Raw genomic sequence first — 57,671 nt, 5'->3', positions numbered from 1 at the left:
GGAGTACCGCACCACATGTCTGAGCAGAAAGCTCTCGGCACCGAAACTCGCACCGCCGTCATCGACAACGGGTCGTTCGGCACCCGCGAGATCACTTTCTCCACCGGCCGGCTGGCCCGCCAGGCCGCCGGTTCGGTCATCGTCCAGCTGGGCGAGACCACCGTTCTCTCCGCCACCACCGCCGGCAAGCAGCCGAAGGAGCACTTCGACTTCTTCCCGCTGACGGTCGACGTCGAGGAGCGGATGTACGCCGTGGGCCGCATCCCCGGCTCGTTCTTCCGGCGTGAGGGCCGTCCCAGCGAGGACGCCATCCTCACCTGCCGCCTGATCGACCGGCCGCTGCGCCCGTCGTTCACCAAGGGCCTGCGCAACGAGGTCCAGGTCGTCGAGACCGTCCTCGCGCTCGACCCGGAGCACCCGTACGACGTCGTCGCCATGAACGGCGCCTCGATGTCGACGAAGCTGTCCGGCCTGCCCTTCAGCGGCCCGGTCGGCTCGACCCGCGTCGCGCACATCGACGGCCAGTGGGTCAACTTCCCCACGCTGGAGGAGCTGGCCCGCGCCACCTTCGACATGATCGTCGCCGGCCGTACGCTGCCGGACGGCGAGGTCGCGATCATGATGGTCGAGGCCGAGGCCACTCCGCAGGCGCTGACCCTGATCGCTGCCGGCGCGCCGAAGCCGACCGAGGAGGTCGTCGCCAGCGGGCTGGAGGCCGCCAAGCCGGCCATCCGCGAGCTGTGCCGCGCGCAGAGCGAGCTGGCCGAGGTCGCCGCGAAGCCGGTCCTCGAATACCCCGTCTTCCTGGACTACCAGGACGACGTCTACGCCGCTGTCTCCGACGCCGCCCGCGGTGAGCTCGCCGAGGCGCTGAAGATCGCCGGCAAGGCCGACCGCGAAGAGGCTCTGGACCGCGTCAAGGCCAAGATGGTCGAGACCGTCGGCCCGCAGTTCGAGGGTCGTGAGAAGGAAGTCAGCGCGGCGTTCCGCTCGGTCACCAAGTCCGAGGTCCGCAACCGCGTCCTGCGCGAGCAGGTCCGCATGGACGGCCGCGGCCCGCGTGACATCCGCCCGCTGATCGCCGAGGTCGGCGTGCTGCCCCGGGTCCACGGTTCGGCGCTGTTCGAGCGGGGCGAGACCCAGATCCTGGGTGTCACCACGCTCAACATGCTCCGGCTCGAGCAGTCCCTGGACACGCTCTCGCCCGACAAGCACAAGCGCTACATGCACAACTACAACTTCCCGCCGTACTCGACCGGTGAGACCGGCCGGGTCGGTTCGCCGAAGCGCCGCGAGATCGGTCACGGCGCGCTGGCCGAGCGGGCCCTCGTTCCCGTGCTGCCGACGCGCGAGGAGTTCCCGTACGCCATCCGTCAGGTCTCCGAGGCCCTCGGCTCCAACGGCTCCACCTCGATGGGTTCGGTCTGCGCCTCGACGCTGGCCCTGCTCAGCGCCGGTGTGCCGCTGAAGGCGCCGGTCGCCGGCATCGCCATGGGCCTCATCTCCGACGAGGTCGACGGCAAGACCCAGTACGTGACGCTGACCGACATCCTCGGTGCCGAGGATGCGTTCGGTGACATGGACTTCAAGGTCGCCGGTACGCCGGAGTTCGTCACGGCGCTGCAGCTCGACACCAAGCTCGACGGCATCCCGTCGGACGTGCTCGCGGCCGCTCTGCAGCAGGCGCACGACGCCCGCACGACGATCCTCGGTGTCATGGACGCGGCCATCAACAGCCCGGCCGAGATGTCCGAGTACGCCCCGCGCGTCACCAGCGTGAAGATCCCGGTCGACAAGATCGGCATGGTCATCGGCCCGAAGGGCCAGACGATCAACGCGATCCAGGACGAGACCGGCGCCGACATCTCGATCGAGGACGACGGCACGATCTACGTCGGTGCGACCAACGGCCCGGCGGCCGAGGCCGCGGTGGAGCGGATCAACGCCATCGCGAACCCGACGATGCCGAAGGCCGGCGACAAGTTCCTCGGCACCGTGGTCAAGACGGCCGCGTTCGGCGCGTTCATCTCGCTGCTGCCCGGCCGTGACGGCCTGCTCCACATCTCCAAGGTGGGCGACGGCAAGCGCGTCGACAAGGTCGAGGACTTCCTCAACGTCGGCGACAAGGTCGAGGTCTCGATCGCGGACATCGACAACCGCGGCAAGATCTACCTCGACAAGGTCCGCCCCGAGGGTGAGGAAGCTCCGGCTGCCGCCGAGGGTGCCCCCGCCGCTGCTGCGGGTGCGGACAACGGCGGACGCCCGCCGCGCGAGGACCGTGGCCCGCGTGGTGAGGGTGGTGGCGAGCCCCGCCGCCGTCGCCAGCGTCCCAGCGGCGACCGCAACTGATTCACGCATGACAGAGAGTTCCCGCGGGCCGGCCGAAAGGCCGGCCCGCGTTTCCACCCGGACCCTGCAAGACGGTGTGAAAAAGACCGTCCTGCCGTCCGGGCTGCGCATCATCACCGAGGCGATCCCGACGACCCGCAGCGCCGCTCTCGGCGTGTGGGTCGCGGTCGGCTCCCGTGACGAGACCCCGGCGATGTCGGGTGCCTCGCACTTCCTCGAGCACCTGCTCTTCAAGGGCACCGAGAAGCGCACGGCCCTGGAGATCTCCGCGGAGATCGAGGCCGTCGGCGGCGAGACCAACGCCTTCACCACGAAGGAGTACACCTGCTATTACGCGCGGGTGCTCGACGCCGATCTGCCGCTGGCCGTGGACGTGCTCTGTGACGCCGTGTCGCGGTCGATCCTCGACCCGGCCGACGTCGAGACCGAGCGTGGTGTGATCCTCGAGGAGATCGCCATGCACGACGACGAGCCCGGCGACGAGGTGCACGACGTCTTCACGCAGGCCATCTTCGGGGCGGACACCCCGCTGGGCCGGCTGATCTCGGGCACCGAGGAGACCATCTCCCCGATGACCCGGGTCACGATCAACCGCTTCTACCGCTCCCGGTACAAGGCGCCGCAGGTGGTCATCACGGCCGCCGGCAACCTCGACCACACCAGGGTCGTCAAGCTGGTCCGGGCCGCGCTGGCCGGGAGCCCGTTCGACGAGGGCCAGGCGTCACCGGCGGCCAAGCGTGCCTCCAGCGGCGGTCCCCGCCCGCGCAAGCCCACCACCCTGGTACGCCACCGCGACACCGAGCAGGCGCACATCGTGCTCGGCTGCGCGGGCATCGACCGGGCCGACGAGCGACGTTTTGCCCTGGGCGTGCTCAACAACGTCCTCGGTGGCGGCATGTCGAGCCGGCTCTTCCAGGAGATCCGGGAGAAGCGCGGTCTCGCCTACTCGGTCTACTCGTACGGCAGCCAGTACGCCGACGCCGGCCTCTTTGCGGTCTACGCGGGCTGTGCGCCGGGCAAGGCCGAAGAGGTTCTCGCTCTGATCCGGGCCGAGCTGGCGGTCGTGGCGGCCGAGGGCATCACGCCCGACGAGCTGGCCCGCGGCAAGGGCATGGTGAAGGGCTCGTACGTCCTGGGCCTGGAGGACACGGGCTCGCGGATGAGCCGCCTGGCCAAGTCCGAGCTGCTGCACGGCGACCTGCTGGGTGTCGACGAGCTGCTGGCCGAGGTCGACGCGGTAACCCTCGACGAGGTCAACGTGTTGGCCGCCGAACTCCTGTCGAAGCCGATGTCGCTCGCGGTCGTTGGACCCTTCGACGAGAACGCGTTTTCCACCCCCGTCTAACCTGGGACGCCGTGACCACCCTGAGCCCCCCACCACCCGTACAGGAAGAGGCGCCGCCGGACCGGCGGAAGCGCCGGATCATCGGCATGCTGATCTGGGCGGTGTTGTTCGCGGTCGGCACGTACTTCATCGGCGTGCCGACCAGCGACCCGCTGATCGCCTTCGGCTGGCTGTGGCTGGCCACGATCGCGTGGCGCAGCGACCAGCCGTGGCGCAGTCACCTGCTGTTCCTGCGGGACTGGCTGCCGATCTCGCTGCTGCTGGTGGTCTACAACATCTCCCGCGGTTATGCCGACGACCTGTTCGCGCCGCACGTCCACGAGCTGATCGACGCCGACGAGGCGATGTTCGGCTGGTTCACCGGTGGTGAGGTGCCGACGGTCTGGCTGCAGCAGCACCTCTACCAGCCGAACGTCGTGCAGTGGTGGGAGGTGGCCGTCTCCCTGGTCTACGTCTCGCACTTCCTCGCGGTGCCGACCGTCGGTGTGATCCTGTGGCTGCGGTGGCGGGAGCAGTGGGGCCGGTTCATGCGGCGCTGGTTCACGCTCAGCGTGGCCGGTCTGATCACCTACTTCCTCTATCCGGCCGCGCCGCCGTGGTGGGCCTCGCTCTACGGCCAGTTGCCCGAGCACGTCGAGCGCATCTCGACCAACGGCTGGAACGCAGTGGGGCTGCACAGCGCCGGCAACACCCTCAACGCCCTGCAGGTCGAGGCCTCCAATCCGGTCGCGGCCATGCCGTCCCTGCACACCGCGTACGCGCTGATGGCCGTCGCGTTCTTCCTGCCGATGGTCGCGAAGCGCTGGTGGCCGCTGCTGCTGGCCTATCCGCTGGCGATGACGTTCACGCTGGTCTACTCGGGTGAGCACTACGTGATCGACGTGCTGGTCGGGTGGGCGTACGTGGGCGGGGTCTTCCTGGTGGTGGGCTTCGCCGAGCGCTGGTGGCGGTCGAGGCGTGCGGTCGAGCCCGCCGATCCGGTGCGTTAGGTTGTCGGGCGTGACTTCAGAACCGATCCGTGTCGGCGTTCTCGGTGCCCGGGGACGCATGGGCCTCGAGGTGTGCAAGGCGGTCGACGCCGCGGATGATCTCGAGCTGGTGGCCAGGGTCGACCAGGGTGACCCGCTGGCCTCCGTCGCGGACGCGGGCGCGCGGGTGCTGGTCGATTTCACCACCCCTGACGTCGTCATGGACAACCTGCGGTGGGCCATCGGCCAGGGCATCAGCGTGGTCGTGGGCACCAGCGGCTTCTCCGAGGAGCGTCTCGCCCAGGTGCGCACGTGGCTGTCGGAGAAGCCGGAGGCCGGTGTCCTCATCGCGCCCAACTTCGGCATCGGCGCGGTGCTGATGATGCAGTTCGCGGCCAAGGCGGCCCGCTACTTCGAGTCCGTCGAGATCATCGAGCAGCACCACCCGCGCAAGCTGGACGCCCCGAGCGGCACGGCGACCCACACCGCGAAGGTGATCGCCGCGGCCCGGGCCGAGGCCGGCCTCGGTGCGATGCCCGACGCGACCAAGGAAGAGTTCGATCACGCCCGCGGCGCGGACATCAACGGCGTCCGGGTCCATGCCGTCCGCGCGTCCGGCCTGGTCGCCCATCAGGAGGTCCTTTTCGGTACGACCGGAGAGACGCTCACCATTCGTCACGACAGCCTCGACCGGGCTTCCTTCATGCCGGGTGTGCTGCTGGCCGTGCGCGCGCTGGTGTCCCGCCCGGGTCTGACCATCGGCCTCGACCCGCTGCTCGGCTGATCGTCCGGCGCTTGCCGCGCGGGCTCAGCCGAGTGTCAGCCCGGCCGGCAGCCCGCTGATCGTTGCCGCCCCGGCCGCGTCCACGGTGACGTCGACGGCGTGGCCGGCGATCCGCAGTCCGGTCGCCGTGATCGGCCCGAACGGCGCGCCGGCCAGCGGATCGAGCCGGACCCGGCCGTTCGGGACGTCGGGCTGCAGACCGAGCGTGGCCTGCAGCATCAGCACGGCGGCCGCCGCCGACCAGGCCTGCGGGCGGCACGCCGCGGGGTAGGGCATAGGCCGGCTCAGCGCGGACCGGGCGTCGCCGGCGTGCAGCTCGGGCAGCCGATATCCGAACGCCTCCCCGGCCGTGAGCAGGCCGTCGATCAGCGTGGTCGCTTCCGCGGCGAACCCGGCGCGGGCCAGTCCGGCGGCGACGATCGCGGTGTCGTGCGTCCACACCGATCCGCAGTGGTAGGACAGCGGCGTGAACCCGGCGTCACCGGCGGACATCGTGCGGAGCCCGTAGCCACCGGACATGGTGTCGCCGCCGAGCGCGGTGGCGACGGCTCGCTCCTCGGCCTCGGTCAGCAGGCCGGTGCCGAGCAGGTGACCGATGTTGCTGGTCAGGGAATCGACCGGGCGCTTGTTGCGGTCCAGGGCCAGCGCGGGGTAGCCGCCGTCGACCCAGAACTTCGCGCGGAACCGCTCGGCCAGCGTGCCGGCGTAGTCCCGCCGCCTGTCGGCGCCCGGCTGACCGAACGCGTCGAGCAGGGCGGCGCCGTCCAGGGCCGCACGGTAGGCGTACCCCTGGACCTCGGCGAGGGCGATCGGTGGCTCGGCGAGGCGGCCGTCGTGGAACCGGACCGCGTCGCCGGAATCCTTCCAGCCCTGGTTGGCCAGGCCGCGCCCGGTGGTGTCGAGATATTCGAGGAAGCCGTCACCGTCCGGGTCGGCGGGGCCGTCCAGCCAGCTCAGGGCGGCCTGCAGGTGCGGCAGCAGCTCACCGGCCCCGGCCTCGGGCAGACCCCAGCGCCAGGCGTCGTGCAGCAGGCTGATCCACAGCGGCGTGGCGTCGATCGTGCCGTAGTAGGCCGCGGGCAGGTGCAGCCCGCTGCTCTCGAGAACGAACTCCTGGCGGCGCAGCTCGTGCAGGATCTTGCCGGGAGCCTCGCCGGAGTTCGGATCCGTCCTCGTGCCCTGGCGGCGGGCGAGGACCCGCAGCGTGCCGGCGGCCACGTCCGTGCCGAGCGGCAGCAGCATGCGGGCCGCCCAGATGCTGTCGCGGCCGAACAGCGTCAGGAACCACGGGACCCCGGCTCCGAGGTAGACGTCGTCGCCGTCGGCCAGCCGCAGGGCGTGCAGGTCGTCCAGCGAGCGGGCGACCAGCCGCCCCAGCCGCTGGTCACCGGACCGCACCTCGGCGGGACTCCAGGTGCGGGCGGTGGCCGGGGCGTGCACCACCGCGGACGGGTCGTTCACGCGTACCGAGAAGGTCAGGGTCTGATCGGCGCCCGGGCCGAGGGTGACCGCCCAGGTCAGCCGCCCGTGGTTGTCGGTCTCGGCCTCCGGGGCGGTGACCGTGACCGTGATCCCGTCGCGTTCCCAGGTCAGGGTGCCGTCCGCGGAGCGATGGGCGGCGATCGGCGTGCCCCGGCTGCCCGACTTGACGACCTCGATGGGGGCGAGGTCGACGGCAAGATCGACGGTGACCGTGGTGCTGACCTGCCCCGCGGCCCCGGAGGCGATCGTGATCCGCTCCTCGAGCAGACCGGGCGTGATGATCCGCGTCCGCTGGACCCGCACGGTCGGGTCGGGGCCGGGATCACCGAGCCAGCGGGCGAGCGAGACGAAGTGGGTGGTCCCGGCGCCGGCGTCCGCGTGACCGATCGGCTCGGTCTCGCGGTCGTCCAGACGCAGCACCGCCTCGGAGAGCACCCGCGCGTCGGCGTGGAAGACACCCTGGACCCCGGCCGTGCGGACCTGGCCGTCGGGTCCGGCCAGCGCCGACGTGGGCGCGGCAACGGTCGCGACGAGGTCGTGCAGCAGCGGCTGAAGACGGTTCATGGGATCCCCTCAGCGGTCTTGACAGGTAGCCGGGTCGTGGAGCAAAGTGCGAAACATTCCAGAAACTTGATCGATCCAATGATGCCGGATGCGAATTGGATCGTTCAAGAGGACAAGGGGTCGAAGTTGCCAAAGGTCACGATCGCCACCGTTGCCGACCGTGCCGGGGTCTCCCGGCAGACGGTCTCCAACGTGCTGAACACCCCCGAGGTGGTGCGCGAGGAGACCCGCGAGCGGGTGCGCGAGGCGATCACGGCGCTCGGCTACCGGGTCAGCCAGGCGGCCCGGCAGATGCGGACCGGCCGGTCGCGGCTGATCGCCGTGCGGATCGAACCGGCCCGCGACGGCATCAACGGCTCGGTGCTGGACCGGTTCCTGCACGGGCTCACCGACGCGGCCGCGCCGGCGGGCTACCGGGTGATGCTCTACACCGCGACCGACGACGACGGCGAGATCGCGACCTACGAGGACCTGCTCACCGCGTACGACCTGGACGCGTTTGTGCTGACCAGCACCCACCACGGCGATGTGCGGACGTCCTGGCTGGCCGAGCGTCAGGTGCCGTTCGTGACCTTCGGCCGGCCCTGGGGTGCACCCGACACCCACTCCTGGGTGGACGTCGACAACGCCGCCGGCACCGAGGCGGCCACCCGGCACCTGCTCGGCTCGGGGCACCGGCGGATCGGATTTCTGGGCTGGCCCGCCGGTTCCGGTGTCGGTGACGCCCGGCGCGACGGCTGGGCCACCGCACTGAGCTCGGCGGGCCTGCCCAGCGCCGGGCTCGACCGGGCGGTCGCCGACGGCATCGACCCGGGCGCCGACGCCGCCCGCGACCTGCTGCCGTCCGTGGACGCCCTGGTCTGCGCCTCCGACTCCCTCGCGCTCGGTGCCCTGCGCGCCGCCCGCGAGCTCGATCACCGGTGCGCGGTGATCGGTTTCGACGACACCGCCGTCGCCCAGGCGGTCGGCCTCACCAGTGTCAGCCAGCCCCTCACCGAAGCAGCCGCGCGCTGCATCGACCTGCTCGCGGGTGTCCTCGACCGCTCGGCCGAGACCCGGCAACTCCTGCTCCAGCCCTCCCTCGTCCTGCGCCAGACAGCACCCTAGGAGTCCCCCATGAGACGCAGCAGACTTGTCACGGCGGTCGCGGCCGCCCTCCTCCTGACCACCACGGCCTGTGGCAGCGGCTTCGACGACAACGGCGGCAGCACCACACAGCAGAGCAGCGGTCCCGCCGACCTGAAGATCATGATTGCGTCGTCCGGCGACGCGGAGACCAAGGCCGTCAACGACGCGACCGCCAAGTGGGCCGCCGCCAGTGGCAACAAGGCCACGGTCACGCCGGCGCAGGACATCGTCCAGCAGCTCGGTCAGGCACTGGCCGGCAGCACCCCGCCCGACGTGTTCTACGTCGACGCGGCCCGGTTCGCCGACTACGCCAGCGTGGGGGCACTCGAGCCGTACGCGGACAAGATCTCGAACGTCGACGACTTCTACCCCAATCTGCGGCAAGCGTTCACCTACCAGGACAAGCTCTACTGCGTACCGAAGGACTCCTCGACGCTGGCCCTGATCATCAACACGGACCTGTGGTCGAAGGCGGGACTCACCGACGCCGACATCCCCACGACGTGGGAGCAGCTGACCGCGGCCGCGCAGAAACTCGAGGCCAAGAACGTCGTCCCGCTCGCGCTCGGAGACACCCGCGACCGGATCGGCGCATTCCTGGTGCAGTCCGGCGGCTGGCTGGTCAGCGACGACGGCAAGCAGGCCACCGCGGACACCCCGGAGAACGTCGCCGCGCTGACCTACGTCCAGGGCCTGCTCAAGGACGGTCTGGCCAAATATCCGAGCGCGCTCGACGCCGGCTGGGCCGGTGAGGCCTTCGGCAAGGGCAAGGCCGCGATGACCGTCGAGGGCAACTGGATCAAGGGGGCGTTGTCCGCCGACTTCCCCGACGTCAAATACACCGTCAAGGAGCTGCCGGCCGGTCCCAAGGGCAAGGGCACCCTGTCGTTCACCCAGTGCTGGGGCATCGCCGCCAAGAGCAAGTTCAAGGACCAGGCGATCAAGTTCGTCGAGGCGATGACCACCACCGAACAGCAGCTCTCGTACGCCAAAGCCTTCGGCGTGATGCCCTCGCGTCAGTCGGCGCAGACGCAGTACACCAGCGAGTTCCCGGCCGACGCGCCGTTCGTCGCCGGTGCCGCGTACGGCCACGGCCCGGTCAACGCGCCCAAGATGGACAGCGTCCTGGCCGACTTCGACACGGGTCTGCAGGGGCTGGCGACGGCCAAGCCGCAGGAGGTCCTGCAGCGCTTCCAGAAGAACGCCCAGACGGCTCTCGGCGGCTGACGTTGTCCTCCGTCGCCGGTAAGCGGGGCGGCATCCGCGGCAACGAGCGGGTGGCCGGCTGGCTCTTCGTCGCACCCGTGGTGCTCGTCCTCGGAGTGTTCATGCTGGTGCCGATCCTGATGGCGCTCTGGGTCAGCTTCACCGACTGGAACGGGCAGGGCAGCCCGTTCCGGTCGGGAGTGCCCCTCGCCGGTCTGGACAACTACACCGGCCTGTTCAGCGAGGACGGGCTGGCCCGGCAGAACTTCATGACCAGCCTGCGCAACAACGCCTACTACGTGCTGGCCGTCGTGCCGCTGCAGACCGTGCTGGCGCTGGGGCTGGCCCTCGTGGTCAACAAGCGGAAGGCGTTCTTCCGGACCGCGTTCTACTTCCCGTCGGTGACCAGCTCGGTCGCCGTCAGCGTGGTCTTCCTCTTCATGTTCGCGAACACCGGCGCGGTGAACCAGATCCTGAGCTTCCTCGGCATCAACGGCCCCCAGTGGTTCTCCGATCCGCGCGGTGTCCTGCACCTGGCACTCGACGGCGTCGGCCTGCTCGACTCGACCGCGCCGCCCGCCGCGCTGACCGGGCACGGCGTCCTCGGCCTGACCTGGTGGGACTGGACCTCCGGGCCCAGCGTCGCGATGTGCGCCATCATCGCGCTGGTCGTCTGGACCACCTCGGGCACGTTCATGCTGATGTTCCTGGCGGCGCTGCAGAACCTCCCGGTCCAGCTCGACGAGGCCGGGCTGATCGACGGCGCGAGCCGCTGGCAGCGCCTGCGCCACATCACGCTGCCGCAGCTGCGGCCGACCCTCTTCCTGGTGCTGACACTGGGACTGATCGGCACGTGGCAGGTCTTCGACCAGATCTACGTGATGAGTCAGGGTGATCCGGCCAAGACGACGCTGACACCCGCGTACCTGTCCTACCGGACCGCGTTCCGGGACTTCGACTACGGCTCCGGCGCGGCGATCTCGTTCGTGCTGTTCCTGATCATCGTGGTGTTCACCCTGCTGCAGCGGCGCGCGCTGAGGGAGAAATGATGCGTACGCTCACCACCCGCTTCGCCGGGTACACGATCCTGGTCTTCTTCTCGCTGCTCTTCCTCTACCCGTTCGTGATCCAGATCGGGAACTCGTTCAAGACCGAGGCCGACGCGGCGGCGAACCCCCTGTCGCCGCTCGCGCACCCGTTCACGACCGACTCGGTGGCCCGGATCTTCGACGGCACCGGCTTCCCGACCTGGCTGGGCAACTCGGTCCTGGTGACCGTGGTCGTCACGCTGACCCGGGTCCTGTTCAACTCGATGGCCGGGTACGCGCTGTCCCGGCTGCAGTTCCGCGGTCGCAAGGTGCTCTTCGCCGGGGTCATCGCGCTGATGGCCGTGCCGCCCGTGGTCCTGCTGATCCCGAAGTTCCTCGTGCTCAACCAGCTGGGCATGTACAACAGCTACGCCGGGCTGATCGTGCCGATCATGGTGGACGCGGCCGGCGTTTTCATCATGAAACAGTTCTTCGACTCGGTGCCGGTCAGCATCGAGGAGGCCGCCCGGATCGACGGCGCCGGTGTCTTCCGGACCTTCTGGTCGGTGGTGCTGCCGTCGGCCCGCCCGGCGCTCATCACGCTGACCATCCTGGCGTTCCAGGGGTCGTGGAACGAGTTCCCGCACACCGTCGTCGCCGTGCAGGACCCGTCGCTGTTCACGCTCCCGCGCGGCCTGGCCGACCTGGTCAGTGGCTCGCTCGGCGCCGGCAACCAGTATCCGCTGAAGCTCGGCGCGGCCCTGCTCGCCACCATCCCGGTGGCGATCATCTTCGTGGTCTTCCAGCGCTACTTCGTCCGCGGCGCTACGGAGGGCGCCGACAAGGGCTAAAGCTGCACGTGGAGGCGCAGCTGGGGGACCAGCATGTCGTCGACGTCCAGGGCGCGGGCGGCGCCGTCGGGCTCCCAGCCGGTCGAGACGAGGAACTTCTTCATCGCGTCGTCGGCGTCGTAGGACCAGGCCACCGCACCCTTGAACGCGTCCTCGCGCCACAGGTCGACGGTCGCGGCGAGCAGGCGGCTGCCGTGCCCGCGGCGCCCCCAGCGCGGCTCGACCAGCAGGTCGGTGATCGCGGCGATGTCGTCGGGCAGTGCCGGCTCCTCGGGCGCCAGGGCCTGCTCGTCGGCCGGTCCGGCGGCCACGAAGCCGACCACCGGCGACGCGGACTCGCTCTGCTCGACGGCGATGAGCACCCGGTGCCGCGGTGAGGGCGGGGAGGTGATCGCCTCGGACCAGCCCCGGGCCAGGTAGGCCTCGTCGATGTTGGCCAGCACGTGCGCCGGGAACATCCGCCGGTAGGCGGTCCGCCAGGTCGACAGCTGAATGCGTGCGATCTCGCCGGCGTCCTCGGGACGGGCCGGACGGACGAAGCCGAGTGCCATGCCCGGCAGCCTACAGACGGGCCGAGTAGCGGATCTCGGGCAGCTCCACCGTGGTGCCCCGCGGCGTGTAGATGCTGCGCTCACCGTCGGGTGCAAGACCGGCCCGGCTGTAGAAGCGGCGGGACCGGTGGTTGTCCTCGAGGACCCAGAGCCGCATCACCGGGTAACCCGCCGCGGTCAGCTCCGCGCGGGCGGCCCGCAGCAGCCGGCGGCCGATCCCGGCATGCCACCGGTCCGGGTGGACGTAGATCGCGTAGAGCTCGCCCAGCGCCGGGTTGACCCCGTCACCCTGATCGACGCGGTACGGCCCGAACGACACAAAACCCACCACGGTGCCGTTGTCGTCGGCCACGAGCGTCCTCGAACCGGGGATCTCGGCGCGCGTGCGGCGGCGTTCGGCGTTGACGGCCGGGTCCATCCGGTCCAGGTGCTCGGCGGGGACGATCCCGGCGTAGGCGACCTGCCAGCTGCGGACGTGCACCACTGCCACACCGTCGATGTCGGCGTCGGTCAGCGGACGGATGTCGACCATGGGCGCACTTTGTCACACCCCTCGTCTAGCGTCCTGTTCTGTGCCCGTACCCGACACTCTCTCCGTCGCGCAGGCCCGGCGCATCACCCTCGCCGCGCAGGGTTTCACCGATCCCGTCCCCGGCGGGTCCACCGACATGCGTCATCTGCGCCGGGTGCTGCGCCGCCTGCACCTGATCCAGATGGACTCGGTCAACGTCCTCCAGCGGGCCCACTTCATGCCGCTCTACAGCCGGCTCGGCCCCTATGCGCCGGAGCTGCTGGACCGCGCGGCCTACCGGGGCCCCCGCGAGCTGTTCGAATACTGGGGTCACGAGGCGTCGCTGATCACGGTCGACCTCCACCCGCTGTTCCGCTGGCGCATGGACAATGCCGCCGACTACGCCTGGGGCAGCATGGTGCGTGTCGCCCAGCAGCAGCCCGAGCTGGTCGCCCGGGTGCTCGGTGAGGTCCGCGACCGGGGCCCGATCACGGCGGCCCAGATCGAGCACGACGTGCCGCGCTCCAAGGACAACTGGGGGTGGAACTGGTCGCTCGTCAAGCAGGCTCTCGAGTGGCTGTTCTACACGGGTCAGGTCTCGGCCTCCGACCGCACGACGTCGTTCGCCCGGCGCTACGACCTGACCGAGCGGGTCATCCCGGGGCAGGTGCTCGACATCCCGACACCGTCACCGCAGGACTCGTTCCGGGCCCTGGTCGAGCTGGCGGCCCGGTCGCTCGGTGTGGCCGCCGAGCCGGAGCTCCGCGACTACTTCCGGCTGCCGGTCCTCGGCTTCAAGCAGGCTGTGGCCGAGCTGGTCGAGGACAGGGTGCTGCTCCCGGTGACCGTGCCCGGCTGGAAGGGGCCCACCTATCTGCACCACGAGGCCAAACTGCCCAGGAAGGTGCGCGCGGCCACGCTGATCAGCCCGTTCGACCCGCTGATCTGGGAGCGTGCCCGCACCGAGCGGCTCTTCGACATGAACTACCGCATCGAGATCTACGTCCCGGCCGCCCAGCGGCTCTACGGGTACTACGTGCTGCCGTTCCTGCTCGGTGACAGTTTTGCCGCCCGGGTCGACCTCAAGGCCGACCGCAAGACCGGCGTGCTCCAGATCCCGGCGGCCTGGCTCGAGCCCGCCGCTGACCAGGAGGAGACGGCCACCGCCCTGGCGGCCGAACTGCACCGGCTGGCCGGCTGGCTGGGCCTGACGGAGGTCGCCGCACCGCAGCGAGGTGACCTGGCGGGGCCCCTCACGGCCGCGCTGAAGGTTGCCTCCCCAGGTGTAGCGTGGCGCCCATGAGCAGCACGGTCACGGGCCCCCCGCCTGTTCCTCCGCAGTACCCGGGTTACCAGGAGCCGCAGCAGGACCGTGTGACCCGCTTCATCCAGCGCAAGTGGCGCGATTCGCCGGTCTGGGTCGCCCCCGCCGCGATGCTCGTCTGCATGGCCGGTGCGGTCGGCTACACCTACGCGACCAGTCCGACCGAGGCCAACGCGGGCGCGGCGCCCACCTGCCTGCTCAAGTACGCCACCGGCTTCATCTGCCCGGGCTGCGGCGGCACCCGCGCCGCCTGGTACCTCCTCCACGGCGACATCCCGGCCGCCGCGCGCCACCACGCGCTGTTCGTCTTCGTGGTCCCGTTCCTGCTCTACATGTACGTCGCCTGGGCCGGGCGCCGGCTCTTCGGCTGGAAGATCCCGCAGCTGAACCTCAGCCCGGGAGTGATCGGCGTCTTCATCGCCGCCTGGGGCATCTTCAGCGTCCTGCGCAACCTCCCCTGGGCACCCTTCACGTCGTTCTACGTCTGAGGCCGGGAGCCCGGGCACACCGGCGACGGGGAAACCTCTCCGGCCGTCCGATAAGTTGTCGGTATGACGCACGACCACCCGCGGCCCTTCGGCCGGCTGCTCTCGGCCATGGTGACCCCGTTCACAGCGGACGGCTCCCTCGATGTCGACGGCGCGGCGAAGCTGGCCACGTGGCTGGTGGACGAGCAGGGTCACGACGGCCTGGTGATCAGCGGGACGGGTGGTGAGTCCCCGACCACCACCGACGCCGAGAAGGAGACCCTGCTGCGGGTCGTCGTCGAGGCCGTGGGTGACCGCGCCCGGATCGTCGCTGGAGTCGGCACCAACAACACCGCCCACACCGTCGAGCTGTCGCGCGCCGCGGAGAAGGCGGGCGCGCACGGGCTGCTGGTCGTGACGCCGTATTACAACAAGCCGCCGCAGGCCGGCCTGATCAGGCACTTCACGACTGTCGCCGACTCCGTCGGGCTGCCGGTCATGCTCTACGACATCCCGCACCGCGCCGGTGTGCCCATCGCCACCGAGACGCTGGTCCGCCTGGCCGAGCACCCCGGCATCGTGGCCGTCAAGGACGCCAAGGGCGACATCGCCGGGAGCGCCGACGTGCTGCGCCGCACCGATCTTGCGTACTACTCCGGCGAGGACGCCGCCATCCTGCCGCTGCTGTCGATCGGCGCGGTCGGTGTGGTCGGCACCTCGACCCACTTCATCGGCCCCCGCACCAAGGCCATGATCGAGGCGTACGAGCGCGGCGACGTCGCCGGCGCTCTCACGCTGCACCGCGAGCTGCTGCCGCTGTTCACCGGCATCTTCCGGACCCAGGGCACCATCCTCGTCAAGGCCGGACTGCGCGCCCTCGGGCTGCCCGCCGGACCCGTGCGTTCACCGCTGGTCGACGCCACCGAGGCCGAAACGAACCAACTGCTCGAGGACGCCGCCGCGGCGGGACAGCCCCTCGGCACCAATTAGAGAGGCCTAGCATTTGAGCCAGGCACACGTCGAGCTGGAACCACCACCGCCGCTGCCGGAGGGCGCCCTGCGCGTCATCCCGCTCGGTGGCCTGGGTGCCATCGGCCGCAACATGACTGTCTACGAGTACGACGGCAAGCTGCTCGTCGTCGACTGCGGGGTGCTGTTCCCGGACGTCGAGCAACCCGGCGTCGACCTGATCCTGCCCGACTTCGACCCGATCCGTGATCGGCTCGAGGACGTGCAGGCGATCGTGCTGACCCACGGTCACGAGGACCACATCGGCGCCGTGCCGTACCTCTTGGCGCTCAAGCCGGACATTCCGCTGGTCGGCTCCGAGTTCACCCTCGCGCTGGTCGAGGCCAAGCTGGCCGAGCGGCGGCTCGACCCGTACACCCTGACGGTGCGTGAGGGGCAGACCGAGCGGCTGGGGCCGTTCGAGTGCGAGTTCTTCGCGGTCAACCACTCGATCCCCGACGCGCTCGCCGTGGCCGTGCGGACCCCCGCCGGCCTGGTGCTGCACACCGGCGACTTCAAGATGGACCAGGTGCCGCTGGACGGCCGGATCACCGACCTGGCCGGTTTTGCCCGGCTCGGGGCCGAGGGTGTCGACCTGCTGCTCTCGGACTCCACCAACGCCGAGGTCCCCGGCTTCGTCACCCCCGAACGCGACATCGGCCCGGTCCTCGGTGCCCTCTTCGCCAAGGCGCGCGGCCGGATCATCGTGGCCAGCTTCGCCTCGCACGTGCACCGCGTGCAGCAGGTGATGGACGCGGCGTACGAGTACGAGCGCAAGGTCGCCCTGATCGGCCGCTCGATGGTCCGCAACATGGGCATCGCCCGTGACCTGGGTCTGCTGCGTATCCCGGACGGCCTGCTGGTCAGCCTGGACGAGGCCGCCTCGATGCCCCACGACGAGATCGTCTTCATGTCGACGGGGTCCCAGGGCGAGCCGATGAGCGCGCTGGGCCGCATGTCGACCGGCGACCACCGGCACATCACGATCGAGTCCGGCGACACGGTCGTGCTGGCCAGCTCGCTGGTGCCCGGCAACGAGACCTCGGTCTACCGGGTGATCAACCAGCTCGCCCGGGCCGGCGCCACGGTCGTGCACAAGGACACCGCCAAGGTGCACGTCTCCGGGCACGCCCCGGCCGGTGAGCTGCTCTACCTGCTCAACGTCGTCCGCCCGAGCAACCTGATGCCCGTCCACGGCGAGTGGCGGCACCTGCGCGCCCACGCCCAGCTCGGCATCGAGTCCGGCGTCGCACCCGACCGCGTGGTGCTCTGCGAGGACGGCGACGTCGTCGACCTCGTCGAGGGACACGCCCGGCACGTGGGCCGCGTCAAGAACCGCTACGTCTACGTCGACGGCCTCGCCGTGGGTGACGTCAGCGAGTCGCTGCTGACCGAGCGGCGGATCCTGGGCGACGGCGGTTTCATCTCCGCCACCGTGGTGATCGACTCGGTCACCGGGAAGGTCGTCGGCGAGCCCAGCATCTCCGCGAAGGGCTTCTCCGAGGACCCGGACGCGTTCAACCCCGTGATCCCGCTGCTGACCGCCGCGCTGCACCGCTCGGCCGAGGACGGCATCACCGACACCCACCAGCTGCAACAGGTCGTCCGGCGCACGGTCGGACGGTGGGTGAACGACGCGTACAGGCGTCGCCCGATGATCGTCCCGACCGTCGTCGAGGTGTGATCGACAGACATAGTTTTCTGTGAATACCGGATTTTTTGATCCGGCCGCGACCTCCCTGCGTATCTGAGGGCACGGTGCCGCCCCCACGGCACTCGATGCGAGGGGAGTTACGAATGCAGCGCAGAACGGTCGTCGCGATCGCGGCGACAGTGACGGCAGCGGGAGCGGCGGTGGCGTTCACCCTGCCGTCGATGGCGGGCACGAGCCCGTCTCGCCGCTCCGCGCCGCAGGCGACCGGCGCAGTGGCACCTCAGCTGCTCGCCGCGATGAAGCGGGACCTCGGCGTCAGCACGGACCAGGCCGAGGCCCGCGTGAAGCGAGCCGCGTGGGCCAGCGGTGTCGCCGCTCAGCTGCGCAGCGCCTCCGGTGACTCGTACGCGGGTTCCTGGCTCGGCAAGGACGGCACCACGCTGAACATCGGGATCACCGACGCCGGACTGGCCGGTCAGGTCCGCGCAGCGGGTGCCGTGCCGAAGCTGGTCGAGCGCAGCGTGACCGAGCTGGACGGCGCGAAGAAGGCGCTGGACGCCGAGGCCACCAAGGCCGACCGTGACCTCCCCGGCTGGTACGTCGACGTCGCGGCCAACAAGGTCGTCGTGCAGGCGCTCCCGGGCGACACCGACCACGCGCGGGAGCTGGCCGAGGACGCCGGCCTCCCCGCGGCGGCCGTGAAGGTCGTAGTCACCAAGAAGGCCCCGCGGACGTTCGCGGACGTCATCGGCGCCGAGCCGTACTTCGTCAACATCGGCGGCGGTCAGGCGCGCTGCTCCATCGGCTTTGCGGTCGAGGGCGGGTTCGTCACCGCCGGCCACTGCGGCGCCGAGGGCACACCGACCACCGACCGGGAAAATCTGGACCAGGGTGAAGTTGTCGCCTCGGTCTTCCCCGGCACCGCCGACATGGGTGTCGTGGAGACCAACGCCGGCGTGACGCTGCAGCCGTTCGTCAACGACTTCGACGGCAACGCGCTGCCGGTCGGCGGCAGCACCGAGGCGCCCGTCGGTGCCGCGGTGTGCCGGTCCGGCTCCACCACCGGCACGTTCTGCGGCACGATCCTGGCCAAGAACCAGACCGTGAACTACCCCGAAGGTGCGGTCACCGGCCTCACCCGTACGGATGTCTGCGCCGAGGGTGGTGACTCCGGTGGCCCGTGGCTCTCGGGTGACCAGGCCCAGGGCGTGACCTCCGGCGGCTCCGGCGACTGCACGGTCGGCGGCGAGACGTTCTTCCAGCCGATCACCGAGATCCTCGAGGTCAACAACCTCACGCTGCTCACCACGGGCTCCGGCTCGGGTGGTGGCGCGGAGGCCTCGACGCCGCCGGCCGAGGCCACCACACCGCCGGCCGACGAGGAGGCCACGCCGCCGCCCGCCGAGGACGACGACGCCGGTCAGCAGCGCGGCGGTCACCACCGTCGCGGTCACCACCGCAACTGACCAACCGCACCACCCCAAGACGTGCTGCCCGCGCGGGTCATCCTCCGTCCCGCGCGGGCAGCGCTGCGTTTACCGTTGAGCCCGTGGGCTACCGAATCCTGATCGCCGCTGCCGTGGGCGCGCACTTTGCGTTCCTGGCCTTCGGCATCTTCGGCGGCTTCCTGGCGTGGCGCTGGCCGAAGCTGCTCTGGCTGCAAGTGCTCAGCGCGACCTGGCTGCTCGTCATCGTCGTGGCCGGGCTGTCCTGCCCACTGACCTGGCTCGAGGACCGTGGCCGGGAAGGCGCCGGGCTGCCCGCCCTGAACGGTGGCTTCCTCGACACCCACGTCGCGGGCGTGTTCTACCCCCACGGCTACGAGTGGGTGGCCCGGATCGTGGTCGCCGTGGTCATCCTGACGTCGTGGGCGGGCCTGGTGGTGCGCTCGCGTTCTCGCTCGCGCTCCCGCTCAGAGCTCGGCGACCGCGTCGGCTAGCTCGCAGCCCGTCGCGATCCCGCAGATCATGACCTGGTCGAGCTGCTCCGGCGTGACACCACGTTCCCAGTCGCCGACAACCTCACCCACGACCCGCACCGTGCCGTCGTCGGCCGTGTGCACGTACGCCTTGGGCCAGAGCCGGTCGTGGTTCCAGGCGTTGCAGAACGCGTACAGGCGGGGGACGTCGTCCGTGCTGAAGACCGTCCGGGTCAGCGAGCGGACCTGGAGCACCTCCTGCTCCTTGCCCAGCCGGAAGAAGTAGATCAGGCAACCCTGCCAGTTCCCGCCGATGTCTCCGTCGTCGTCGACGAAGTGGGCGAACTCGCGGGCGTTCAGCGCATCCACGATCATCTCGTGGCTGAGCGGTTGCGGCAGAACGGACATGCTGAGGATCCTAATCAGGTTGAAAAGCGAAACCTGGTCACGGTGCGGCGCGCGTCCTCGCGGGCGTGGCGCGGTTACGGTATTGGGCATGGCGGGCCGAACTCCTCCGGCGAGCCGGGGCCGCGCCGCGTCCAGCACGCGCGGTGCCGCGACGACGCGTGCCCGGCAACCGGCGGCACGTCAGCCCGCCCGCAAGGCCGCAGCACGGCCGGCTGCGCGTACCCGGGCCAAGAGCGCGACCCGCGCCCGCCCCGGTGTCGGCTCGGTTGTCGCGACCGGTCTAGGCCGTGGCGCCGGCGCCCTGTGGATGGGTGTCGCGCACAGCGTCGGCTGGGTCGCCCGCGGTGTCGGCAAGCAGGCGGCGACGGCCAAGGAGATCGATCCGGAGCACCGCCGCGACGGCGCGGGCCTGCTCATGCTCGGTCTGGCCATCCTAGTCGGCGTTGCTGTCTGGGCCGGCTCGGCCGGTCCCGTCGGTGCTCGCCTCGCCGACGCCGTCCGGCTCTTCTTCGGCGGCCTGGGCACGCTGCTCCCGCTGCTGCTGCTCTACGGCGCGGTCCGGTTCATGCGCAAGCCCGCCGATCCGGAACACCGTGGCCGCTCGGTGGTCGGCTGGACGGCCCTGGTCGTGTCGACCGCCAGCCTGCTGCACGTGGCCCAGCGCCCGTCCGGCGACGTCGAGATGAACAGCTCCGGCGGACTCATCGGGTACGGCGTCGGCTCGCTGCTCGAGCGCGCCGTGACCGGCTGGGTCGCCGTACCGTTGCTGGTCCTGCTGTTGATCTTTGGTCTGCTGGTCATCACCGCCACGCCGATCAACAAGATCCCCGAGCGAGTCATGCTGCTCGCCGACGTGCTCCTCGGCCGTTCGTCGGCCCGCGCGCCGCTGCCCGACCCCGACCTGCCCGACCTGGACGACGACCCGGAGGAGCCGAAACGTCGTGCGCCCTCGCGCCGCCGTCAGGGTTCACTCGCCGACATCGGCCTGGCCCCCGAGCCGGAGACCGACGACGAGGACCCGATCGTCCACGACACGGTCATGCTGCCCCGCGCCAAGAAGGTCCCGGCCAGCCGCAAGGCCCAGGACCCCCCGGAGCACTCACCGCTCCCGACCCGCGCCGAGCAGCTGGACATCTCCGCCGTCGAGGGCGACTACCGCCTGCCCCCGCCGAACCTCCTCGGCAAGGGCGCGGCACCGAAGTCCCGCAGCAAGGCCAACGACGAGATCATGACGGCCCTGACCGGCGTCTTCGACCAGTTCAACCTCGACGCGGCCGTCACCGGCTTCACCCGCGGCCCGACGGTCACCCGCTACGAGGTCGAGGTCGGCCCCGGCGTCAAGGTCGAGCGCATCACCCAGCTCTCCCGCAACATCGCGTACGCCGTGAAGTCCCCCGACGTGCGCATCCTCAGCCCCATCCCGGGCAAGAGCGCGGTCGGCGTGGAGATCCCCAACACCGACCCGGAGAACGTGTCACTGGGTGACGTGCTCCGCTCCCACGCCGCCACCGCCGACCACCACCCGATGCTGGTCGCCCTGGGCAAGGACATCGAAGGCCGCTTCGTCGTCGCCAACCTCGCAAAGATGCCCCACATCCTGATCGCGGGCGCGACCGGCGCGGGCAAGAGCTCCTGCCTCAACTCCCTGCTCGTGTCGATCCTCACCCGCGCCACCCCGGACGAGGTCCGGCTGCTGCTCGTCGACCCGAAACGGGTCGAGATGACCGCCTACGAGGGCATCCCACACCTGGTCACCCCCATCGTCACCAACGCCAAGAAGGCGGCGGACGCCCTCGAATGGGTCGTCCGCGAGATGGACATGCGCTACGACGACCTGGCAGCCAACGGCGTCCGCCACATCGACGACTTCAACCGCAAGGTCCGCAGCGGCGAAATCGTCGCCCCGCCCGGCGTCGACCGGGTCATCAAGCCCTACCCGTACCTCCTGGTGATCGTCGACGAGCTCGCCGACCTGATGATGGTCGCCCCCCGCGACGTCGAAGACTCCGTCGTCCGGATCACCCAGCTGGCCCGCGCCGCCGGCATCCACCTGGTCCTGGCCACCCAGCGCCCCTCGGTCGACGTCGTGACCGGCCTCATCAAGGCCAACGTCCCGTCCCGCCTGGCCTTCGCCACCTCGTCCCTCGCCGACTCCCGCGTCATCCTCGACCAGCCCGGCGCGGAAAAGCTCCTGGGCCGCGGCGACGGCCTCTTCCTCCCGATGGGCGCGTCCAAACCCGCCCGCTTCCAAGGCGCCTGGGTCGACGAAAAAGAAATCCAGGACGTCGTCAAATTCTGCAAGGACCAGCGCGAACCTGAATTCCGCCAGGATCTGACGACCCCGCCCGAGAACAAGAAAAAGCAGATCGACGAAGAGGTCGGCGACGACCTTGAGGTGCTGATCCAAGCCATTGAACTTGTGGTCACCAGCCAGTTCGGCTCGACCTCGATGCTGCAGCGGAAGCTTCGGGTTGGCTTCGCGAAGGCCGGCCGCCTGATGGACCTGATGGAAAGCCGCGGCATTGTCGGACCGTCCGAGGGCTCCAAGGCGAGAGACGTCCTGATCAAGCCGGACGAGCTCGAAGAAGCCTTGGCCACCCTCCGCGTCGACTGACCCGGGTCGACTCGTGACACGCAGGCTTCGTCTGCCAAATCGACCCAACTTCAAGGAAGTCGGGGTTTCCTCGCGTTCGGAAGGCCCTACTTCCTGGATGTTGGGCCTTATCGGCTGCGCGATGGCCTTGTTTCCGTGAAGTTGGGCTTTGTCGGCTGCGTGGCGGCTCTGGTTGCGTGAAGTTGGGCTTTGCTGGCTGCGTGGCGGCTCTGGTTGCGTGAAGTTGGGCTTTGCTGGCTGCGTGGTGGCCCTATTTCCGTGAAGTTGGGCTTACCGCTCGCTATGGCCGTGGAGGTTCCGGGCTTCCGGCCACTGCGGGTCGTGGCTTTCCGAAGCGTCAGGTTGTCGCCGAGGGAGTGATCTTGCTGGCGCGTCCGCAAGATCGACCCAACTTCAAAGAAGTCGGGGTCTCCTCACGCTCGATGGCCCTACTTCCTTGAGGTTGAGGCGTCAGTGGCCGCCTGATGCCCTTACTTCCGTGAAGTTGGGGCGTTAGCGGCTCCCTCGTGCGCCCACTTCCTTGAGGTTGGGGCGTTAGTGGCTGCCTGATGGCCCTACTTCCGTGAGGTTGGGGCATCAGCGGCTGCCTGAGGCCCCTACTTCCGTGAAGTTGGGGCGTTAGCGGCTCCCTCGTGCGCCCACTTCCTTGAGGTTGGGGCGTTAGTGGCTGCTTGATGGCCCTACTTCCGTGAAGTTGGGCATCAGCGGCTGCCTGAGGCCCCTACTTCCGTGAAGTTAGGGCGTTAGCGGCTCCCTCGTGCGCCCACTTCCTTGAAGTTGGGGCGTTAGCGGCTGCCTGATGGCCCTACTTCCCTGAGGTTGGGCATCAGCGGCTGCCTCATGCCCCTACTTCCTTGAGGTTGGGGCATCGGCGGCTGCCCGACGGCCCTGTTTCCTGGAAGTTGGGGTCGTTCCCGCTGCTGCGGGATTTGTTGCGCGTCGAGGTAGCGGTGGTGGGCTTTGGGCGGGAGGAGCGATCTGCGGGCGTATCCGCAGATCGAACACGACGCCACCCTGCAGGTCGAGGAGGCCGCCCACAGGCTGGGGGCGCCACCGCAGCCGACGCCCCCAACTTCAGGGAAGTTGGGCTCTTCTCGCGGCTGCGGCGAGCTCGGTGTCCCAGCCGGGCGTGCGGTTTGCGGCGCGGACGGCGGCCACTCGCGCTCGGATGGCCCTATTTCCGTGAAGTTGGGCCTCGACGGCCGCTGCGAGTCGCCGGCGGGTGGACGTTGGCCGGAGAAGTGATCTTCAAGATCGACCCCAACCTCAAGGAAGTCGGGGTCTTCTCGCGCTCCGGATGGCCCTACTTGCTTGAAGTTGGGCCTTGTCGGCCGACAAGGGACGCGGCATTGTCGTGCGTCGGTTTGGCCGTGGTGGGCGTTGGTCGGCGTACTCGCGGTCCCTGCGGTCGCGGATGGGATCACCTGCGGCTTCACGCTTCATGGAAGACCGGCGCTCCCACGCCGAGGAACCTGGATCGTGGTCGGCGGCGCCTCGTCGTCGAACAAGCGGTTCGGCGGCCTGATTCAACCCAGTGGCGTGCGAAAGCCCCGGGCGGAGATCCTGCACGAGGGCATGAGCAGTGATCAACAAAGCCGTCAGCATCAGCGCGGCCAGCACCGGCAGAGGAACAAACGAGCCGTGCTCAGCCCCCTGAAACAGAAATCGCGGGTAGGACAACAGCGACCCCACCTGCACCAGCAGCGGTACCAGCCAGAGGCGGGGCCGGTAGAACGTGAGGATCACCGTCAGCGCGTCGGCCAGGAAGAAGTAGCGGTCGTGCATGCCCGGCAGGACGAACGGCACGAGGATCGAGAACAGTGCGGCCGCAGTCACCAGCCGGTCAGCGTCCAGCTTGGCGCGGCTCGCGATCAGCGTGTAGATCACGCCGAGCACCAGGACGGCAGCGAAGACGTACCCCAGAGTTCGGAGTGTGTCGAGCCGCGTGGTGACCGGCAGGAAGGCGTACAAGGTCGGGGCTTTGGAGGTCAGGTCCGGGACGTGCAAGGTTTGCCGGGCCGGGCTGTAGAGCGTGAGCAGTTCGATCGGGTCACGGCCCAGCAGCATCGCGGGCAGATCGAGTGTGATGTAGATCGCGGGCGCGGCCAGCAGTGTTCGCCACCGCTGGCGTCCGGCCAGCAGCAGGAGGACCAGCGTCGGGAAGATGAAGACGGCCTGCGGTTTGACGGCGATCGCCACGGTGAGCAGGGCCACGGCATGCCACTGCCGCCCGCGCAAGAGAAAGTAAAGACCACCCAGGCAGAACGACGCCCACATCGCATCGCACTGCCCCCAGAACGAGCTGTTGACCACCACGGTCGGCAGGAAGGCCAGCACCGACGCGGCCAGGGCCGGTACGCGCCAGCCGGTGTAGCGGAGGGCGACGATGCGGTAGCCGAAGTACACCAGCAGCACGTCGAAGACGGTCCAGGCTGCCTTGATCTTGAGGATGGCCGGTCCGGGAAGGTACGTCAGGGTCGCCAGCAGGTAGAGGAACGGCGCGTTGTAGTTGCCGATCTCCCTGTCCAGGCCCGGGAAACCGCCCGCCTCGTCGAGCCATCGGTACCACTGCAGGAAGATTCGCATGTCTGCGGTGATCTCGTCGCGGCTCACCCAGCGGACCACCACGGCGAGCAGGGCGAGGGCGCCCAGCAGCAGAAGTTCGGTCCTCGCACGGCGCATGGGCGCGGAAGGTACCGGCCCCGGATGAACACGCGGTGGCGGACGTTGTCCACAGGCATCCGTGCGGAGGACGACCACCGAACGCCCTCCCGGTAACCTTGGCGGAGTGTCCGCTACCCCTTCCCCCCGCCGTGTTGCGCTCCTGACCCTCGGCTGCGCCCGTAACGAGGTCGACTCCGAGGAGTTGGCCGCCCGTCTCGACGCCGGTGGCTGGCAGGTCAGCACGGATGCCGACGGCGCCGATGTGGTGCTCGTCAACACCTGCGGGTTCGTCGAGAAGGCCAAGCAGGACTCCATCGAGACGTTGCTCGCCGCCGCCGACACCGGGGCCAAGGTCGTTGCGGCCGGGTGCATGGCCGAGCGGTACGGCAAAGAGCTCGCCGAGAGTCTGCCCGAGGCGCAGGCCGTGCTCGGGTTCGACGACTACACCGACATCGCGGCCCGGCTCGACGGCGTGCTGGCGGGGGAGCGGTTCGACGCGCACACCCCGCGGGACAGACGTGAGCTGCTGCCGCTGACTCCCGTCGCGCGTCAGGCTGCCAAGGTGGTCGTGCCGGGTCACGCCACCGTTGACGAGCACACGCCCGCTCACCTGCGCAAGGTGCTTCGTCGGCGGCTCGACAACGGTCCCGTTGCCAGTCTCAAGCTGGCCAGTGGGTGTGACCGGCGCTGCTCGTTCTGCGCCATTCCGGCGTTCCGCGGCGCGTTCGTGTCCCGGGATCCGCAGGAGCTGCTGGCCGAGGCCGAGTGGCTGGCCCGGTCCGGCGTCCGGGAGCTGGTCCTCGTCAGTGAGAACAGCACCTCGTACGGCAAGGACCTCGGCGACCCGCGGGCCCTGGAAAAGTTGCTGCCGCAGCTCGCCGCGGTCGACGGCATCGTGCGGGTGCGGGCAAGCTATCTGCAGCCCGCCGAGACGCGGCCCGGTCTGGTCGAGGTGATCGCCACCACGCCCGGTGTCGCCGCCTACTACGACCTCTCGTTCCAGCACTCCAGCGAGCCGGTGCTGCGCCGGATGCGCCGTTTCGGGTCGACCGAGCGGTTCCTGGAGCTGCTCGCCACCGCCCGCAAGCTCGCCCCCGAGGCCGGTGCGCGGAGCAACTTCATCGTGGGCTTCCCGGGGGAGACCCGCGAGGACGTCGACGAGCTGGTGCGTTTCCTGAGCGAGGCCCGGCTCGACGCGATCGGGGTCTTCGACTACAGCGACGAGGACGGCACCGAGGCGGTCGGCCTGGACGGCAAGGTCCACGAGGACACCATCAAGCGCCGCTTCTCGCGGATCAGCGACCTGGCCGACGAGTTGTGCGCCCAGCGGGCCGAGGACCGGCTCGGGTCGATCGTCGAGGTGCTGGTCGACAGCATCGCCGACGGTGAGGTCGAGGGCCGGTCCGAGCACCAGGCGCCCGAGGTCGACGGTTCGACCATGCTGGTCGCGGGTGACGAGGGTGTTGATCTCGCGGCGCTGCGGCCCGGCGACTTCGTCCGGGCGCGGGTCACCGCCACCGAGGGTGTCGACCTGGTCGCCGTGCCGGTCGGGATGATCTCCGCCGCTCCGCCGGCAGTGGCAGCGACGGCCGCGTCGTGACCGACGAGCCGGTTCCGGTGGCCGCGCCGCGGCCGGTCTCGCTCTACAACCCGGCCAACGTCCTGACGGCTGCCCGGATCGTGCTCGTCCCCGTGTTCGTCGCGTTTGTCGTCGTCTCGGGCATGGCCGAGTCCGGCTGGCGGATGGCGGCCTGCCTGACCTTCTGTTTTGCCTCGGCCACCGACTTCGCCGACGGGTGGATCGCCCGGCGCTACGAGCTGGTCACCTCGTTCGGCAAGGTCGCCGACCCGATCGCGGACAAGGCGCTGACCGGAAGCGCGCTGGTGCTCCTGTCGGCGTACGACAGGTTGTCGTGGTGGGTGACGGGGTTGATCCTCGTCCGCGAGTGGGGCGTGACGGCGCTGCGGTTCTGGGTCATCCGCTACGGCGTCATCCCGGCCAGCCGGGGCGGCAAGCTGAAGACCGCCCTGCAGATCGCCGCGATCGCGTGGTTCCTGTGGCCCGTCCCGGAGCCGTTCGACCTGATCGGCACCCTGCTGATGATCGCCGCCCTGATCGTGACGGTGGTGACGGGCGTCGACTACGTGTTCCAGGCCCTGCGTCTGCGCCGCCGCGCCTCATGATCGCCGCCGAGGCCACCAGAGCGCTGATCGAGCGCCGGCAGACCCTCGCCGTCGCCGAGTCGCTGACCGGCGGACTGCTCGCGGCCACGATCGTCGAGGTCCCCGGCGTCAGCGCCACCTTCCGGGGTGGTCTGGTCGTGTATGCCACCGACCTCAAGCACTCGCTCGCCGGGGTCGACGAGGCGCTGCTGGCCGACCGGGGAGCGGTCGATCCCGATGTTGCGCTGGCCCTCGCGGAAGGTGCCCGGTCACGCTGTGGTGCTGACTGGGGTCTCGCCACGACAGGCGTCGCCGGGCCGGACCCGCAGGACGGCAAACCGGTCGGGCTGGTCTACATCGCCGCCGCGGGCCCGGGCCGGACAGCCGTCCGTGAGCTCCGGTTGTCCGGTTCGCGAGACGCGATCCGGACCGCCACGGTGTCCGCGGTGCTCGAGCTCCTGGCGACCGAACTGCGCTGAGCAGCGCGGAGCGGGCGCGGGAATCCCCGGCTGACCTGCCACGTTGACTCATGCGGGTGACTGGGCTCGCGAGGGCCCACGCCCGTATCAGCAGCCCCGCGGGCAGACGCCCGTTCCCGCCCGCCCCGGATTTCGGCGGGGCGGGATGTCGGCGTCGCCCGCAGCGGGTACGGTTGCGGGAAGCCTCCGGCGGTTGCCGGTGGCCCCGCCGCAGGAGGAGGTGCCATGGTCCTGCTACGCCGGGTTATCGGTGACGCACTTCGGGCGCGCCGGCAGGGTCAGCACCGCACGCTGCGTGAGGTGTCGACCGCCGCCAACGTCAGCCTCGGGTATCTCTCCGAAATCGAACGTGGCCAGAAGGAAGCATCCAGCGAGCTGCTGTCCGCGATCTGCGAGGCCCTGGGTGCCCGGCTGTCCGAGGTCCTGGGTGAAGTGAGCGGCACGCTCGCGCTCGCCGAGGGCATGGACGGCATGGAGGGTGTGCTCGTTCCGCTGGAGCCCGCCCCGATCGAGAGCAGTGGTGCGGGCGCGGTCAAGCCCGCTCCGGCCAAGAACGTCAAGAGCAGCGACGCTCCTGCCGTACGCCAGGTCACATCCGACGGGTCCGTCTCGGTCTCGGTGCGCCAGGAATCGCCGCTCAAGGCGACCCTGCACGCGACTCGCAAGCGCGAGCGCGACATCGTCTACGCCGCCTGATCCTTCTCACCGTCCGCTCGCGTTCCGGCGTCGCCGGAACGCGTATCGGCGCGTAGCCTCGATGTCGGGGGAACCCTCGCAAGACCCTGAGATCCCCCCGAGGTCACGTGACGCCGGTGGCATGGAGCTGACACGATGGACTCCGCGCCATCGTGAAGACCCCTCGGTCCCGCGTCGGTGGCGCGTCCGACTGAGCGACATTGAGGGGATACCGCGGATATGGCGAACCCGTTCGTCAAGGGCTGGCGTTACATGATGGCGCTCTTCGGCGCGAAGATCGATGAGTACGCCGATCCCAAGGTGCAGATCCAGCAGGCCATCGAGGATGCGCAGCGTCAGCATCAGGCGCTCGTGCAGCAGGCCGCCGCCGTGATCGGCAACCAGCGGCAGCTCGAGATGAAGCTGTCCCGGCAGATGTCCGAGGTCGAGAAGCTCCAGGGCATGGCTCGCCAGGCCCTCGTGCTGGCCGACCGGGCACGCTCGGGTGGTGACGAGTCCGAGGCGCAGAAGTACGAGTCGACGGCTCAGACGCTCGCCACCCAGCTGGTCTCCGGCGAGCAGTCGATGGAAGACCTGAAGACGCTGCACGACCAGGCGCTCTCGGCGGCCGGCCAGGCCCGCAAGGCGGTGGAGAACAACGCGATGGTGCTCCAGCAGCGCATCGCCGAGCGTTCCCGCCTGCTGAGCCAGCTCGAGCAGGCCAAGATGCAGGAGACGGTCGCCAAGTCGCTGGAGTCGATGTCGTCGCTCTCCGCGCCGGGTAACACCCCGTCGCTGGACGAGGTGCGCGACAAGATCGAGCAGCGGTACGCGAACGCGATGGGGCGCGCCGAGCTGGCGTCGAACTCCGTCGAGGGCCGCATGCTCGAGGTGCAGAAGTCGAGCCTCGACATGGCCGGTTCGTCCCGTCTCGAGCAGATCCGGGCGAGCATGGCCGGCGATCAGCTCGGTGGCCAGGCGGCCCAGCCGGCGGTCGAGCAGGGCAAGGCGGCGGCTCCGGCAGCCGACCCGGCCAGCGTGGCACGGCTCGACGAGATCCGGGCCAGCATGAATGCCAAGCGCGGAGACACGTCGGCCGCAGGCTGACGCGCCGCGTTCACGGGAGGAGTGGACGGTGGACGAGCGGACCAGGTACTTCCGGCGGCTCAAGCGGCTGCGCGGTTCGGCGCGCCGGTGGAGCGTCCTCGGAGGTGGCCTGACCGCGGCCGCTGCCGTCCTCACCCCGTACGCGGGGATCGGTCTGGCCGACGCGGCCTGGGCGGCGTCGGCGGGTGTGTCCGTGGCGCTGGCCTGGTGGCGCTGGAGTGATCACCGGGAGTTGGCGGCGCTTCCGGCGCCGCCGGCCCCGGAGCCGGCGATTCCCGGGCAGCGACTGGTGGCCGCCGTCGAGCGGTTCCCGGCCGGCCGTCAGGTCCTCCAGGAGGTCCGCCGGCAGAAGAACCGCTACGCGCTGCGGGGTTCGGCTGTTGCTCTGGCCTGGGACAGGCTGGACCGTGCGTCGGCGACGCTCGTGGGTCTGGCCGGCCGGCTGACCGGTGCGGGTGAGGCGGCGATGCTCGAGGCGGCCGTGGCCGAGCAGTGGCTGCGTGACCTGGGCCAGCGGGTGGCAAGTGTCGAGCGGGCGATCCCGCTCAGCCCGCCTGATCAGCGCCCCGGCATCGAGCACGCCCACGAGAGTCTCGCGAGCCAGTTCACCGACGGTGTGACCGCTTACGAGCGGCTGGTGGCCGCCGCGGCGAGTTATGTCGCGGAGGAGGGCCACCCGGCGACGGACCAGCATCCGGCGCTGACCGGTCTGATCGAGGCGACCGACCGCCTGCGGGGTGTCGCCGAGGGCCTGTCGGAGCTCCGGCGGCCCAGCACACCAGCCGCCTAGGACGGTTTCGGCTGGCAGCGCGGACACCAGTAGGTGATCCGCTCTTCCTGGTCCTCCTTCTGGATGGCCGAGCCGCAGCGCCGGCACGGCTGGGCCCGCCGGCCGTAGACGTAACTCGTCTGCCCGCGCCGCAGTGATCCGGTGGTGGTCTGCGTCCACCGTCCGCGGTTGGACGCCACCAGTTTCTGGGCGAGCTTGACCGCGCCTTCGAGGTTGCGGACGGCCGACACCGGCGTCCATGGCCACAGCCCGCGCAGGAACAGCGTCTCGGCCTTGTAGAGGTTCCCGACCCCGGCGAGGTTGCGCTGGTCGAGCAGCGCTTCGGCGATCGGGACGTCGGGCGAGGCGGCGATCCGCCGGACGGCCTCGTCGGGGTCCCAGTCCGCGCCGAGCAGGTCGGGCCCGAGGTGGCCGACGAGGGAGTCCTCGTCCGCGGTGGGCACCAGCGCCAGCTCGTGCAGGTGATATCCGACCGCCACCGACCGCGCGGTCTTCAGCACGACCCGGATCAGGTGGGCGGGTCGCCCGGCCCAGCGTTCCCCCGGCGCGTACGCCCGCCAGGCGCCGTCCATGCGCAGGTGCGAGTGCAGCGTCAGCGGCTGGTCGCCGTCACGGGTGAGCCGCAGCAGCAGGTGTTTGCCGCGGCTGGCCGACTCGGCCACCGTCCAGCCGGTCAGGTCCTTGGCCGCGAGCTGCGGCACGCGGAAGTCGGAGCCGGTGAGCACCTCACCCTGAATGGCGCGTTCCAGCACGCGGGCGGTGTTCCAGACGGTGTCACCTTCGGGCATGCTCCTCATCCTGCCCGGACTGGAGCAGCGCAATCATCGCGGCCTCGTCGAGCGTGCCGGCTGCCTCGGGCACACCCGCACCGGCGAGCGCGGCGCTGGTGGCCGGATCGCTCGCCTCCAGGCTCATCCCGCGGCGGCGCCCGTGCCGGCGTACGGAGGCGAGGAGCGTCGCACCCTCGGCGAGGCGGCCGCTCAGCACCAGGGCGTACGCGCCGCTGTGCAGGCACGCGAGCACATCCCCGATGTCGTCCTCCTCACGGAAGCGGTCCACGGCTCCCCGCAGGGCGTCCAGCGCGGCCGCGGGGGAAGGGTCCGCGACCTGCAACCACGAACGGGCCAGGAGCAGTTCGCTCATGCCGGCGATCCAGTTCTGTCCGAGCCGTCCGGCGTGGGCCGCCGCGTCCGCCAGCACGGTCCGGCCTTCCTCCACCTGACCCAGTCCGACCAGGGCCGTACCCAGGGTCATCGCTCCGGCCGGCTCGATCCACTCCTCACCGATCCGCCGGCTCACCGCGATCGACTCGGTGGCCCGCAGGCGGGACCGGTCAAAATCGCCCCAGAGGCTCCACAGCAGGCCCTCGTAGTAGAGGACCTGTCCGAGCAGCCGCCACCCGTCGCGGTCCGGCGGCTCGGCGAGGAGGTCCTTGGCCTGGCGCAGACACTCGGCGGCCCGGTCCAGGTTGCCCGCGATGTAGTGCAGGATCCCGCACGACGCCCAGGCCTGGGCCCGCGTCACGTCGTCCGCCGCGGGCGCGCCCGCCAGCGCGGCCGTGAGCAGCCGCAGCCCCTCGGACACGTGCCCGCCCCGGAACCAGAACCACTCCAGCCGTCCGGCCGTCCGCAGTGCCGCGGCCGGATCCGCCACCAGATCGTGGGCCAGGGCGGCCCGCAGATTGGGCAGCTCGCGGTTGAGCACCCGGATCGCCCGCGCCGACCGCTCCCCGCGCAACTCCTTCGACGACCGATCGACCAGGGCGCGGACCCACGCCGCGTGGGCGGCCCGGCTCGCCGCCGGGTCGGGGTCGCGCTCCCGGCAGAACGCCCGGATGATCTCCAGCAGCCGGTAGCGGGTTGGTGCGACCGTCGTGTCCGCGGCCACAACCGACCGCGTGACCAGCGCAGACAGGGCCTCCAGGTCCGAGCCGACGGCCGCCGCGGCCTCCAGCGTGAAACCACCCTCGAACGGCCACAACCGCAGCAGCAGCGCCCGGTCGGCCACGGACAGCAGATCCACACTCCACGCCACGGTCGCCTCGAGCGTGGCGTGCGGCGTCAGCGCACCCCGTGGCACCCGGCCCAGCTCGGGGAACCGCTCGCCGAGCAGCGCGACCAGCTCACCGAGGCCGAGGACCCGGGCCCGCGCCGCCGCCAGCTCCAGCGCGAGCGGAATCCCGTCCAGCGCCTCGGCCAGTCGCGCCAGCTCAGCAAGATCTTCGGGATCCGGCTGCCAGCCCGGCCGGATCGCACCGATCCGATCCACCAGCAGCGCGACTGCGGCGCCGGACGGCAGCGGAGTCACGGGCAGCAGCCGCTCACCGTCCACCCCGAGCGGCTCGCGGCTGGTCGCCACGATGCGCAAGCGCGGGCAGCGCGCCAGCAGACCCACGACCAGGTCGGCGGCCGCACCGACCAGATGCTCGCAGTTGTCCAGAATGAGGAGCGCCTCGCGGCCCGTCAGCGCGGAGACCAGGGCTTTTCCGGTCGCGCTTCCTTCAAAGGCTCTTGTCGTGCGTCCGTCGGAGTACAGACCGCCGCTCCCGCCGACACCGGGCCCGGGCCTCCACTCGCTGGCGCTCGTGACCGGAGACCCGGACCCTGCCAGGTCCGTGCTCGCAAGACCGTCGGTGGCACCCGTCCGGTCGTCGGTTGCGGGGGTCTCGCGGATGCCCAGGGCGGTGGCGACCGCCGACAGCAGCAGGGCCGGGTCCGTCACGTCGGCGAGACGGGCCAGCCAGGGGCCGTCGCTCCCGGTGCTCGTGGCGGCGTACTCGACCGCGAGCCTGGTCTTGCCGGCACCGCCCGGGCCGACCAGGGTCATCAGCCGGGCGGTGCGCATAGTGGCGGTGAGGGTGCCGAGCTCGGCTGTGCGTCCCACGAAGGTGGACAGCGGACGTGTCACCTCCGACGACGTGGGCGGCAACGGCGACGGCGGCGACGGCGGAGGTGGCAACAGCAGCATCGGGTCCTGGGACAGCAGGCGGCGCTCCAGCGACTGGAGGGCCGGGCCCGGGTCCACACCCAGGTCGTCGGCCAGCAGGGAGCGGACGCGGCGCAACGCCGACAACGCCTCGGCCTGCCTTGCGCTGCGGTACAGGCCGAGGATGAGCAGTTCCCAGCGGCGTTCACGGTACGGCTCCTCGCGTACCGCCGGGGTCAGCCCGGCCACCGCACCGGGTGCGTCGCCCACGGCCAGGAGGGCCGCGAGCCTCTCCTCGACCGCCACCAGGCGCAGCTCCGCCAGCCGGACCCGGTCGGTCTCGATCTCCGCGGACGCGCCGAGATCGGCGAAGGCCTCCCCGCGCCACAGCCGGAGCGCCGCGTCGAAGGCGCGGACGGCCTCGGCCGGCCGCTGCTCACCGAGCAGGTCGCGACCCCGCGCGACACCCGCCTCGAAGTCCGCGACGTCCGTGCCGGCACCGGCCAGCCGGTAGCCGTCGCCGACCCGCTCCAACGCGTCCCGGTGCTGCCCGAGGGCCCGCCGCAGCCGCGACACGTAGGCCTGCAGGGACACCGCGGGACTTGCCGGCGGGTCGTCACCCCAGACCGCCAGCGTCAGGGTGTCCTCGCTGACCGGCCGCCCGTCCGCCGCGACCAGCGCGGTGATCAGGCGGCGGGGCATGGGACCGCCCAGGTCGACGCGCTCGCGACCCGCGCCGATCTCGGTCGGCCCGAGAACGTGGCAGGTCAACACGGGGGGAGTGTACAAACGCAGGCCGGTTGCAGGCAGTCTGCAAGCCGACCCCGGCACCCTGCCGGCATGACAATTTCCTCGGCCGCTCGCGTCGACACCTGGGAGATGGTGCTGGTGCACCGGGTCTTCCGCCGCGAGTTCCGCATCTTGCCCGCTCTGATCCGCGCCGCCCCGCCCGGCGACACCACCCGCGCGGAGGTCATCGGCTCGCACCTGGCCAACGTCGCGGGCGCCCTGCACCACCACCACGAGGCCGAGGACGAGCTGCTGTGGCCGGTCATGCTGGACCGTGTCGGCTTGCGCGCGGACCTCGTGCACCGCATGGAGGCCCAGCACGAACGGCTCGGTGGCCTGCTCGGCAGCATCGACGACCTGACCGCGCGGTGGCGGGCCGAGGCCGCGGCGGACGTCCGTGACCAGCTCGCCGACGTGCTCGCCCAGGCGTCGGTGGCCCTCGACGAGCACCTCGGCGACGAGGAACGCGAACTCCTGCCGCTGGTCTCCGAGCACGTCACCCCGGCCGAATGGCAGGCCCTCAACGAGCGTGGCCGCGAGGCGATCCCGAAGAACAAGCTGGCCCTGGTCTTTGTCGGCGCGATCCTCGAGGAGGCGAACCCGAAGGAACGCGCGATGTTCCTGGCCCAGCTCCCGGCCCCGGCGCGTCTGCTGTGGCGGCTGTTCGGCGCGGGCGTCTACGCCAGATCCCGGGACAAAATTCGTCGCGGTTGAGGCCTATCGTCAGGCGATGGAGCTCGACATCGCCACCGCCGCGGAACGCCCCGACCGGACCGGCCTCTGGTCCGAGCTGGACGGTTTCTGGCCGGCGTTCATGACCAAGGACAACAACGGCGCCTTCTTCTACGGCTACGAGACCACGCAGTACCCCGAATATCAGCTGCTGGCCGTGGACAAGGAGACGGGACGGGCCGTCGCCAAGGCGCACTCGGTGCCGGTGAGCTTCTCGGGCGCCATCGACGACGGCCTGCCGGAGGACGGCTGGGACTGGGCCGTCCGGCGGGCTGCCCACGACCGGATGCGCGGCGTCGCACCGACCTTCGTCTCCGCCCTGGAGATCACGGTGCGGCCGGACCTGCGCGGTCAGGGCCTCTCCGGTCGCATGCTCGCGGCGATGCGCGCCAACGTCGCCGCCCGCGGTTTCCAGGACCTGGTCGCGCCCGTCCGGCCGACCGGCGCCCACGGTCAGCCCATCGACCGGTACGCGTACGAGCAGCGCCCCGACGGCCTCCCGGTCGACCCGTGGCTCCGGGTCCACGTCCGCGCGGGTGCCCGCATCGTCAACGTGGCCCACTCGAGCATGGTGATGATGGGCACCCTCGCCCAGTGGCGTGAGTGGACCGGCCTGCCCTTCGACAAGTCAGGTGACGTGACGGTGCCCTACGCCCTGGGCGCGGTGCACTGCGACGTCACCCAGAACCACGCCGTCTACGTCGAGCCGAACGTGTGGGTCCACCACCGCGTCTGACCGCTCGATCAGCGTTCGGCCAGGCGGACGATGTCTCCGGGACGGACCGAGAGGACAACCACGGCACGTCCGCCGTTGACCGCGATGGCGACACGGCGCGCCGAGTCCTCGTACACGATGAGCTCGCCGGGCTGGGCATCCGCGAAGGTCTGGGCGCGTCGGGCCTTGACCCCGCCGACCACCAGCTCGGGGCCGAGGCCGGAGAGCATCGCGCCACCGGCGGCGAGCTGGACGTTGCCGAACCGGTCGACGGTGATGACCTCGGCCTCGATCCAGCCGTCGCCGACCGCCACGACCGGGTCGGGGAGCCGCACCACGGTCGCCGGGTCGACGGCTGGTCCGGCCTCGCTCAGGGGTGCACCGAGGGCGATCCGGGCCGCCGCCGGTGAGAAGACGTCGCGGCCGTGGAAGGTCCGCGAGACGTCACCGAGCAGCCAGTCCTTGTTGGTCAGCTCGACCACCGTGTCGATGCCGCCGAGCGCTTCGGCGGCCCAGACCAGCAGGCCGTTGTCGGGCCCGATGAGCACACCACCGGGCGTGCCGATCGCGATGCCACGGCGGTCCGAGCCGACACCCGGGTCGACCACCCCGACGTGCACGGCCGCCGGCAGGTGCGGCGCGGTCTGCGCGAGCACCGCCGCGCCCCGCGCCACGTCGGCGGGCGGCACATGGTGTGTGATGTCGATGACTCGCACATCGGGAGCAATGCGCGCGATCGCACCGTGACACGCGGCGGCAAAACCGTCGAACGTGCCGTAGTCGGTGGTGAGGCTGATCCATCCATAGCCGCCCATGGTGGTTCACGTTACTGCCCCGGCACACTCTGTGTCCGGCAGGTGCCCGGGCGCGTCGCCGTCCGTCTGGCAGGGTTGGATCATGCGTCTTGTCATCTTCACCGAACCCCAGCAGGGTGCCAGCTACGACGACCTGCGGCGGGTGGCCCAGCTCGCCGAGGAAACCGGCTACGACGGCTTCTTCCGCTCCGACCACTACGTCGCGATGGGCGGGGACGGCCTGCCCGGTCCCACCGACGCCTGGCTGACCCTCGCGGCACTGGCCGTGCAGACGTCGACGATCCGCCTCGGCACGCTGGTCACCTCGGCGACCTTCCGCCTCCCGGGGCCGCTGGCCATCTCCGTGGCCCAGGTCGACGCGATGAGCAACGGCCGGGTCGAGCTGGGCCTGGGCGGCGGCTGGTTCGAACGCGAACACGAGGCCTACGGGATCCCGTTCCCGCCGCTCGGCGAGCGTTTCGACCGCCTCGAGGAGCAGCTGCAGATCATCGAGGGTCTGTGGACCACGCCGGCCGGTCAGGCGTACGACTTCGCGGGCAAGCACTACCAGGTGATCAACTCTCCGGCGCTGCCCAAGCCCACGCAGTCCCCGCGCCCGCCGATCATCGTCGGCGGTGCCGGCAAGAAGCGCACCCCGGCCCTGGCCGCCCGCTTCGCGGACGAGTTCAACGCCCCGTTCGCCAAGCTCGAGGACATCCCGGCCATGTTCGACCGGGTACGCGCAGCGAGCACCGCGATCGGCCGCGAACAGCCCCCGGCGCTCTCCGCGGCGGCGGTGCTCTGTGTCGGCCGCGACGACGCCGAGGTCAAGCGCCGCGCCGACGCGATCGGCCGGGACGTCGAGGAGATGCGCGGCAACGGCGGCATCGTCGGCACCCCCGACCAGGCCGTCGAGATCCTGGGCCGGTACGCCGAAGCGGGCGCCACCCGCATGTACCTCCAGCAGCTGGACCTGAGCGACCTCAACCACCTGGAGCTGGTCGCGACGGCGGTGGCACCCCAGCTGGGCTGACCACCCGCCGCCCTGTCCCGGGTCGTCTCGTAAAGTCTGTTGCGTGGAGATTGTCACCGCACGACTGGCTTTGCGCCGGCCCGGTCCCACCGACCTGAAAACGATCTTCGCGATCCACAGTGACCGGCAGGCCTGCCTGCACAACCCGTCGGACCTGCTGGCCACCGAGGCGGACGCCGAAGTCCTCTTCGGCCGCTGGGACGAACACTGGCGCCGCCACGGCTTCGGGTACTGGGTGGTCCGGGACCGCGAGTCGGGCAGAACCCTCGGCTTCGCGGGCGTGAAGGTGGTTCGCTTCCGCGAGGTCGAGGTCCTCAACCTCTTCTACCGCCTGGACCCTCAGGCCTGGGGAGCCGGCGTAGCCACGGAAGCGGCCGGTGCGGTGGTGGCGTGGGCCACCGAACACCTGCCGGAGTGGACGGTCGTCGCCCGGGTCCGCCCCGACAACGTCGCGTCCCAGCGTGTCGCCCTGCGAGCCGGCCTGATCCGGGCTGAAGACCTCGACGACCAGGGCGAGGACGGCCTCGACTGGATCTTCGTCCTGCGCCGTCCTACCGCCACCGCCTGAGCTTCGCCGCCTCAGCACCGACGTCCACCCGGTCACCCTCCGGCCCGCTCAGCAGGTCACAGCCCCGCTGAAGCTCGTCGACGGTCAGCCCGGCGTCCCGCGTGCCGTAGTCGTTCCTGAACTCGGGCCAGTGCCCGCTCATCTCCGCGGTGGCGTAGACCCAGTGGTCCTGCACCCGCTCCGCCAGCTCGAACCGTCCGGCGCCGAGCTCGGGGGGAACAAAGGTGCCACCGGCCCGGCGTTCCTGCTCGTCGTACCGGTCCTCCCACCACTGCAGGGTCCAGCCGGGCCACCGCCCGGCAAAACGCTCGGCCACCCCGAGAACAGGCTCGATGCACCAGATCCCGGCGGTCCGGCTGCCCGGGTCCAGATGCAGACCACCCCGCGGCACCTCCGGCCAGCCCGTCACCCGATGCCCGTCCGTCAGCTGCTCGAGCAACGCCGGCCCGACCTGCCACGGCTGCCCGGCGTAAGGATCCAACGCGTACGCAACCTCGCCAACCGTGACCAGATAGCGCACGATCGGCTCCTCGTCGGCGGCCGCCCGGCCCCAGCGGTACAGGTCGGTGCTGTCCCAGGGTTCATGTTCCAGCACCGTCGAAGGCAGGCCCAGCGCGTCGGTCACATCGGAGATCCCGTTGTAGGCCCAGCGAATCTGCCACCCGGGCCAGGTCGCCCCGTACCCGTCCAGCAGCGCGGCCCGGCGCTCGTAGTCCAGATCGAGGTAGAACAGCAGCTCGCGGGTGTCGAGATCGAGGAGCGCTCCCGCCTCGCACGAGGACTCCAGTTGCCACTCGTCCGGCTCCCACACCGGGAAGGACCGGAGGACGGCGAGGGCGGGATCGGGCCCGAGCGCCAGCCAGGCATCGAGGCTGTAACCCATGCCGTTCGACCCGCAGTGCTGCCAGCTGCCACCCTGCCGGATAGCAACGTTCGTCCGAGACCCCATCGGCGGATCCTAGGACCCCGCCGACCGCCCACACCCGCGGCCCATCACTATCGCGCCACTCGCTTCCGGCAAGTCCGACGGCCCGCGATCGTCCCTGGGCGGGACGGGCGGCTGCCGCGCTCGCCCCAGGCGGCGGTTCAGCCGCGCAGGCGGAGGCCTCGGGGTGTGGCCCGGAATCCGGCCGAGGTCAGCGCGTCGCGCAGCGGCGAGGAGTGCACCGATTCGCCGTCGGCCCGTTCGACCGACATCGGGCCGAGCGCCCCCGATCGCACCGATCCCGCCAATGCCTGCCCGGCCGCAATCAGCGCCTCGGGGTCGTCCACGAAGGACAGCAGCGTGCGCCCGCCGCGTTCGACGTAGAGGACAACGTCGCCGCCGACCATGACGACCAGGGCGCCGGCTTTGCGGCCGGCGCGGTGGCCTGTTGCCGGGGCTGTTTCGCCGTTGCCGCTGTCGACCACACGGTCTGGCCACGGCAGGGCCGCGCCGTAGGGATTGGCCGGGTCGGTCGCTGCCAGCACGACCGCTGTCGCCCCGGTGCGTTTGGCCAGCTCGGCGGGTTCGGCCAGCGCCCGGAGGCGGTCCACCGCGCCCGGGACCGCAAACTGGGCCGCTCCGAGGCCTTCCACGAAGTAGCCGCGGCGGGCGGCGCCGCGTTCTTCGAGTGCGCCGAGCACCGGGTAGACCGCGGCAAATCCGCCGGTCACGCCCTCGGCCATCACCGCGCCGCGGGTCACGACGCCGTGGCGTTCGAGCAGGAGGTCGGCCAGGGCGGCTGCGCGGCGGGTCGGGTCGAGATCGCGTTCCGGGAGCCGGGACCAGCGACCGGCCATCGCGGGTGGGCCGGTGCGGCTGGGCATCTGCGGGCGTCCGGGGCGGCGGTACCGGGTGCGGGCCGGGGCGGCCTTTGCCCGATGGGCGCCGCTGTGGCCGAGGAGCGCACGCAGCGGGGCGAACGTGTCGTTGGTGAGCTGCCCGGCCCAGACCAGGTCCCAGATCGCCGCGGCGAGCCCGGGGTCGTCGGTCGAGCCGACCTTGTCGGACAGGTTGCGGAAGAACAGTGCCTGCCCGTCGCTCAGCGCATCGAGCACCGACTGGTGCAGCGGCGTCAGGGCCACCTCGTCGTCGGGCGGCGGGAGCAGCAGCGGGGCGCTGTCGGCGTAAGCCAAGGTGACCCAGCCGTCGCCGCCGGGGATGGAGCCGGAACCGGCCCACAGCACCTCGCCGCTCGCGCAGAGCTCGTCGAGCTGCGGTGGTGTGAAGTCGGCGATCCGCGCGGGCAGGACCAGGCGTTCCCAGGCCGACGCCGGCACCGCGATGCCCTGCAGCTGCTCGATCGACGCGGCGACGGCGTCGACCCCGCGGGCGTTGCCGCCGATCTGATGCCACCGGGGCAGGAACGCCGCCAGCACGCGCGGGGCCACCGGCTCGATCTCGCGGCGCAGCGCGGCCAGCGAGCGGCGCCGCAGCATGCGCAGCACTTCGGCGTCGCACCACTCGGTGCCGGCGCCGCCGGGGGAGAACTCGCCGGACACCACCCGGCCGGTCGCGCTGAGCCGCTTGAGGGCCTGTTCGACGACAAACACCCCGAGCCCGAAGCGGGCCGCGCAGGTCGCCGCGGCGAACGGGCCGTGGGTGCGGGCGTACCGGGCGACGAGGTCACCGAGCGGGTCGGTGACCGGCTCCAGATAGGCCTCGGCGACACCGACGGGCAGGGCGACACCGAGCGCGTCGCGGTAGCGGCCGGCGTCCTCGACGCCGATCCAGCGTTCCTCGCCGGCGATCCGGACCTGCAGTGCGCGCCGGGTCAGGGATTCCAGCCAGGCGAGGTCGACGCCGCGGGCGGTGAGCTCGGCGGGGGACAGGTCGCCGAGCAGTCGCAGCAGCTCGGCCACGTCCTCGGCGTCGCGCGGGCTGCGGGTGGTGGTCAGCCACTGCAGCTGGCTCTCGGTCTCGGTGACCACCGTGGGGTCGAGCAGCTCGCGCAGGTCGACGCGGCCGAGCAGCTCGCCCAGCAGGGTCGAGTCCAGGGCCAGCGCGGCCGCCCGGCGCTCGGCCAGCGGCGCGTCACCCTCGTAGAGGAACGCACCGACGTACCCGAAGAGCAGCGACCGCGCGAACGGTGACGGACGTGGTGTCTCGGCCTCGATCAGGCGCACCTTGCGACCGGCGATCTCGCGCATCAGGCCGACGAGGCCGGGCACGTCGAAGACGTCCTGCAGGCACTCGCGGGCGGCTTCGAGGGTCACCGGGAAGTCGGCGAATTCGCGGGCCACGTCGAGCAGCTGCGCGGACCGCTGCCGCTGCTGCCAGAGCGGCTGCCGCCGGCGCGGGTCGCGGCGGGGCAGGAGCAGGGACCGGGCCGCGCACTCGCGGAAGCGGGACGCGAACAGCGCCGAGGTGCCCACCGACTCCTCGACGATCTGGGAGATCTCCTCGGGGTCGAACGCGACCAGCTCGGCCCCCGGCGGCTCCTCGGCGGTGTCCGGAAGCCGCACGACGATGCCGTCGTCGGAGGGCATGACCTGACCGTCGACGCCGTACCGCTCGGAGAGCCGGCGGGCGATCGCCAGGGCCCAGGGTGCGTTGACCCGGGCGCCGAGGACGCAGTGCACGGTCATGCGCCAATCGCCGAGCTCGTCGCGGAAGCGTTCGACCACGATGGTGCGGTCGTCGGGGAGATTGCGGGTCGACTCCCGCTGCTCGCGCAGGTAGGCCACCAGGTTGTCGGCGGCCCACTCGTCCAGCCCGGAGGCGCGCAGCGACTCGATCGCCGTCTCGTCACCGGCCCGGGTCAGGGTGCGCAGGCGGGCGCCGATCGCGCGGCCCAGCTCGACCGGGCGGCCCAGGGCGTCGCCCTTCCAGAACGGCATCTTGGCCGGTGCGCCCGGCGCGGGGGAGACCAGCACCCGGTCGGGGGTGATGTCCTCGATCCGCCAGGACGTCGAGCCCAGCAGGAAGACGTCGCCGACCCGGGACTCGTAGACCATTTCCTCGTCGAGCTCACCCACGCGGGAGGCGCGCTCGGAGCCGGCGAGGAAGACGCCGAACATGCCGCGGTCGGGGATCGTGCCACCGCTGGTGACGGCGAGACGCTGGGCGCCGGGCCTGCCGGTCAGCTCGTCGGTCGTCCTGTCCCAGACCAGCCGGGGCCGCAGCTCGGCGAAGGCGGTCGACGGATAGCGCCCCGAGAGCATGTCGAGCACGGCGTGCAGGGCCGAGTCGGGCAGCTCGGCGTAGGGGGCGGCGCGGCGCACGAGCACGGCCAGCTCGTCGAGCTGCCAGGCGTCGAGCGCGACCATGGCCACGATCTGCTGGGCGAGCACGTCGAGAGGGTTGCGGGGGTAACGCAGCTCCTCGATCGCTCCCTCGCTCATCCGCTCGGCGACGACCGCGCAGGAGACGAGGTCGCCGCGGTGTTTCGGGAAGACGACGCCCCGGGAGACCGCACCGACCTGGTGGCCGGCGCGGCCGATGCGCTGGAGCCCGGCCGACACCGACGGCGGTGCCTCGATCTGCACGACGAGGTCGACCGCGCCCATGTCGATGCCGAGCTCGAGGCTGGAGGTGGCGACCACCGCGGGCAGCTGCCCGGACTTGAGCGCCTCCTCGATCTGCTTGCGCTCCTCGCGCGACACACTGCCGTGGTGCGCGCGAGCGACTACCGGTGACGCTCCGGTTGCTATGGGTGACTGGGCCATCATGGCGGCCGGGACGCGGTCGGGCTGCTGCTGCGCCTCGGCCGTCTCGGCGGCCAGCTCGTTGATCCGGGCGCAGAGCCGCTCCGCGCCCCGCCGCGAGTTGGTGAAGACGATGGTCGAGCGGTGCTGCCGGATCAGGTCGAGCACACGCTCCTCGACCGCGGGCCAGATCGACGGCGTGTGCTGCCGGCCGCCGGGGCTCGGTGGCTCGTCCGGGTCGACCTCGGGCGTCTCGTCGAGGCGGGTCATGTCCTCGACCGGGACCTGGACCGAGACCTCGATCGTCTTGGAGCTGCGCGGCTGCACGATCTCGACGTCGCCCGCCCCGCCGAGGAACCGCGCGGTCTCGTCGATCGGCCGCACGGTCGCGGAGAGCCCGACACGCTGCGCCGGCCGGCCGAGCAGGGCGTCGAGGCGTTCGAGCGAGAGCGCCAGGTGGGCGCCGCGCTTGGTGGCCGCGACGGCGTGCACCTCGTCGATGATCACCGTCTCGACACCACGCAACGATTCCCGCGCTGCCGAGGTGAGCAAGAGGAACAGTGACTCGGGTGTGGTGATGAGGATGTCCGGGGGTGTCCGTGCGAACGCCCGGCGCTCGTCCGCCGGGGTGTCGCCGGTCCGCATGCCCACGGTGATGTCCGGCGGCGGCAGGCCGAGCCGTCCGGACGCCTGCCGGATGCCGGTCAGCGGCGCCCGCAGGTTGCGCTCGACGTCGACGGCCAGCGCCTTGAGGGGGCTGATGTAAAGGACACGGCACCTCTGCTTGGCGTCCTCGGGCACGGGCTCGTGGGCCAGCCGGTCGAGCGACCAGAGGAACGCCGCGAGCGTCTTGCCGGAACCGGTCGGCGCCACGACGAGCGCGTTGCGCCCGGCACCGATGGATCGCCACGCACCGGCCTGGGCGGCGGTGGGCGCGGCGAACGCGGCCTTGAACCACTCCCGGGTGGCGAGGCCGAACTGCTCCAGCACGTCTGACACGAGTCCATGGTGCCCCCGGGGTCCGACAGAAACTCGTGGCCTTCGGAAACATCCATCCGAGTGATGGCTCCGAACCACCGGTAAGACCCACCATCTGGATGGGCATCAATCAGACGTTGGAGCACAGGATGGGCACTCACCCAGCGCTTTCGCTTGACCGGAAGGACCATGGTGCGGTCTGGTGACGTGCGGCACATTGATGAACGCACAGAGTACGCATCGATGGCCGCCACCGACGATGCCGTAGAGGCCCCACGAACAGGAGGCACCGTGTCCGATCGCGTTTCCCCCGTACGGCGCCTCGGTAGCGCTGCGGCAGCCGTGGCTGCACTCGCCACCGTCGTCCTCTCCGCGACACCGGCTCAGGCGGCCGGTGACGGCTACGTCCGTCTCGCACACCTTTCGCCGGATACGCCCGCCGTCGACGTTTACCTGAAGTCCGACTCGGGCGCCATGAAGGACCAGAAGTTTGACGGCGTCGCCTATGGCGCTCTGTCCGACTATCTCCGTCTACCCACCGGGACCTACTCGGTGGCGATGCGCAAGACCGGTGCCGCCGCGAGCACTCCGCCCGTGCTGACCACTCAGGTCACGGTCGACAAGGGTGCGGCGTACACGGTTGCGGGTGTCGGTCGTTATGCCGATCTCGGGCTGCGTGTCCTCAAGGACGACCTCAAGCTGCCCGATGCCGGCGACTCCAAGATCCGCATCATCCAGGCGTCGGTGAAGGCGCCCGTGCTCGACGTCGGCGGCGCGAACGGCAAGTCGATCGCCGACGGCGTCCAGTTCGCGACGACCACGACGTACCGCGAGGTCAACCCGGGCAAGTGGACCGTCCGGGTGAAGCCGAGCGGCGGCGGTCAGACCAGTGACCTGCCGTGCACGCTCGGTGCCGGGAACGTCTACTCGCTGCTGGTTCTCGACGACAAGAACGGCGGTCTCAAGCCGGAGCTGCACATCGATGCCGCACGTCAGGGCACCGTGCCGCAGGGCGGCGTGGCCACCGGTGTGGGTGGCAGCCAGCCGCACTCCCAGCTGCCGATGGCGCTGGGCCTCGCGGGTCTCGCCGCCGTGCTGACCGGTGGGGTGCTCGTCGCGATCAGGCGCCGCCCCCGCGTCTCCTGACGGCGTACCAAATGACGGTTTATGCCTCTGAGGGCACGGCTGAGAAGGATCCGGCAGCCGTGCCCGACGATGTCCCCGAGCCCGAGACCGGAACGCGCCGCAAGGCGCTACGTGCCGCTCTGCCGATCGTGGTGTCACTGCTGGTGGCGTTCGTGGTGGCCACGGGTTATCTGATGGTCCGCGAGCCGCGGGGTTCGGGTGATCTCGGTCGCTGGAGCGGGTCCGCGAGCCCGGCCGCCGTCCAGCCGTCGGAGGACATGGAAGGTCTGCCCAACCCGTTCCACACGGCTGCACCGGAGCTCGGCGGCCCACCGACCCGGCTCCAGGTCAAAGCGATCGGTGTCGATACGAGCCTGGAGACCCTGCACCTCGGTACCGACGGCGAGTTGCAACCGCCCAAGACCAACAACCAGGCCGGCTGGTACGCGGACGGCACCGCACCCGGCGACATCGGACCGGCCGTTCTGGCTGGTCACGTCGATTCGAAGCAGGGGCCCGCCGTCTTCTACCGCCTCCGCGAGATCGAGGCCGGCGACAAGATCGAGGTGACCCGGGGCGCCCGGACGGTGACGTTCACGGTGACCTCGACGGCCTGGTACCCGAAAAAAGCGTTCCCCACCGGCAAGGTCTACGGCCCCACTCCCGACCGCCAGCTGCGACTGATCACGTGCGGCGGGGTTTTTGATCAGAGCCTGCGGTCGTACAAGGACAACCTCGTGGTCTACGCGGTGGCCGGGTGATCGGCGTTCCCCCGGTCCGCCGGCGATGACTATCCTGGTCAGGAAAGCGACGGGTGGAGGCTGATGGCGGTCAGGCGCATGCTCATCGCCGGTCGGTATCGTCTCCTCGAGCCGGTCGGCTCCGGAGGCATGGGCCGGGTCTGGCTCTCCCGTGACGAGATGCTCGACCGTGACGTCGCGGTCAAGGAGTTCGTCCCGCCGGAGTGGATGACCGACGAGGAGAAGGCCCGGCTGCGCACGCGCACCCTGCGCGAGGCCCGCAGCGCCGCCCGTCTCAACCATCCGCACGTGGTCCGCATCTACGACGTCGTGCACGCCGAGGACCTTCCGTGGATCGTCATGGAGTACGTGCCCTCGCGCTCGTTGCACCAGGTCATCGGTGAGGACGGCCCGTTCGAGCCGGGTGCCGCGGCCCGGATCGGCCTCGACGTGCTGGAGGCGATCACCGCCGCGCACCGGGCGGGTGTGCTGCACCGTGACGTCAAGCCCCACAACGTACTTATCGGTCATGACGGCCGGGTGGTGCTCACCGACTTCGGTCTGGCCACATTTGTCGACGACGGCTCGGTGACCGGTCCCGGCCTGGTGGTCGGCTCCCCGCAGTACGTCTCACCCGAGCGCGCCCGCGACGGTGCGTCCACGGTGGAGTCCGACCTGTGGTCCTTCGGCGCCACCCTGTACGCCGCGGTCGAGGGCCGTTCGCCGTTCGCGCGGGACAGCGCCATGGCGACGCTGATGGCGCTGGCCACGGACGAGCCGGACCAGCCCGTGAAGGCCGGTCCGCTCGCGCCTGTGCTGATGGGGCTGTTGCGCCGGCAGCCCACCGAACGACTGACGGCTGACCAGGTCGAGGAGCAGCTGCGCACGGTCGTGGCGGAGGCGGGGCTGGTGCTGCCCAAGGCCCGTGCGGTCGTACCGTCTCAGCGCAGGGCGCCGGAGGACGAGCCGGTCGAGGCCAAGGCCGAGGCCGGCGGGGGTGGGATGGGAGCGGCGCTGGCCGCGGCCCTGCCGGGTGTGGTCTATCCGCCCGCGCCGCCCACCGAGGAGCCGAAGGAGACGCATCCGAGCGCGCCCCTGGTGTCGGCGCCGCCGAGGAGGAAGCGCTCGCGCCGCCGCCTGATTGTCGCCGGTTTTGTCGCGTTGATCCTGCTGGCCGGTGGTGGTGTCGCCGCCGGTCTGGCGTTGCGCGGTGACCAGGACAAGGCGCAGGCACAGCCCGGAGTTGCCCTGGGTCCCACACCGGGCGTCGTGACGTCCTCGGGAAGCGGCGGCAGCATGGGCGGGTTCAGCCCGGTCAACTGCGAGAGCCCTGCCCGCCCGGGCCTTCCGCTCACACCGGTGCCCGGCGCGGAGAAGCTCCGCGGCGGATGGGCGCTCTTCGAGGGCTGGTCCTATTACGCCGATCCGTCCGGTTTCCACATCGCTGTTCCGGACGGCTGGACCTACGAGACCATCGGCACCACGATCTGTTTCCGTGACCCGAGCAACATCCGGATCCTCAGCATCGACCCGGCCCGCAGCCCTCAGGGCGACCCGGTGCAGGCCTGCCGCAAGGAGGTCAGCCGGCTGCGTGCCGCCGGTGAGCTGCAGGGGTACGACCAGTTGCGGATCGACCGGGTGCCCGGCCTGGCCCGGGCGGCCGACTGGGAGTACACGTACGACGGCCGCGCCGGCGAGCAGATGCACGCGATGACCCGCTGGCGGGCGGCGAACGACGGCAAGGCGTACGCGATCGGTCTGATGACCCGCGAGCTGGACTGGCCGGGCAATTTCGAAAAATGGGGCATGATCCAGAGCACCTTCTACACCGACAACTGAGATATGGCTCAAGCGATATGAGTCCATAGACGGTTCTCTCTGCAATGCTCGGCGTGGCTGTCGCCACACCCTCGGCGACGGCTCCCCCCGAGCACCGCGGAGGACCCCCGTGAGAGCAGTTCCCTTCATAGGTGCGACGACCCTGGTCGCCGCCCTGTTTGCCGTCCCGGCCCAGGCCGCCCCGACCGTCGCACTGGCCCCGCCCAACATCCCGGTCGCGAACGTGAAGGCCCACCTGTCGCAGCTCCAGTCGATCGCCACGGCGAACGGCGGCAACCGCGCACACGGACGGCCCGGCTATCTCGCCTCCGTCACCTACGTGAAGGGCCTGCTCGACGCGGCCGGCTTCACCACGCAGCAGCAGTCGTTCACCTACGGCGGTGCCACCGGGTACAACCTGATCGCGGACTGGCCGGGTGGCGACACCACGGACACCCTGATGATCGGCGCGCACCTGGACAGCGTCACCACCGGTCCGGGCATCAACGACAACGGTTCCGGCTCGGCCGCCAACCTCGAGGTCGCCCTGCAGGTCGCCCGGTCCAACTTCCAGCCGCAGCGGCACCTGCGGTTCGGCTGGTGGGGTGCCGAGGAGCTCGGCCTGCGTGGTTCGACCGCGTACGTGAACTCGCTCACCTCGGCGCAGAAGGCGAACATCGGCGGCTACCTCAACTTCGACATGGTCGGGTCGCCCAACCCGGGGTACTTCCTCTACGACGGCGACAACTCCGACGGCACCGGCTCGGGCCCCGGCCCCGCGGGCTCCGCCGAGATCGAGGACACGCTGGAGGCGTACTTCTCCTCGATCAGCGTGCCGACCCGCGGCACCGACTTCGACGGGCGCAGCGACTACGGCCCGTTCATCGCCGCGGGCATCCCCGCCGGTGGCATCTTCACCGGTGCCGAGGGCCGCAAGACGTCCGCCCAGGTCAGCCTCTGGGGCGGTACGACCGGCGCGTTCGACCCCTGCTATCACGCCGCCTGCGACACGATCTCGAACATCAACGACACGGCGCTGGACCGGAACTCCGATGCCATCGCGTACTCGGTCTGGACCCTCGCCGACGGCACCACGGAGCCGCCGCCGACCGGTGAGACCGTGTACTCGGACACGTTCGAGACCGCGACCGGCTGGACCGTCAACGCCGGGGCGACCGACACCGCCACGTCCGGCCGCTTCGAGCGCGGCGACCCGGCCGCGACCAGTTCCGGCGTCGCGACCCAGCTCGGCACCACGGTCAGCGGCAGCTACGACCTCGTCACCGGGGCCACCGCCGGGGCGAGCGCCGGTGCCAACGACGTCGACGCCGGCACCACCACCGTGCGGTCACCCGCGATCACGCTGCCCAGCGGCACCCTGAACCTGTCGTTCTCCTGGTACCTGTCGCACCTCAACAACGCGACCAGCGGCGACTACTTCCGGGTCCGAGTGATCTCCGGCACGACCACCACCACGGTCTTCACCCAGGCCGGCGCGGCCAGCAACCGGGCCGCGGCCTGGCAGACCGCGACCGTCAACCTCTCCGCGTACGCGGGGCAGTCGGTCCGTCTCCAGGTGGAGGCCGCGGACACCGGCACGGCCAGTCTGGTCGAGGCGGCCGTGGACAACGTTCTGATCACTCAGAGCTGATCATCCGCCGGGCGGGGGTACGGCTCCGGCCGTACCCCCGGGTCGGGCCGGTCACAGCGCGAGTCCAGTGAACGCTGATATCTTTCTCCGATGATCGGCAGTATTCAGCCGGGCCCGGCCCGGCTTTTTCGTCTCCTGGACCCGCCATGTTGATTCTGGTCGGTTTGCTGCTGGTAATCCTGGTCACGGCGGTGACCGGTTACTTCGTCGCCCAGGAATTCGGCTATGTCGCGGTCGACCGCAGCCGCCTCCGGCAGGAGGCCGAGGGCGGCGACAAGGCGGCGCAACGAGCCCTCGAAGTCACCGAGCGTCTCTCGTTCGTCCTGTCGGGCGCGCAGCTCGGCATCACCGTCACCGCGCTGATCGTCGGTTACGTAGCGGAGCCGTTCCTCGGTGAGGGACTGGCCGATCTGCTCGGTCTGACGGGCCTCCCGTCCGGTGTCAGCATGCCGATCTCGATCGTGCTGGCGCTGCTGATCGCGACCGTCGTCCAGATGGTCCTCGGCGAGCTGGCGCCCAAGAACTTCGCGATCGCCCGCTCCGAGACGCTGGCAAAGGCGCTGAGCCGCTCGACCCTGATGTACCTCACCGTCTTCGGGCCCATCATCAAGCTTTTCGACAAGGCGGCTGGGGGTCTGCTGCGCCGCATCGGCATCGAGCCGATCGAGGAGCTCCCCGAGGGCGCGACCGAGGAGGACCTCGAGCAGATCATCGCCGAGTCCCGGGCCGAGGGTCATCTCGGCCCGGAGCTGTCGCTGCTGCTCGACCGGGGGCTCGACTTCCGCCGCCGGACGGCCTCCGAGGTGATGATCCCGCGGGTGGACGTGGTCGTGATCCAGGCGACCGACCCCGCCTCCCAGGTCATCGAGCTCCTGGACACCGGCCGGTCCCGCTTCCCGGTCCGCGCGGGCAACGGCGTCGACGAGATCGTCGGTGTTGTCGGCATCGCGGACGTGCTGCCCGTCCCGCCCGCCGACCGTCACGACGTCCAGGTCGAGACGCTGATGGCCCCGGCCCTCTTCGTACCGGCCTCGCTGCGCCTGCCCGCCGTGCTGGACAGGCTGCGCGGCGACCACCGCCAGCTCGCCTGCGTCGTCGACGAGTACGGCGGCTTCGCCGGCATCATCACCCTCGAGGACATCGCCGAGGAACTCGTCGGCCCGATCAGCGACGAGGACGACCTGCCCGAGCCGTCCCCGGCGCGCCAGGAGGACGGTTCGTGGATCGTCCCCGCCCGCTGGCGCATCGACGAGGTCACCGATGCGACCGGTGCTGACCTGCCGGAACACCCCGAGTACGACACCGTCTCCGGGCTGGTGATGTCCGAGCTCGGCCGGGTGCCCCAGGTCGGCGACTCGGTCTCGCTGCCGTCGGGGGCCGTGCTGGAGGTGCTGTCGGTGGATCGGCACGTGCCTGATTCCGTACGCCTCACGATGCCCGTCGCCGCCGGCTCGGCTCTCGAGGAGGGTTCCCGATGAGCACAACCTGGGCCGTCATCTGCTCCCTCCTGCTGCTGGCCGGCAACGGCTTCTTCGTCGCCGCCGAGTTCGCCCTGGTCGCCAGCAAGCGTTACCGCCTCGAACACGCCGCCGCCGAGGGCAGCCGCGCCGCCCGCGCCGCCCTCGACGGCAGCCGCGAGCTGTCCCTGATGCTCGCCGGCGCCCAGCTCGGCATCACCCTGTGCTCACTCGGCCTGGGCGCTCTCGCCGAGCCCGCCATCGAGCACCTGGTGCACCCGCTCCTGCACAGCATCGGCCTCCCCGACGTCCCGAGCGGCATCATCGCGTTCCTGCTGGCCCTGATCGTCGTGACGTTCCTGCACCTGGTCATCGGCGAGATGATGCCCAAGTCGTGGGCCATCACCGACCCCGAGCGCTCGGCCACCCTGCTGGCCCTGCCGTTCCGCGCTTTTGTCCGCATGGTCCGCCCGGCCCTGGTCGCCCTGAACGCCCTGGCGAACGTCGCCCTGAAACCGTTCGGCGTCCACCCCCAGGACCAGTTGGCCCAGGCACACGGTCCCCAGGAGATGAACATCCTGCTGGAACGTTCCCGGGCCGAGGGCCTGATCGGCGCCGAGCAGACCGAGCTGCTGACCAGCATGCTCAAGCTCCAGGAGACCAAGGTCGCGGACGTCCTGATCCCCGACGACCAACTGGTCACGGTCACCCCCGCCTCACCCGCCCTCGACATCGAGGCGGCGTCCCTGCAGAGCGGCCGCTCCCGCCTGGCCGTGGTCTCGGAGACCGGCGACGTCCTCGGCGTCGTCCACGTCCGCGACGCCGTCCGCGTCACGACCGCAGGCCGCGACGCAACAGCCGCGGACCTCATGGACCCACCGTTCGTCCTCACCGCATCGGTGACGGTGACGGACGCCGTGACCCAGATGCGCGCAGCCCGCGCACAACTGGCAATGGTCACCCGCAACAATCAGCGCGTCGGCTTCGTCGCCCTGGAAGATCTCCTCGAACAGGTCATCGGCGAATTCGACGACGAGACTGACCCCGTGCCGGTCGGCCGGCGCATGCGCTGAAAGGTGAACCAGAAGTGGTCTTCGCGAGAGTCCTGCGCGCCTTCGGGGTGGGCGGCCCCACCGTCGACACGATCCTTCCCAACCCCGCCACCCACCCCGGCGGCACCCTCACCGGCGAAGTCCGCATCGCCGGCGGCGAATACGACGTCGTCATCGACAACATCGTCCTGAGCCTCGTCACCCGCGTCGAAGCCGAAGACGGCGACGCCCTCATCGAATTCCACCGCGTCTCCGTAGCCGGCCACTTCACCCTGCCCGCCGGCGCCCGCGAAGACATCCCGTTCCAGATGTCCGTCCCCTGGGAAACCCCGATCACCCACCTGGCCGGCAAACCCTTGTCCGGCATGACGATGGGCGTCCGCACCGAACTGTCGGTCGCCAAAGCCGTCGACAAAGGCGACCTCGACGAGGTAGCCATCCACCCCCTCCCGGTCCAGGAAAAAATCCTGTCCGCCTTCGACCACCTGGGCTTCCGCCTCCGCCACGCCCACCTCGAAAACGGCGGCATCTACGGCGTCCGCCAAGAACACCCCTTCTACCAAGAAATCGAATTCGCAGCCCCACCCGAACTCACCAAAACCATCGACGAAGTCGAAGTAACCTTCGTAGCCGACCCCACCGGCACCGAAATAATCCTCGAATTCGACAAGCGCGGCGGCCTGCTGTCCGCCGGCAGCGACACCTACGCGCGCCACCGCGCAGAACACACCGAATCCGAAACCACCGACTGGGTGTCGAAAGTGGAAGGCTGGGTCCACGAAGCTCTCTCCCCGTGAGAGGGGGTTGTTTTCGCCGAAGCCAGTTCAAGTTCAAGGTCCAGGGCATGTCGTGCCTGGTTGCATGGCGCTGATCGTCGCTCCCGCCGAGACCGGGCCCGGGCGGCCAATCGCCTAGCGGCTCATTACCAGCCACCCGCACCCTGCCAACTCCGTGCTCCCCAAACCCACCGCCGCAACCAGGATCGGTTGAAGCCGCTCATCAGCGCTCTAACGTCCCAACGTTGCAATTACGGAGGGCGCACGCAGCTCGGCTGGTCATATGAATTCCGCTCGGCCCGGCTAAAGCCCGGTCCGTCGCCGCGCGCCTTGGCTCGCCCAGCTCAGCCAGGCTTGCTCGGCTCCGCCCGGCCTACTCAGCTCAGCTCGGCTCAGCTCGCTCGGCTCAGCCCAGGCTCGCCCGCTCAGCTTTACCCGACCCGGTCCGCTCGGCCAACCCGGCCCCGGGGGCCGCTTGGCCCGACCCGCTCAGCCCGACCTGCCCAGCTCAGCTCGGCCCGGCGGGCTCGTGCAGCCCAACTCGGCCTGGCCTGGGCCGGCCCGCTCGGCCTGGCCCAGCCCGGTCGGCTCGGCCTGCTTTGCTCGCCCCCGCTTGCTTGTCGCCAGCGAGCGCGTCGATCTGGAGGCCTGCTGGATCACCGCGTTGACGGCCATTCTCGGGCGGAGCCCGCCAGTTCGGCCAATCGGTTCTTGGCTATGTCCAGATAGGCCGGTGTGGGCAGACAGTCTGCTTGACCAACTTTCCCGGATCGGTCAGGCCGCTTGATACTGCGAGGTTTGAAGTGGTCGGTCAGGTGACGCTGGCGGTGGCGAGTTTTATGCCGAAGCCGACGAATACCGCGCCGACACCGGTGGCGACTCCGGCGGACAGGCGGCGCCGGCGGCGGAACTGGCCGGCGAGGAACTGTCCACCGAAGATCAGGGCAGTCAGGTAGAGCGCGCTGAAGACTTGCAGCACTGCGCCGAGGATCAGGAACGACAAGGCCGGGTGGGCGTACCCGGGTTGGACGAACTGAATGAAGAAGGAGACCACGAAGAGGATGGCTTTCGGGTTGAGCAGGCTCACGACGAGCGCACGCCGGAACGGCCGCTGCGTTCCGGCCGGGACGGTCGTCGCGGCTACCGTCGTCGGTTCGCCCCGCCCACGCCATTTGCGCCAGGCGCCGCGGATGATGCCGACGCCGAGCCAGGCGAGATAAGCAGCGCCCGCGTACTTGATCACCATGAAGACCGGTGGGTAGGTCCGCAGCAGCGACGCCACTCCGGCGGCGGCGAGAACCATCAGCACGGTGTCGCCGACGAACACACCGGCGGCGGCCTGGTAGCCGGTGCGTACCCCGCGCTGCGCCCCGACGGTCAGGACGAAGATCGAGTTCGGTCCGGGCAGGAGCACGATCGCCGCGGTGCCCAGCACGTAGGTCCAGAAGTCGGTGATTCCCAGCACGGCTCCATCCTTGGCTCTGTTGCGATCCCCGCGGCAGTCGTCCCGGAGGCAAAAATATGTGGTCTTCAGCACCGCCCTGGGTGCCGTGACCGACACGCCACGTGACCAGCGCGATTAACTAATCCGAAATGTCGATGACGTGTCGGTGGCGGTGCTTCGAGCGGATTAATCCTGATCCAACTCTTGAAGGTTGCACTTTCAACATATTAACGTGCGTCTACGTATCGCCTCACTCACGTTGCCTCACTCAAGGAGCGAGACATGGAGACGCACAGGTTCGCCGGGCCGGTCTGGTCCCTCTTCCGCATCGTCGTCGGACTGCTGTTCAGCCTGCACGGGGCCGGAACGGTTCTCGGTCTGTTCGGCGGAAACGCGGGCTCGGGCAAGGCTTTGGAAGCGGGCATCTGGCCGGGTTGGTGGGCGGGCCTGATCCAGCTCGTGTGCGGCATCCTGGTGATGCTCGGCCTCTTCACCCGCGCAGCCGCAGTGCTCGCCTCGGGCTCGATGGCCTACGCGTACTTCGTGGTTCATCAGCCCAACGCCTTGATGCCGACCCAGAACGGTGGCGTCACCCCCGCCCTGTACGCCTGGGCGTTCCTGACCATCGCGGTGCTGGGCGCCGGCCCGTGGTCGCTGGACGCCATCTGGCGCCGCCGCGTCACGTCGTCGACTGAGCCCGCCGTGACCACCGAGGCCGGGTCGAACGCACCCGCCCCGAAGCCGGTCGACGAACCTGCGACTGCCTGATCGTGCACCCGCACCGGTCGTGGCGGGCTCGGCGAAACGCCACCTGTCACGACCGGTCGCACCTCAACCCTGGGCCAGCCGGGCACGCAGTCGCTCGGCTGCCGCCGGCCACTCGTCCACCGTCATCGCAAAGAGCACCGTGTCGCGCCACGTGCCGTCCGGTCGAAGCCGATGCCGCCGAATCAGTCCGTCGCGGGTGGCGCCCAGCCTGGCGATCGCCCGCTGCGAGCGTTCGTTGCGAATGTCGGTGTACCAGAAGACCCGCTCCGCGCCGAGCACGTCGAACGCACGCTCGAGCAGGAGCAGCTTCGCCTCCGTGTTGACTCCGGTGCGCCACCATCGCCGGCCCAGGATGGTGTGGCCGATGCCGACCGCCCGGGTGACCGGATCGATGTCGTGATAGCTGGTCATCCCCATGACCTCGCCCGTCTCCGGATCGCATTGCGCCCAGGAGACCCGTTCGCCCTGCCATTGCTGCCGGGAGGCGACGGCGATGTGCTGGGTCATCTCCTCCGTCGTCTGTGGACAAAGGCTGGGCAAGAACTGCCACACCTCGTCGTCACCGATGGCGGCCAGCAAGCCGTCGGCGTGCCCGGGCGCCAGCGGCTCGAGTGCCACGAGGCGCCCCCGCATCGGTGCCGCGGTGTGCCAGGGTGACGTCGACCCGGGCAGGTAGGCCGGTGGTGGAGCGGTGACTCCAGCGTCTGTTTCGGGTGGCCCGGCGACCCGGCGGATCGGCAGCACGCCGGCCCAGTGCGGCAGCGTCTTGTCCTCAGGGTCGTCGACGACCCCACCCGCCCGAACTCGCACCGACACCTCGGTGAGCGACAGTGCCAGCACGACGGTCGTCGCCAGCTCTCGCGTCGTCGGAGGCCGGCTGTCGGCGGCACGACCGACGCCCACCCTTTCCACCAGGGCTGTCATTGCCGCGCGCTTCTCATGGTCGGCGGTCACCGGACGAGCGAGGCCGTGCGCCACCAGGGATCGGTAGTTGGCGCTGTGGTCGAACTGCGATCGCGCATAGACGATGCCGTCGAGCAGAGTCACCGACACCGCAACCCGAACGCCGTCGCTGCGCGCCGTCAGGCCGAGCCGTCCGCCGGTCGAGGCGTGCAGATAGAGAGTGTCGTCGACCCGGACGTGCAGCGTGGGGAGCACGCGCGGCTCCCCGTCGATCACGAACGCGACGGAACAGTCATACGCCTCGTCCAGAATGGCGTGCGCCGCGTCGCGCTCGTAGTGCATGCGGCCGCGGTTGCGGGTTGCCGTGGTCCGATCGGTGGGCTGGTAGAGGTCGGTCACGGGAACCCTCCTTGCCAACAAAGCTGTACTAGTACATAATCTCTCTTGTGCCAGAACAGTATCAGGTAACCGGGTCCACCGCCGCCTCGATTTCCGCCAGCATCGAGGCGGGTGTCCGCCGCGGTGACTGGATGTGGGGTGAGGCGCTGCCGCCGATCCGGATCCTGGCCTACCAGCTGCATGTCAGCCCGGCCACTGTGTCGAAGGCCTATCAGGAGCTGCGCCAGCGCGGGATCATCGAGTCCCTCGGGCGCAGTGGCACCCGCGTCCGCACCCGGCCGGCGGTGGCCAGCCCACGCTCGGCGTTGCGCTTGCCGGTGCCGCCGGGGGCTCTCGACCTCTCTACCGGTGACCCCGACATTCGCCTGTTGCCAGGCCTGGGATGGCATCTGCGGGCGGTCTCCGAAGAGATCGGTCCGCCGCTGGGTTATGCCGCGGCCGGGGCGATGCCCGAGCTCATCGATGCGGCCCGTCCCCGGCTGGCAGCGGACGGCGTGCCGGTCGACGATGCGGCGATCACGGTGACGAGCGGCACCCTCGATGCGATCGAACGCCTGCTCACGGCTCATCTCCGAGCCGGTGATCAGGTCGCGGTGGAGGATCCCGGCTGGGCCAACCTGCTCGATCTTCTTGCGGCCCTGGACCTCACCCCGGTGCCCGTCGCGGTTGACGACGAGGGTCCGCTTCCCGACCAGCTGGCTTCGGCCCTGGCCAAAGATGTGCGCGCGGCGGTGGTCACCGCCCGCGCGCAAAACCCGACCGGTGCCGCCATCAGCGCCGGACGCGCCGCAGAGCTCCGCGCGGTTCTGGCCGGCAAACCGGAGGTGCTCCTCATCGAGGACGATCACGCGGCCGAGTTGTCCGGTGTTCCGTTGCACAGCCTGGGCGGATCGACACGGTCGTGGGCCTTCGTCCGTTCGGCGTCCAAGCCCTTCGGCCCTGATCTGCGCATCGCGTTGCTGGCCGGCGACGAGGCGACGATCGCTCGCGTCGTCGGCCGGATGCGGATCGGCACCGGCTGGGTGTCCACAGTGCTGCAGCGTCTGTTGCTGAGGCTCTGGCGCGACGAGGACGTCACGGAGGAGATCGCCGCCGCGGGCAAGAGCTACGACCATCGGCGCGTCGCTCTGCGCGACGCCCTCACGGCGCGCGGTCTGCAAGCTCACGGCACCACAGGCATCAACATCTGGGTACGCGTGGAGGACGAGACCCGCATGGTGACGACCCTGCGCGACGCGGGTTATGCGGTGGCCCCGGGTTCGCTGTTCCGGGTCGACTCACCACCCGGCATCCGGCTGACGGTGAGCCCGATCGACGACGGGTCGATCGAAAGTCTGGCCGACGACGTGGCCACCGCCGCCTTCCCCGCGACGGTCCCCTCCCCGTCGCGATGACGTCAGCAGACTTCAGGCGACCGGGGCGAACCAGCACTGCCGCCCGTCGTACGGCGGACAGCAGTGCCGGCCCCGCTGACTTAGAAGTCGTCGTCGAAGCTCACGCTGCCGGTGACGCCGACCTGATAGGCCGACACCCGGCGTTCGAAGAAGTTCGACAGCTCCTGGACGTCCTGCAACTCCATGAAGGCGAACGGGTTCTGCGACCCGTAGATCGGCGCGATACCCAGCTGGGTGAGGCGGCGGTCAGCCACGTGCTGCAGGTAGGTCCGCATGTCGGTCAGCGACATGCCGGAGACGCCCTGCTCCAGCAGATCCGCCGCGAACTGCACCTCGCACTCGACGGCCTCGGAAAGCATGTCCCGGACCTGCTGTTCCATCTTGTCGTCGAAGAGATCCGGTTCCTCGGCCCGCACCTGCTCGACGACGTCGAAGGCAAAGGCCATGTGCATCGACTCGTCGCGGAAGACCCAGTTGGTCCCGGACGCCAGCCCGTGCAGCAGGCCGCGCGAGCGCAGGTAATAGACGTAGGCGAAGGCGCCGTAGAAGAACAGGCCCTCGATGCAGGCGGCAAAACAGATGACGTTGAGCAGGAACGCCCGCCGCTCGTCCTTGGTCCGCAGTTCGCGCAGCTCAAAAACGGAGTCGATCCAGCGGAAGCAGAAGTCGGCCTTGCGGGCGATCGACGGAATGTTCTCCACCGCGTCGAAGGCCGCAGCTCGCTCCGCCTCGTCCGGCACATAGGTGTCGAGCAGGTTCAGATAGAACTGGACGTGCACGGCCTCCTCGAAGAGTTGCCGGGAAAGATAGAGCCGGCCCTCGGGCGAGTTGACATGCTGGTAGAGGTTCAGCACGAGGTTGTTGGCGACGATGGTGTCGCCGGTGGCAAAAAAGGCGACCAGACGGCTGACCAGGTGCTGCTCGGCGGGCGAGAGCTTGGCCA

At 70.3% G+C, this 57,671-nt stretch carries 47 protein-coding genes (1 of these 47 cut by a window edge); 34 read left to right on the top strand and 13 right to left on the bottom strand.

What is annotated here, in order from left to right:
- The first annotated feature begins 15 nt into the window (after positions 1 to 15).
- From AFR_RS36090 to dapB, 4 genes are all read left to right on the top strand, one after another.
- On the top strand, positions 16 to 2,349 hold the full coding sequence (locus tag AFR_RS36090; protein ID WP_023561774.1) for a polyribonucleotide nucleotidyltransferase: 2,334 nt from the start codon (positions 16 to 18) through the stop codon (positions 2,347 to 2,349).
- A 7-nt stretch (positions 2,350 to 2,356) separates the two neighbouring features.
- Positions 2,357 to 3,694, top strand: a complete 1,338-nt coding sequence (locus AFR_RS36085; protein ID WP_052359885.1) for a M16 family metallopeptidase — start codon at positions 2,357 to 2,359, stop codon at positions 3,692 to 3,694.
- 86 nt (positions 3,695 to 3,780) lie between these two features.
- Positions 3,781 to 4,683, top strand: a complete 903-nt coding sequence (locus AFR_RS36080; RefSeq protein ID WP_023561772.1) for a phosphatase PAP2 family protein — start codon at positions 3,781 to 3,783, stop codon at positions 4,681 to 4,683.
- Between the two features lie 58 nt (positions 4,684 to 4,741).
- Positions 4,742 to 5,446 carry a 4-hydroxy-tetrahydrodipicolinate reductase gene (dapB, locus tag AFR_RS36075; RefSeq protein WP_023561771.1) on the top strand — a complete coding sequence of 235 codons (705 nt, stop codon included), beginning with the start codon at positions 4,742 to 4,744 and terminating at the stop codon, positions 5,444 to 5,446.
- A gap of 24 nt (positions 5,447 to 5,470) precedes the next feature.
- On the opposite strand, the gene AFR_RS36070 is transcribed toward dapB, so the two are convergent.
- Positions 5,471 to 7,492, bottom strand: a complete 2,022-nt coding sequence (locus AFR_RS36070) for an amylo-alpha-1,6-glucosidase (RefSeq protein WP_023561770.1) — start codon at positions 7,490 to 7,492, stop codon at positions 5,471 to 5,473.
- A gap of 126 nt (positions 7,493 to 7,618) precedes the next feature.
- Between AFR_RS36070 and AFR_RS36065 the strand changes: the two genes are divergently transcribed.
- Genes AFR_RS36065 through AFR_RS36050 form a run of 4 tightly spaced genes read left to right on the top strand, consistent with a single transcriptional unit; the run spans position 7,619 to position 11,705 of the window.
- Entirely contained in the window at positions 7,619 to 8,599 is a 981-nt protein-coding gene (locus AFR_RS36065) for a LacI family DNA-binding transcriptional regulator (protein WP_023561769.1), read from the top strand.
- Positions 8,600 to 8,608: 9 nt separating this feature from the next.
- A complete protein-coding gene (locus tag AFR_RS36060) occupies positions 8,609 to 9,847 on the top strand; it encodes a sugar ABC transporter substrate-binding protein (RefSeq protein WP_023561768.1) in 1,239 nt (412 codons plus the stop codon).
- Between the two features lie 2 nt (positions 9,848 to 9,849).
- On the top strand, positions 9,850 to 10,875 hold the full coding sequence (locus tag AFR_RS36055) for a carbohydrate ABC transporter permease (RefSeq protein WP_023561767.1): 1,026 nt from the start codon (positions 9,850 to 9,852) through the stop codon (positions 10,873 to 10,875).
- Positions 10,875 to 11,705 carry a carbohydrate ABC transporter permease gene (locus AFR_RS36050; RefSeq protein WP_023561766.1) on the top strand — a complete coding sequence of 277 codons (831 nt, stop codon included), beginning with the start codon at positions 10,875 to 10,877 and terminating at the stop codon, positions 11,703 to 11,705. Before AFR_RS36055 ends, AFR_RS36050 begins: the two co-directional genes overlap by 1 nt.
- On the opposite strand, the gene AFR_RS36045 is transcribed toward AFR_RS36050, so the two are convergent.
- Together AFR_RS36045 and AFR_RS36040 are read right to left on the bottom strand one after the other, a co-directional pair.
- On the bottom strand, positions 11,702 to 12,256 hold the full coding sequence (locus AFR_RS36045; RefSeq protein WP_023561765.1) for a GNAT family N-acetyltransferase: 555 nt from the start codon (positions 12,254 to 12,256) through the stop codon (positions 11,702 to 11,704). The genes AFR_RS36050 and AFR_RS36045 overlap by 4 nt on opposite strands.
- 10 nt (positions 12,257 to 12,266) lie before the next feature.
- Positions 12,267 to 12,788, bottom strand: coding sequence for a GNAT family N-acetyltransferase (locus AFR_RS36040; protein ID WP_023561764.1), 522 nt, complete (start codon positions 12,786 to 12,788; stop codon positions 12,267 to 12,269).
- 40 nt (positions 12,789 to 12,828) lie between these two features.
- On the opposite strand from AFR_RS36040, the gene AFR_RS36035 reads away from it, so the two are divergent.
- From AFR_RS36035 to AFR_RS36010, 6 genes are all read left to right on the top strand, one after another.
- Positions 12,829 to 14,070: a winged helix-turn-helix domain-containing protein gene (locus AFR_RS36035; protein WP_023561763.1), complete on the top strand. Its 1,242-nt coding sequence runs from the start codon at positions 12,829 to 12,831 to the stop codon at positions 14,068 to 14,070.
- Entirely contained in the window at positions 14,067 to 14,579 is a 513-nt protein-coding gene (locus tag AFR_RS36030) for a DUF2752 domain-containing protein (protein ID WP_052359547.1), read from the top strand. Before AFR_RS36035 ends, AFR_RS36030 begins: the two co-directional genes overlap by 4 nt.
- Positions 14,580 to 14,642: 63 nt before the next feature.
- The gene (dapA, locus tag AFR_RS36025) at positions 14,643 to 15,548 is read left to right on the top strand and encodes a 4-hydroxy-tetrahydrodipicolinate synthase (protein ID WP_023561761.1); all 906 of its coding nucleotides are present in this window, start codon (positions 14,643 to 14,645) and stop codon (positions 15,546 to 15,548) included.
- 13 nt (positions 15,549 to 15,561) lie between these two features.
- Positions 15,562 to 17,250: a ribonuclease J gene (locus AFR_RS36020; protein ID WP_023561760.1), complete on the top strand. Its 1,689-nt coding sequence runs from the start codon at positions 15,562 to 15,564 to the stop codon at positions 17,248 to 17,250.
- Positions 17,251 to 17,363: 113 nt separating this feature from the next.
- Entirely contained in the window at positions 17,364 to 18,686 is a 1,323-nt protein-coding gene (locus AFR_RS36015; RefSeq protein ID WP_023561759.1) for a S1 family peptidase, read from the top strand.
- An 83-nt stretch (positions 18,687 to 18,769) separates the two neighbouring features.
- Complete coding sequence (locus AFR_RS36010) at positions 18,770 to 19,159, top strand: DUF2784 domain-containing protein (protein WP_023561758.1); 390 nt, start codon at positions 18,770 to 18,772, stop codon at positions 19,157 to 19,159.
- On the opposite strand, the gene AFR_RS36005 is transcribed toward AFR_RS36010, so the two are convergent.
- A complete protein-coding gene (locus AFR_RS36005) occupies positions 19,133 to 19,546 on the bottom strand; it encodes a type III secretion system chaperone family protein (RefSeq protein ID WP_023561757.1) in 414 nt (137 codons plus the stop codon). The two genes, AFR_RS36010 and AFR_RS36005, sit on opposite strands and share 27 nt — an antisense overlap.
- A gap of 88 nt (positions 19,547 to 19,634) precedes the next feature.
- On the opposite strand from AFR_RS36005, the gene AFR_RS36000 reads away from it, so the two are divergent.
- Positions 19,635 to 22,160 (top strand): FtsK/SpoIIIE family DNA translocase, encoded by a 2,526-nt coding sequence (locus AFR_RS36000; protein ID WP_041841397.1) that lies wholly within the window; start codon positions 19,635 to 19,637, stop codon positions 22,158 to 22,160.
- A 1,266-nt stretch (positions 22,161 to 23,426) separates the two neighbouring features.
- Here AFR_RS36000 and AFR_RS35995 read toward each other — a convergent pair.
- Positions 23,427 to 24,842 carry a glycosyltransferase 87 family protein gene (locus AFR_RS35995; protein ID WP_023561755.1) on the bottom strand — a complete coding sequence of 472 codons (1,416 nt, stop codon included), beginning with the start codon at positions 24,840 to 24,842 and terminating at the stop codon, positions 23,427 to 23,429.
- Positions 24,843 to 24,948: 106 nt separating this feature from the next.
- On the opposite strand from AFR_RS35995, the gene rimO reads away from it, so the two are divergent.
- The 6 genes from rimO (at position 24,949) to pspM (ending at position 30,038) form a co-directional block, all read left to right on the top strand.
- Positions 24,949 to 26,424, top strand: a complete 1,476-nt coding sequence (gene rimO, locus AFR_RS35990; RefSeq protein WP_041841396.1) for a 30S ribosomal protein S12 methylthiotransferase RimO — start codon at positions 24,949 to 24,951, stop codon at positions 26,422 to 26,424.
- The gene (gene pgsA, locus AFR_RS35985) at positions 26,421 to 27,008 is read left to right on the top strand and encodes a CDP-diacylglycerol--glycerol-3-phosphate 3-phosphatidyltransferase (protein WP_023561753.1); all 588 of its coding nucleotides are present in this window, start codon (positions 26,421 to 26,423) and stop codon (positions 27,006 to 27,008) included. The genes rimO and pgsA overlap by 4 nt, the downstream gene beginning before the upstream one ends.
- Positions 27,005 to 27,466 carry a CinA family protein gene (locus tag AFR_RS35980; RefSeq protein WP_023561752.1) on the top strand — a complete coding sequence of 154 codons (462 nt, stop codon included), beginning with the start codon at positions 27,005 to 27,007 and terminating at the stop codon, positions 27,464 to 27,466. Before pgsA ends, AFR_RS35980 begins: the two co-directional genes overlap by 4 nt.
- Before the next feature lie 225 nt (positions 27,467 to 27,691).
- Complete coding sequence (locus AFR_RS35975; protein ID WP_023561751.1) at positions 27,692 to 28,162, top strand: helix-turn-helix domain-containing protein; 471 nt, start codon at positions 27,692 to 27,694, stop codon at positions 28,160 to 28,162.
- A gap of 219 nt (positions 28,163 to 28,381) precedes the next feature.
- Positions 28,382 to 29,248, top strand: coding sequence for a PspA/IM30 family protein (locus tag AFR_RS35970; RefSeq protein ID WP_023561750.1), 867 nt, complete (start codon positions 28,382 to 28,384; stop codon positions 29,246 to 29,248).
- Between the two features lie 28 nt (positions 29,249 to 29,276).
- Positions 29,277 to 30,038: a phage shock envelope stress response protein PspM gene (gene pspM, locus AFR_RS35965; RefSeq protein WP_023561749.1), complete on the top strand. Its 762-nt coding sequence runs from the start codon at positions 29,277 to 29,279 to the stop codon at positions 30,036 to 30,038.
- Here pspM and AFR_RS35960 read toward each other — a convergent pair.
- A complete protein-coding gene (locus tag AFR_RS35960; RefSeq protein ID WP_023561748.1) occupies positions 30,035 to 30,826 on the bottom strand; it encodes a DNA-formamidopyrimidine glycosylase family protein in 792 nt (263 codons plus the stop codon). The two genes, pspM and AFR_RS35960, sit on opposite strands and share 4 nt — an antisense overlap.
- On the bottom strand, positions 30,813 to 33,737 hold the full coding sequence (locus AFR_RS44280) for an AfsR/SARP family transcriptional regulator (protein WP_023561747.1): 2,925 nt from the start codon (positions 33,735 to 33,737) through the stop codon (positions 30,813 to 30,815). Before AFR_RS44280 ends, AFR_RS35960 begins: the two co-directional genes overlap by 14 nt.
- Positions 33,738 to 33,803: 66 nt before the next feature.
- On the opposite strand from AFR_RS44280, the gene AFR_RS35950 reads away from it, so the two are divergent.
- Positions 33,804 to 34,466, top strand: a complete 663-nt coding sequence (locus AFR_RS35950) for a hemerythrin domain-containing protein (protein ID WP_041841395.1) — start codon at positions 33,804 to 33,806, stop codon at positions 34,464 to 34,466.
- A gap of 16 nt (positions 34,467 to 34,482) precedes the next feature.
- Positions 34,483 to 35,220: a hypothetical protein gene (locus tag AFR_RS35945; protein ID WP_023561745.1), complete on the top strand. Its 738-nt coding sequence runs from the start codon at positions 34,483 to 34,485 to the stop codon at positions 35,218 to 35,220.
- An 8-nt stretch (positions 35,221 to 35,228) separates the two neighbouring features.
- Here AFR_RS35945 and AFR_RS35940 read toward each other — a convergent pair whose 3' ends face one another.
- Positions 35,229 to 36,014: an SAM hydrolase/SAM-dependent halogenase family protein gene (locus AFR_RS35940; RefSeq protein ID WP_023561744.1), complete on the bottom strand. Its 786-nt coding sequence runs from the start codon at positions 36,012 to 36,014 to the stop codon at positions 35,229 to 35,231.
- An 82-nt stretch (positions 36,015 to 36,096) separates the two neighbouring features.
- Here AFR_RS35940 and AFR_RS35935 point away from each other — a divergent pair, with 82 nt between their 5' ends.
- Positions 36,097 to 37,026 (top strand): LLM class F420-dependent oxidoreductase, encoded by a 930-nt coding sequence (locus AFR_RS35935; protein ID WP_023561743.1) that lies wholly within the window; start codon positions 36,097 to 36,099, stop codon positions 37,024 to 37,026.
- A gap of 43 nt (positions 37,027 to 37,069) precedes the next feature.
- Positions 37,070 to 37,594, top strand: coding sequence for a GNAT family N-acetyltransferase (locus AFR_RS35930; RefSeq protein ID WP_023561742.1), 525 nt, complete (start codon positions 37,070 to 37,072; stop codon positions 37,592 to 37,594).
- On the opposite strand, the gene AFR_RS35925 is transcribed toward AFR_RS35930, so the two are convergent.
- Entirely contained in the window at positions 37,578 to 38,543 is a 966-nt protein-coding gene (locus AFR_RS35925) for a hypothetical protein (protein ID WP_148308182.1), read from the bottom strand. The two genes, AFR_RS35930 and AFR_RS35925, sit on opposite strands and share 17 nt — an antisense overlap.
- Before the next feature lie 137 nt (positions 38,544 to 38,680).
- On the bottom strand, positions 38,681 to 43,213 hold the full coding sequence (locus AFR_RS35920) for an ATP-dependent helicase (RefSeq protein ID WP_023561740.1): 4,533 nt from the start codon (positions 43,211 to 43,213) through the stop codon (positions 38,681 to 38,683).
- A gap of 279 nt (positions 43,214 to 43,492) precedes the next feature.
- Between AFR_RS35920 and AFR_RS35915 the strand changes: the two genes are divergently transcribed.
- The 7 genes from AFR_RS35915 (at position 43,493) to AFR_RS35885 (ending at position 51,841) form a co-directional block, all read left to right on the top strand.
- Positions 43,493 to 44,347, top strand: coding sequence for a DUF4397 domain-containing protein (locus AFR_RS35915; protein WP_041841394.1), 855 nt, complete (start codon positions 43,493 to 43,495; stop codon positions 44,345 to 44,347).
- A 59-nt stretch (positions 44,348 to 44,406) separates the two neighbouring features.
- Entirely contained in the window at positions 44,407 to 45,087 is a 681-nt protein-coding gene (locus AFR_RS35910) for a class F sortase (RefSeq protein WP_023561738.1), read from the top strand.
- Between the two features lie 63 nt (positions 45,088 to 45,150).
- Complete coding sequence (locus tag AFR_RS35905) at positions 45,151 to 46,905, top strand: serine/threonine-protein kinase (RefSeq protein ID WP_023561737.1); 1,755 nt, start codon at positions 45,151 to 45,153, stop codon at positions 46,903 to 46,905.
- A 109-nt stretch (positions 46,906 to 47,014) separates the two neighbouring features.
- Entirely contained in the window at positions 47,015 to 48,535 is a 1,521-nt protein-coding gene (locus AFR_RS35900; RefSeq protein WP_023561736.1) for a M28 family metallopeptidase, read from the top strand.
- Between the two features lie 146 nt (positions 48,536 to 48,681).
- On the top strand, positions 48,682 to 50,013 hold the full coding sequence (locus AFR_RS35895; protein WP_023561735.1) for a hemolysin family protein: 1,332 nt from the start codon (positions 48,682 to 48,684) through the stop codon (positions 50,011 to 50,013).
- Positions 50,010 to 51,065 (top strand): hemolysin family protein, encoded by a 1,056-nt coding sequence (locus tag AFR_RS35890; RefSeq protein ID WP_023561734.1) that lies wholly within the window; start codon positions 50,010 to 50,012, stop codon positions 51,063 to 51,065. Before AFR_RS35895 ends, AFR_RS35890 begins: the two co-directional genes overlap by 4 nt.
- A 14-nt stretch (positions 51,066 to 51,079) precedes the next feature.
- The gene (locus AFR_RS35885; protein WP_023561733.1) at positions 51,080 to 51,841 is read left to right on the top strand and encodes a sporulation protein; all 762 of its coding nucleotides are present in this window, start codon (positions 51,080 to 51,082) and stop codon (positions 51,839 to 51,841) included.
- 790 nt (positions 51,842 to 52,631) lie between these two features.
- Here the strand turns inward: AFR_RS35885 and leuE are convergent.
- Entirely contained in the window at positions 52,632 to 53,285 is a 654-nt protein-coding gene (leuE, locus tag AFR_RS35880; RefSeq protein ID WP_023561732.1) for a leucine efflux protein LeuE, read from the bottom strand.
- 261 nt (positions 53,286 to 53,546) lie between these two features.
- On the opposite strand from leuE, the gene AFR_RS35875 reads away from it, so the two are divergent.
- Positions 53,547 to 54,032, top strand: coding sequence for a DoxX family protein (locus AFR_RS35875; RefSeq protein ID WP_023561731.1), 486 nt, complete (start codon positions 53,547 to 53,549; stop codon positions 54,030 to 54,032).
- A gap of 63 nt (positions 54,033 to 54,095) precedes the next feature.
- On the opposite strand, the gene AFR_RS35870 is transcribed toward AFR_RS35875, so the two are convergent.
- A complete protein-coding gene (locus AFR_RS35870) occupies positions 54,096 to 55,334 on the bottom strand; it encodes a bifunctional pyridoxamine 5'-phosphate oxidase family protein/GNAT family N-acetyltransferase (RefSeq protein WP_023561730.1) in 1,239 nt (412 codons plus the stop codon).
- Positions 55,335 to 55,381: 47 nt separating this feature from the next.
- Here AFR_RS35870 and AFR_RS35865 point away from each other — a divergent pair, with 47 nt between their 5' ends.
- Positions 55,382 to 56,728 (top strand): aminotransferase class I/II-fold pyridoxal phosphate-dependent enzyme, encoded by a 1,347-nt coding sequence (locus AFR_RS35865; protein WP_023561729.1) that lies wholly within the window; start codon positions 55,382 to 55,384, stop codon positions 56,726 to 56,728.
- Between the two features lie 80 nt (positions 56,729 to 56,808).
- Here AFR_RS35865 and AFR_RS35860 read toward each other — a convergent pair whose 3' ends face one another.
- Positions 56,809 to 57,671 carry the 3' portion of a ribonucleotide-diphosphate reductase subunit beta gene (locus tag AFR_RS35860; protein WP_041841393.1) on the bottom strand. The gene runs 133 nt beyond the window's last position, so 863 of the gene's 996 nt are visible here — the last part of the coding sequence; its start codon lies off the right edge, out of view — the gene reads right to left on this strand; it ends in the stop codon at positions 56,809 to 56,811.

Origin of the sequence: Amorphoplanes friuliensis DSM 7358 (genome assembly GCF_000494755.1) — a bacterium.
Classification (GTDB): Bacteria; Actinomycetota; Actinomycetes; order Mycobacteriales; family Micromonosporaceae; genus Actinoplanes; species Actinoplanes friuliensis.
Note: the sequence above shows the minus strand (reverse complement) of the source record. Positions and strands in the feature narration are given on the sequence as shown.

Bases quoted from the DNA above. Each gene is read 5' to 3' on its own strand.
- AFR_RS36090 (WP_023561774.1), top strand. From the start codon at position 16: ATGTCTGAGCAGAAAGCTCTCGGCACCGAAACTCGCACCGCCGTCATC.
- AFR_RS36085 (WP_052359885.1), top strand. From the start codon at position 2,357: ATGACAGAGAGTTCCCGCGGGCCGGCCGAAAGGCCGGCCCGCGTTTCC.
- AFR_RS36080 (WP_023561772.1), top strand. From the start codon at position 3,781: ATGCTGATCTGGGCGGTGTTGTTCGCGGTCGGCACGTACTTCATCGGC.
- dapB (WP_023561771.1), top strand. From the start codon at position 4,742: ATGGGCCTCGAGGTGTGCAAGGCGGTCGACGCCGCGGATGATCTCGAG.
- AFR_RS36070 (WP_023561770.1), bottom strand. From the start codon at position 7,492: ATGAACCGTCTTCAGCCGCTGCTGCACGACCTCGTCGCGACCGTTGCC.
- AFR_RS36060 (WP_023561768.1), top strand. From the start codon at position 8,609: ATGAGACGCAGCAGACTTGTCACGGCGGTCGCGGCCGCCCTCCTCCTG.
- AFR_RS36050 (WP_023561766.1), top strand. From the start codon at position 10,875: ATGCGTACGCTCACCACCCGCTTCGCCGGGTACACGATCCTGGTCTTC.
- AFR_RS36045 (WP_023561765.1), bottom strand. From the start codon at position 12,256: ATGGCACTCGGCTTCGTCCGTCCGGCCCGTCCCGAGGACGCCGGCGAG.
- AFR_RS36040 (WP_023561764.1), bottom strand. From the start codon at position 12,788: ATGGTCGACATCCGTCCGCTGACCGACGCCGACATCGACGGTGTGGCA.
- AFR_RS36030 (WP_052359547.1), top strand. From the start codon at position 14,067: ATGAGCAGCACGGTCACGGGCCCCCCGCCTGTTCCTCCGCAGTACCCG.
- dapA (WP_023561761.1), top strand. From the start codon at position 14,643: ATGACGCACGACCACCCGCGGCCCTTCGGCCGGCTGCTCTCGGCCATG.
- AFR_RS36015 (WP_023561759.1), top strand. From the start codon at position 17,364: ATGCAGCGCAGAACGGTCGTCGCGATCGCGGCGACAGTGACGGCAGCG.
- AFR_RS36005 (WP_023561757.1), bottom strand. From the start codon at position 19,546: ATGTCCGTTCTGCCGCAACCGCTCAGCCACGAGATGATCGTGGATGCG.
- AFR_RS36000 (WP_041841397.1), top strand. From the start codon at position 19,635: ATGGCGGGCCGAACTCCTCCGGCGAGCCGGGGCCGCGCCGCGTCCAGC.
- AFR_RS35995 (WP_023561755.1), bottom strand. From the start codon at position 24,842: ATGCGCCGTGCGAGGACCGAACTTCTGCTGCTGGGCGCCCTCGCCCTG.
- AFR_RS35980 (WP_023561752.1), top strand. From the start codon at position 27,005: ATGATCGCCGCCGAGGCCACCAGAGCGCTGATCGAGCGCCGGCAGACC.
- AFR_RS35975 (WP_023561751.1), top strand. From the start codon at position 27,692: ATGGTCCTGCTACGCCGGGTTATCGGTGACGCACTTCGGGCGCGCCGG.
- AFR_RS35970 (WP_023561750.1), top strand. From the start codon at position 28,382: ATGGCGAACCCGTTCGTCAAGGGCTGGCGTTACATGATGGCGCTCTTC.
- AFR_RS35960 (WP_023561748.1), bottom strand. From the start codon at position 30,826: ATGCCCGAAGGTGACACCGTCTGGAACACCGCCCGCGTGCTGGAACGC.
- AFR_RS35950 (WP_041841395.1), top strand. From the start codon at position 33,804: ATGACAATTTCCTCGGCCGCTCGCGTCGACACCTGGGAGATGGTGCTG.
- AFR_RS35945 (WP_023561745.1), top strand. From the start codon at position 34,483: ATGGAGCTCGACATCGCCACCGCCGCGGAACGCCCCGACCGGACCGGC.
- AFR_RS35940 (WP_023561744.1), bottom strand. From the start codon at position 36,014: ATGGGCGGCTATGGATGGATCAGCCTCACCACCGACTACGGCACGTTC.
- AFR_RS35935 (WP_023561743.1), top strand. From the start codon at position 36,097: ATGCGTCTTGTCATCTTCACCGAACCCCAGCAGGGTGCCAGCTACGAC.
- AFR_RS35925 (WP_148308182.1), bottom strand. From the start codon at position 38,543: ATGGGGTCTCGGACGAACGTTGCTATCCGGCAGGGTGGCAGCTGGCAG.
- AFR_RS35905 (WP_023561737.1), top strand. From the start codon at position 45,151: ATGGCGGTCAGGCGCATGCTCATCGCCGGTCGGTATCGTCTCCTCGAG.
- AFR_RS35895 (WP_023561735.1), top strand. From the start codon at position 48,682: ATGTTGATTCTGGTCGGTTTGCTGCTGGTAATCCTGGTCACGGCGGTG.
- AFR_RS35890 (WP_023561734.1), top strand. From the start codon at position 50,010: ATGAGCACAACCTGGGCCGTCATCTGCTCCCTCCTGCTGCTGGCCGGC.
- AFR_RS35875 (WP_023561731.1), top strand. From the start codon at position 53,547: ATGGAGACGCACAGGTTCGCCGGGCCGGTCTGGTCCCTCTTCCGCATC.